Origin of the sequence: Oceanobacillus polygoni (assembly GCF_008304605.1) — a bacterium.
GTDB lineage: Bacteria > Bacillota > Bacilli > Bacillales > Amphibacillaceae > Oceanobacillus > Oceanobacillus polygoni.
This window is the reverse complement of the sequence record NZ_PIJY01000026.1, coordinates 288,358-346,028: the sequence shown is the minus strand read 5'-3', so window position 1 is coordinate 346,028 and position 57,671 is coordinate 288,358. Positions and strand designations below refer to the sequence as shown.

Here is a 57,671-nt window from a genome sequence, read left to right as displayed (position 1 = left end):
GCGAAAGAGCTCATTCCGAATGTAACAACAGTTGTAGTAAAGGAAACGATTTCAAGGTCAGCAGTTAAAAGCATGACTCCCAAAAAAGCAGAAGCGCTTTTGAAATTAAAGGCGAACGAAGCATTAGAGAATCGAAGTCAAGTAAAACCGCTAGTCCCTCCTGAAAAACCATTGCTACGAATTGAGTTTAATAATTATGGTCAAGCAGAATGGGCAAATTTAATGCCGAAAACCTGGATTGAACCTGGGACAACAATTGTTGGTTTTCAAGCGGATGACATTCTTGAAGCCTACCAAGCTATGCTAGTTATGATTGAGCTTGCTTTGCAGACAAAGTTTTCATAGTAATGTAAGCGCTGTATTTGGTGTGCTATATAATACGTAACTATTAAATGGACGTATGACACGAAATAATAGAGAAGGAATTTATTCCGGGGGTGGAAAGGTCATGCTGAAGTATATACTTAAACGGTTCTTAATTATGCTCGTAACATTGTGGGTTATTATTAGCCTTACATTCATTCTAATGGTCAGTATACCTGGCTCACCATTTAATAGTGATCAGTCATCAAATGAAACCATTCGTGCTAACTTAGAAGCGCATTATAATCTGGATCAACCCTATCATATTCAATACTTCCTTTATTTGAAATCTATCGCTACATTTGATTTCGGACCGTCGATTAAACAACCGAATCAATCGGTAAATGATTTATTGTCAAGAGGGTTTCCAATCTCGTTTGAACTAGGAATCTTAACTATTATCGTCGCCGTTATTTCTGGAATTATTTTAGGTATCCTTGCTGCTTTACGACATAATGGTGTGATTGATTATTTAGCGATGGGGATTGCTGTGCTAGGCATATCGATACCGAATTTTATTTTGGCGACGTTGCTCATTCAACAGGTGGCTGTGACATGGGGTTTACTACCTACTGCAACTTGGTCAAGCCCAGCACATATGATTCTCCCAATTGCTGCACTTGCGACTGGGCCGATGGCGATTATTGCAAGACTTACTCGTTCGACAATGCTTGAAGTATTGACACAGGATTACATAAAAATGGCGAAAGCAAAAGGGTTATCCCCATGGAAAATTGTATTTAAGCATGCACTTCGCAATGCATTAATGCCCGTTATTACGATTATGGGGACCTTACTCGCAGGTATTTTAACAGGAACATTTGTCATTGAACAGATCTTTGCGATTCCAGGAATGGGGAAATATTTTGTTGAAAGTATTAACCAACGGGATTATCCAGTTATCATGGGGACCACTGTATTTTATAGTGCATTTTTAATTATCATGCTGTTTCTTGTTGATATCGCCTATGGAATAATAGATCCACGCATTAAGTTTCATCGAAAGGGAGGGGAGTAATATGAAAGCGACGAAAGATGGCAAGGCTATGCACTCCCCTTCTCAAATCCCAGATGAATGGTTTAAGTGGAAAGAAAAAGACGAAGGAGCAGCTGAGATAGTTTCAAGACCGTCGTTATCTTATTGGAAGGATGCATGGAGGAGGCTGCTGAAGAATAAACTTGCAATGTTGGGATTAGTATTTTTAGTGATTCTAGCAATTATGGCTATATTTGGGCCAATTCTATCTCCGTATGAGGTTAACCAACAGGATTTGCCTAATCAATACCAACCTCCTTCGGAAGAGCACTGGTTTGGGACGGATAATGCAGGTAGAGATGTATTCACGAGAACATGGTATGGAGCAAGAATCTCGTTATTCGTTGGATTAATGGCTGCGCTTATTGATGTTACGATCGGTATTATCTGGGGCGGTATTTCTGGCTATAAAGGTGGCCGTACGGATAATGTAATGATGCGTATCATTGAAATTTTATATGGATTACCGTATTTATTAGTCGTCATTTTACTGCTTGTCGTACTTGGTCCGAGTCTATCAACAATCATTATTGCACTTACAGTAACCGGATGGGTTGGGATGGCCCGAATTGTGCGGGGGCAGGTTCTGCAAATCAAAAACTATGAATTTGTTCTCGCTTCGAAATCATTCGGTACTAGATCTTCAAGAATCATTCGAAAAAATTTATTACCAAATACGATGGGGCCAATTATCGTACAGATGACATTAACGGTTCCTTCAGCAATTTTTGCGGAAGCCTTTTTAAGCTTTATTGGATTAGGGATTCAGTCTCCATTTGCAAGCTGGGGTGTAATGGCTAATGACTCATTGGGAGCTATTCTTTCAGGAAATTGGTGGACATTGTTCTTCCCAGCATTCTTTATCTCCTTTACAATGTTTGCTTTTAATGTATTAGGAGATGGCTTGCAGGATGCACTTGATCCGAAATTGAGAAAGTAGGTGAGCGCATGGAAAAAATCTTAGAAGTTACGAATCTTCAAGTGACCTTTACGACCTATGGTGGAACCGTAAAAGCCGTCCGTGGAGTTGATTTTCATTTAAATAAGGGAGAAACACTAGCAATTGTAGGCGAATCAGGTTGTGGGAAAAGTGTTACATCCAACGCAATCATGCGCTTGATTCCGAACCCACCTGGGAAGATTACAGCTGGTTCAATTGTTTTTAAAGGGAAGGATCTTGCCAAATACTCAGAAAAACGGATGCGTTCGATTCGAGGTGTTGATATTTCTATGATATTTCAAGACCCTATGACAGCACTTAACCCAACCTTAACCATTGGCACACAACTAATGGAAGGGTTGATTTCGCATCATGGTGTATCAAGTAAGGAAGCGAAGAAAAAAGCAATTGAGATGATGGATCTAGTTGGAATTTCGAACCCGGAAGAACGTCTAAAGCAGTACCCACATCAGTTTAGTGGTGGGATGCGTCAACGAATTGTAATTGCAATCGCATTAATCTGTGAACCAGATCTTCTGATTGCTGATGAGCCAACAACTGCACTTGATGTAACGATCCAAGCGCAAATTCTCGAGCTTTTTGAAAAAATTCAAGCTGCAACAGGTGTATCGATTATTTTGATTACACATGATCTTGGAGTTGTCGCAAAGATTGCCGATCGAATCGCAGTGATGTATGCCGGTAAAATTATTGAAACCGGAACAAAGCGTGAAATTTTCTATAAGCCACAACACCCTTATACACAAGGTTTATTGAATTCTGTTCCTCGTCTCGACTTAAAAGGCGAAAAGTTGATTCCAATCGATGGAACACCACCGGATTTATTCTCACCTCCTGCAGGATGCCCATTCACTGCCAGGTGCCCATTTGCGATGGAGGTGTGTGATAAAGTTTATCCCGCGAGTAAGGAGCTTACAGAATCACATCAAGTGAACTGTTGGTTACAAGATGAACGGGCTAAACAGCTATTAACTGCAGTACCATTATCTAAATAAAAAAGGGGGAAACAGAATGAAGAAGTTACTTTTATTTTTACTGGCACTGACAACAGTTGTCGTCCTTGCAGCATGTACAGCCAATGAAGATGCAGGGCAAGATCCGGAGGAAAGTGACGAAGGAGAAACAGAAACGGACACAAATGATGCGGAAGCGGTAGAGGAGGATCCAGGTGAGAAAGTACTTCGTTTAAACAATGGCGTAGAGCCGACATCACTAGATCCATCCATTGGTTTTGACGCTGTTTCATGGGATCCATTAAATAACCTCATGGAAGGATTGACAAGATTGGATGAGGATTCCGTCGCAGCCGGTGGTGTCGCAGAATCATGGGATATTTCAGAGGATGGATTAACGTATACATTCTATCTAAGAGAGGATGCAAACTGGTCAAATGGTGATCCAGTAGTAGCAGAGGATTTTGTATATGCATGGAAATATATGCTTGATCCCAACACAGCTTCATCTGCAGCATTTCTTGGTTATTTTATTGAAGGTGGAGAAGCATTCAATAATGGGGAAGGTTCAGCAGATGATGTAGCTGTCACAGCTGTAGATGACAAAACGTTAGAAGTTGTACTTGCAGCACCAACTGGATTCTTCCTGGATCTGTTAACAAATCCAGCGTTTTTCCCGGTAAACCATCAGGTCGCAGCCGATAACCCAAGCTGGCATGCAGAAGCAGATTCATTTGTAGCAAATGGACCGTTCATGCTGGAGTCATGGACACATGATACAGAAATGGTATTCGCTAAAAACACAGAATACTGGGATGCGGATGCAGTTAAATTAGATAAGGTACATTTTGCAATGGTAAATGATACGAATACACAATACCAAATGTTTGAAACAGGTGATTTGGATACTGCAACCATTCCACCAGAGTTATCGGATCAGTTAATTGATGGGGATAACGTATATATTGGAAATTACGGTGGGTTGGAATTCTTCCGTTTTAATATTACAGAAGAACCATTCCAAAACAAGAAAATTAGACAGGCGTTTGCATATGCAATCAACAGACAGGATATTGCTGACTATGTGGTGAAAAATGGTGTCGAGCCTGCTTATGGATTTGTTTCACCTGGATTCACGACTCCTTCTGGAGGAGACTTCCGCGATGGAAATGGCGACCTTGTATCCTTTGATCCAGATTCGGCAACGCAGTTATTAGAGGAAGGAATGGCAGAGGAAGGCTATGACGAGCTCCCTCCAGTTGTATTATCGTACAACACAAGTGATTTGAATAAAGCAGTAGCAGAAACCGTTCAAGGCATGCTAACCGACAGTCTTGGTATTGATGTGACATTAGAAAACCAAGAGTGGAACGTATTTGCCGAGGCGCAGCAAAACCTAGAGCTGCAATTCTCGCGTAGCTCCTTTATCAATGACTATAGTGACCCGGTTAACTTTCTAGAAAGCTTTATTACCGATTCCTATATGAACCGCACAGGCTGGTCAAATGCGGAATATGATGAACTAATTGCCAACGGAAAATCAGAAACTGATGAAGAACAGCGCTATGAGTATCTGTATGAGGCAGAAAGACTGCTTGCAGAGGAAATGATTGCAGTTCCACTTCGTTATTACAATACAGTTGTATTGCAAGCGGATGGTGTCGAGGGGATCCTTCGTCATCCGGTAGGATATTTTGATTTGAAGTATGCGGATAAAAATTAAAGAATAAAAGCGGAGCGCCCAGTTAGCGAGGTACCGAGGTGAGGGAGTCTCGCTACGGCTTTGGTGCTGGGCGTGTCAGGAGGGTGGCTCACTTACATTGTATGTGAGTCTCTCCCATTTTCATAGAAGCATATAGTAGTTTCATTTTAATAGTACATATACATAAGGAAAGGTGGGATTCAATGATTCATCCGATGCGCCTTCAAAAGGGAGATACAATTGGTGTCACTGCACCTGCTGGACCACCAGATCAGGAGAAGCTACAACGAGCACTTGCTTTTTTTAACGAGCTGGGTCTTCGTGTGAAGCTAGGAAGAAATATCATGAAAAAACTAGGGTTTTTAGCTGGCACAGATGAGGAGCGACTTAGCGATTTGCATGAAATGATGGCAGATACGAAAGTAAAGGCAATTGTTTTTGCGCGCGGTGGATACGGAACAGGAAGGATAGCAGATCGTATTGATTATGAACTGATTCGACAAAACCCAAAAATTATTTGGGGATATAGTGATATTACGTACTTACATACAGCAATCCGGCAACAAACAGGACTCATCACTTTTCATGGGCCAATGCTTGCCTCTGATATAGGGAAAAATGACTTTGATCCATTTTCAGCACAGCTATTTAAGCAATTATTTATCCCAACACAATTGGATTATACAGAGGTTATCTCCCCGTTAAAGGTTTATGCCCCCGGAGAAGCGACTGGCCAGCTAATCGGCGGAAATCTTTCGTTGCTTGTGAGCACGCTTGGTACGCCGTATGAGTTAGAGACAGCAGGCAAGCTGCTACTATTAGAAGATATTGGGGAAGAGCCATATCGAATAGATGGGATGCTGAATCAATTAAGGCTGGCAGGAAAATTACGTGATGCTGCAGGCGTTATTCTAGCTGATTTTGCTGAAGCAGATCCAACTGTTAACCCTTCATTAACGCTTGAGGAAGTATTTATGGATTATTTTTCAGCGTTTCCAGGTCCTGTTATGAGTGGGTTTAAAATTGGCCACTGCTTTCCTCACTTTTCCGTACCACTAGGTGTAAATGCAAAACTTTCAACGGCAGAAAAACGCTTACTGATAGAACCGGGGGTGAGATAGGCGGTAAGTGAATAGGTTGTAGAAAGGAACTATTGGAGGTGAGCGCTTTGAGAATAAAATCAATCGAAACATACCGAGGAGCAATTCCATTACATACCCCTTTTAAAACAGCATTACGCACCGTAACAGTTGCCGAGACGATTATTGTCAAAGTAACTTGTGAAGGTGGGATAGTCGGCTGGGGAGAGGCACCACCAACACATGTAATCACTGGCGAAAGTCTAGCAAGTATTGATTACGCGATTCAATCTATCTTTAAATCCCTACTAATTGGAGAAACGCTTCAAATGCGAGAAATCCTTTTTCAAAAAATAGAAAACAGTATGGTACGTAATACGAGTGCAAAGGCAGCAGTGGATATGGCACTTTATGACTGTATCGCAAAGCAGGCAGATCTCCCACTCTATCAACTTATTGGTGGGGCACATGAAGCGATTGAAACAGATTATACCGTAAGTGTGAACACGCCAGATGAAATGGTTCAGGATGCCAAAAATTATATACAAAACGGCTTTTCCGTTTTAAAAATTAAAGTAGGTAAAGACCAGATTGCAACAGATATCAAGCGGATTGAAGCAATCCGAAATGAAATTGGACCCGACATCCAAATTCGTTTAGATGCAAATCAAGGCTGGCAGGCAAAAGAAGCCGTTCGCGCAATTCGACGTATGGAGGACCTTGGTTTAGAAATTGAGTTAATTGAACAGCCGGTTATCGCGTATGATTTAGACGGGTTAAAATATGTGACGGAAAATACAGACACGCCGATAATGGCGGATGAGAGTGTATTCTCCGTCTATGATGCAAAGCGTGTTCTCGAAATAGGGGCGGCAGATTTAATTAATATTAAATTGATGAAGTCCGGCGGAATCCATCAGGCGATAAAAATTGCGAAAGTTGCTGAAGCTTATGGCGTAGAATGTATGGTCGGAAGCATGATTGAAACAAAAATTGGTATTACAGCTGCAGCCCATTTCGCAGCAAGCCAGCCTAACGTAACGCGTTATGACCTAGATGCACCTTTAATGTTAACAGGGGACATTGCCAATGGGGGAATTAGCTATAAACGTAATCAAATCAAATTAGGGAATGCAGCAGGTCTCGGGATACAAACGATTGAGGAGAAATATATTGTAGAAAAATCGTAATCTCGGGTGCGAACGCGATTACCACACACTACTCTAGAGAAGAAAGGAGTTTTTCAAATGACTAATCAAACGTTTGAACAATTTTCTGATGAAATGTGGGTTACTGCTGTTCAAGTAGCTACAGTTTGGACAGAACCGCAATCTGCGAGAACTATCGACCAAGCAGGAACAGCGAATCCAACAGATATTGATAATTGGCTCAGCCGTTTAAGTTATGAAGAAAGCCTTGCTCTTTGTAATGAAAATCGTGTACAAACGCAGGCTTTATACGGAGAGCTTGTAGAAATTATAGATATTCATGCGGATTGGGCTCATGTTGTAATACCTTCACAGCCATCACATAAAGATGAACGTGGCTACCCTGGATGGGTTCCATTAAAACAATTGAAAAAAGTAAATCAAAAAGATTGGCTCACCAATCAAATGGCAGCCGTTATACAGGACAAAGTGTGGCTCGAATCAGAAGCAGGAGCAAAAGGAATGAAGCTTAGCTATATGACAATATTACCTGTCAAATCAATAGATGGAATACGAACAAAAGTGGTAACGCCACATGGCATACAGTTTTTACCAACAGAAGCACTACATATTTTTCCATCCGACAAAGGAATTACCAAAGGAAGTGGTGATGAAATTGTTAAAGCGGTCGAACCTTTCCAGACACTTGATTATTTCTGGGGAGGAATGAGCTCTTTCGGCTATGATTGCTCAGGATTAGCTTATGCTGCCCATAAAGCAAATGGCTATCTAATTGCACGTGATGCTGGTGATCAGGCAAATGCAGGCGAACCAGTCAATTTTAATCAACTGCAGCCGGGGGATTTACTGTTTTTCGCATATGAGGAAGGGAAAGGAAGACTGCATCATGTCGGAATCTATTATGGACATGGCAGGATGTTACATTCCCCGCAAACCGGCAAAGGAATTGAAATCATTACTCTAACAGGAACGAAATATGAAAAAGAATTGTGTGCGGCAAGACGCTACTGGCGCAATGAAGGGGAGTAATCAACATGAAAGAAAAAATACTAGAAGTCAAAAACCTCAAAAAGTATTTTGATATGGGGAAAGGTACCATGCTACAGGCTGTAAATGATGTGAGCTTTCATGTGAATAAAGGAGAAACCTTTGGCTTAGTTGGGGAATCTGGTTGCGGGAAATCGACAATTGGCCGTACGATCCTTGGTCTATATAATAAAACCGCTGGAGATGTTATTTTTGATAATGAGAATGTTCATGCATTATCTGAAAAAGAGCGATTTCAATTTTACCGGAGAATGCAGATGATTTTTCAGGATCCTTATGCATCCTTAAATCCAAGATCGACGGTAAGGGAAGTAATCTCAGAACCAATGGAGGTTCATGGGTTATACAAAAACAAGAAGGCTCAGCTGGAACGAGTGTATCAGCTTTTAGAAGAGGTTGGCTTGAACCGAGATCATGCTAATCGTTATCCGCATGAATTTAGTGGGGGACAGCGTCAACGAATTGGAATTGCACGTGCCCTTGCATTAGACCCAGACTTTATTATTGCAGATGAGCCAATTTCTGCATTAGATGTATCCGTGCAAGCGCAAGTAGTCAATCTGTTAAAAGAACTACAAATAGAAAAAGGGCTCACCTTTTTATTTATTGCGCATGACTTGTCGATGGTAAAGCAATTTTCAGATCGTATTGGAGTGATGTATTTAGGAAATATGGTAGAGCTAACAGAAAGCAATCAGCTCTATGAAAATCCGCTCCACCCATACACACAGGCATTGCTCTCTGCAATTCCAATTCCAGATCCGGATATTGAAGAGAAACGAGAACGAATCATTTTAGAAGGCGAGTTACCTAGTCCAACGAATCCACCGAGTGGGTGTGTCTTCAGAACGCGCTGTTCGATGGCAATGGAGGTATGTTCACAAGTGAAACCGGTCTGGCAGGAGGTAGAACAGGAACATTTCGTCGCCTGTCATTTATATGATGAAACAATTAATAATAAAAAATCAATCAAACGCAATTCAGAAACGTTAACTGTTCATTAATCTGATCATTGCTTTCTCGAGCATTATAAAAAATGAAGGTCTATTTTAGCTCTGTGCTGTATAGATTTATTAGTAGAGGATGTTCAAAAAAGAAGATTTACGTTTATCTGCTTTTTTGAACAAGCACTAGTAGAGCTGATAGAATAGAACTCTACTTTAATAATTGCAAAGGGGGAGAGCTGTGAACAAAAGAAAGCACACCTATTATTCCAATTCTGTTCCAAAATCCTGGAAAAAGAAGAAATCATCATTGAAGAAGCAACTCATGAAAAAACAGCAAAATAAATTGGAATATACGAAAACACAACCTGCACCACTCAAAAAAATCATTCCTTTAAAAAATCGAAAAACACGATATTTCGATAATCGGAACCAATCGACATGGAAGTTCCCAACTGCGCTTTTATTTTCTGGGCTGTTATTATTCATTCTCGTAATCCCCGCAGTTATCGTAGCGATGTTTGGTGATGGGAAGCAGGAGGATATTACGACACATGAGAAGGAAATGGAAGCTACGGTTGAGTTTGGTGGGTCGCCATTTTCTGTAGCAGTGATGCGACAAGCGAATGATACGGTTGAGGACATACCGTTGGAAGCTTATGTAGCTGGAGTCGTAGCTTCAGAGATGCCAGCGACATTTGAATTAGAAGCGTTAAAGGCACAGGCTCTCGCTGCTCGGACATTTACGGTTAATCACCTGCTACATGGTGATGCAGAAGAAAATTATGATCTAACCGATACGGTGAAGCATCAAGTTTATAAGAGTGAACAGGAACTGAAACAATTGTGGGGTAAAAAATTCACAGAGAATATGAATAAAATAAAAGAAGCAGTTCAGGCAACAGAAGGGCAGATTTTAACGTATGATGACGCACCAATAAATGCAGCCTTTTTTTCTACGAGTAATGGGTATACCGAAAACTCAGAGGAATATTGGGAAAATGAGGTCTCCTATTTAAGAAGCGTGGAAAGTCCATGGGATCTTGATTCCCCTGAATACCTTGGTCGAGAAACGTTTACAATTGCACAAGTACAAGAAGAGCTTGCAATCGATCTACCTGAGGGAGCTCCATTATATATCGAGATGGAACGGACGGAAAGTGGAAGAGTCAGTAACATAGCAATTGAAGGAAATAGCTTTACAGGCAGGGAAATTAGAGAAGGACTTGATTTGAAATCCAGTGACTTTACGGTTACACAAAACAACGGTCATCTTATTTTTACAACGGAAGGCTTTGGTCATGGTGTTGGAATGAGTCAATACGGTGCTGACGGAATGGCTAAAGAAGGCAAAACCTACGAAGAAATTGTCAAACATTATTATCAGGATGTTGATATTAGTACAATTACTGAAACAGCACCAACCCTCGTCTCGAAATAGACGGGGGTTTTTATTGCGGAAAAGATATAAACTAATATAAGAAGAATCGACCGAGATCGAGGGTAATCAGTTGGTAGCACTCCAACCATAATTCCTTACTTTCCTTCATTTGCAAGGTAAAACAATATAAACCTGTGAAACATTCAGCTAAGTTACTACTTACACTGAACGGGAATTTGTCCAGCAATCTCTTACCTTTCCCCATTTCTACAAAAAAATCCACAAAGCAAATAATTTTTTTTAGAAGCAATGTATATATTCTCACTTTTCTGCTCACAATGGTTGCTGAGGTGATAAATTATGAGTGAAGAATTTAAAGGCGGTCCAAAAAATAAATGGAGTCGCATTTATCGCAAGAAGTGGTTTTTCCCAGCTGTCTATTTGACGATTGCAGCAGTTTTATTGTCGGTGGTTGTGTGGTATCAAAATCTAGATAATCAAGTCACTGATACGACGGAAACCGAAAACTTGTCAGAGGAGTATAGCCCAATTCCAAATGAAGAGGGTGCAGAGCCGGTTATTGAGCAGCAGGAACTGATTCAAATGCCAGTAGAAGACTTGGATCAAGCAGAAATCGTAACTAAATTTTTTGATTACAACGCAGAACAAGAAGATCGAGAGAATGCTTTAGTGCTCTACAATAACAGGTTCTATCAAAGTACTGGAGTCGATATCGCGTCTGCTGATGCAGAAACATTTGATGTTTTAGCAGCTTTAACAGGTACTGTTGAAGAAGTGAAAGAAGATCCGCTTCTAGGCAATGTTGTTATTCTATTACATGGTGAGGATGTAAAGACGTATTATGCCAGTTTAGAAGAAGTTAGTGTATCGGCTGGAGCAGAAATAAAACAAGGTGAAAAACTTGGTACTGCTGGAAAAAACATTTTTGGTAAGGATAACGGAACGCACGTCCACTTTGAAATTAGAAAAGACGGAAAAGAAGTGAATCCGGAAAGTTATTTCAATCAGCCTGTTAGTAGCCTAGGAAGTATTTCAGAGGAAGCTGAAGAAGATTCTGCTGAGGAATCAGACCAAGTAACAGATATGGATGATGTTTTAGAAGAGAATCCTGGAGATGTTCCAGATAATGAAGAAGATGATTCTGAAGAAGAAACAGATGATCTATTAGAAGATGAAAATGAATAACACAAAATACTCCGGAAAATAATTTCTGGAGTATTTTTTCTTTTGAGGTGAAAACCGGTTATTGAAAAAGTAGGTATTGATGCGCAAATTGTCGAACGATATTATATTTTCAATACAATAAATTGTGATAAAATATTATTGTTTTTAGAAATAAATTTCTTTGGGCAAAAAACTAATAAACATTTTCCTATTATAGGAAAAGGAGGAGTAAGATTGGTTCTCGCGAAGTTTATGACACCGTATTCGGAGCTTACAATAACAGAAATGATGAATATATTAAACCTGGAACAAGGCCCAGCGTCAGCAAAGGAATCGATGAAAGATATTTGCTTGCATTCAAAATCACAAAATATCCAAAAAAAGGGTATGGAATATTTGTATATGTATGGGTTTATACGGGAGCTTGAATTGTTAATTCAAAAAAACCTGGAGTCGGACAACCCTTCCAATCGGCTATGGGGGGAGATTTACCGTATTATGTTGGAGCAACGTGTATTTAAAATTAGTCCAATGGAAACGTTAGATCAATTAGCTTTTTTCAGAAGTCGCTATTCAACCAACGAACCAGAATTATTATTTTTAATTGAATTGATACAGGAAAGAGCTTATCAGCACCTTAACCAATTTGATAAAATTGGAAATTTGATGGTTACCCATCAACAATATTTTTCAGAAATTGAGGAAAGGTTACTTGTAGTATATTTTAAAATTAGATTATACCAAATTAACGTTGTTTACCACATTATGCGAAACGAATTAATCATGGCAAGAAAGTACGCCTATCGTGCACTAAATATGCTTGATAGTCCACAACTACATGCACATGTCCATACGTATTTAGGGTTGTCCTATACGCATGATACGTATGAAAGCGGCATTTACCATTTGGATAAGGCACTTGAAATATCGAAAGAGCATCATTTGGACTACATGATTAATATACTCGAAAATCATAATATTCCATTTTTATCTGCGCACTTCAACATGGTTGAGGATGTTTGTACAGTTGATAAAGGAGAACAAGCCCATATCGAATTAGCGAAAGGAAATAATGAAAAGGCAATCGATATTTTGAGCAACATACCAAAAAAAGGCCCCTTTCAACTTTACTATTTAGGGAAAGCAAAGCAGGATCAGGGGTTATTAATGAAATCTTATAATCATTTTATCAGAAAACGGAGTGACTACTTTTTTAGTAAGTTACCGTTAGATGCGATGAAGGAGTTGTAATGATTACATAATAGACATGATACCTTGTTCGTTTGAGTGAGGTATCATTTTTATTTAATAACGCAAATATCAATCATGTAACACGGACGTCTAACAGAAGGTATTTAAAAAAATACATCTTGTCCCTTTCATTTATCCCATAAATTTAATCATAAAGCATCCATTCTGCTAATAAGATGTTACAAACCATGCAAACGAATTGTCTGAGGTGAGAGCTTGTGTCATTTAGAAATCTTCCTTTTACTACACACTCCTCATGGAATATATATCCGATAACGGTTGTTTATTATTCATAAAATTGGTGGTACATACTCCATATTCTACTTAATATAACCTTTTCATTGATATCGATATCTCGTTGTAACGCCATGTCTCGACCCACACCTCGGAAGTAATCAACTTAGGGAGGCGAACGGTGTGCATGATTACATCAAAGAGAGAACGATCAGGATAGGAAGACATGTCGTGGAGACAAGAAAGACCGTCCGAACGATAGCAAAGGAATTTGGTGTTTCCAAAAGCACAGTTCATAAAGATTTGACAGAACGATTGCCGGAGATAAACCCAGAGCTGGCAAATCAAGTAAAGGAAATTCTCGAATATCATAAAGCAATTCGTCATCTCCGTGGGGGAGAAGCGACAAGACAAAAATATAAAATTGATGGGAAAAAAGTGCCGGAGGAAAAACCAACTGGGTGAAGAACCAACTTTACTGCAATGTTAAGATACGCAGGAAATTAGAAGTGCTTTGTCCAAGCAACATCTAAAAATCGAATGAAATCGTTTTAACGATCACACGCCCGGATAATCCATCCGGGATCTTCTATTATTTGCTCTCTATTTACACCTCAATCCCTTCTCAAACAATTGATAAAATCAATCATGACATGCGCGTAGAGATTTTTCTACTTACTTCGACAAACTATCCTTATTTTATACACAAAAAAATTTCACAAAGAGCAGTTAATTGTTGAAATTTGTGGTAAAATATTATACTAGTAGCATTGTGTCAAATTGACCGTGCAAGATAGTAACGCTAGGAGGATCTAGTTTCATGTTTTCTAGAGATATTGGAATCGACCTTGGAACTGCCAATGTTTTGATTCATGTAAAAGGAAAAGGTATTGTATTAAATGAGCCATCTGTTGTAGCAATGGACCGAAATACTGGAAAAGTATTGGAAGTTGGGGAAGAAGCGCGACGTATGGTTGGACGTACACCAGGAAATATTGAAGCCACTCGTCCATTGAAAGATGGAGTTATTGCTGACTTTGATGTAACAGAAGCGATGTTAAGACATTTTATAAATAAAATTAATGTGAAAGGATTGCTTTCAAAGCCAAGAATGCTTATTTGTTGCCCGACGAACATTACAAAAGTGGAGCAAAAAGCGATTAAGGAAGCTGCTGAGAAGTCTGGCGGAAAGAAAGTCTATTTGGAAGAAGAGCCAAAAGTAGCAGCGATTGGCGCTGGAATGGAAATCTTCCAACCGAGCGGTAATATGGTTGTAGACATTGGTGGTGGAACGACTGATGTAGCGGTTCTTTCTATGGGAGGAATTGTAACATCGGAATCCATCAAAATGGCCGGCGATAAGTTTGATATTGATATTCTTCAGTACATTAAGAAGAAATATAAGCTTTTAATCGGTGAACGTACGGCAGAGGATATTAAAATTAATGTTGCTACCGTTTTTAAAGGGTCACGTGATGAAGAAATGGATATTCGAGGTCGTGACATGGTAACTGGCTTACCACGCACGATTACAGTAGGTTCAGTGGAAATCCAAGAATCATTAAGTGAGTCTGTATCCCTTATTGTCCAAGCAGCGAAAACGGTGCTTGAACGTACACCGCCAGAATTATCTGCAGATATTATTGATCGTGGAGTTATTTTAACCGGTGGTGGTGCATTATTACATGGTATCGATCAGCTTTTAGCTGAAGAATTGAAGGTTCCTGTATTTATTGCTGAAGACCCGATGGATTGTGTTGCCAAAGGAACAGGGATTATGCTTGAGAATATCGATAAAATCGAACGCAGCAAAATTGGTTAATATGACATAAACATGAGGGTTATCAACCTGAGTACATATCTTAAATGATTTACTCGAAAGGAAAAGCAATACCCTGTGGAGGAGGAATTGAACATGTTACGAGGCTTTTACACAGCAGCCAGTGGAATGATTTCACAGCAAAGGCAACAGGAAGCTTTGGCGAATAATATTGCAAATGCGAATACACCAGGTTATAAAGCAGATCAGACAAGCTTACGTGCATTTCCTGAGCTACTGCTTAAACAAATGGGATCGCAGGAAAGTCTGCCAACGACACAGGGAGGATTGCAATTTCCAATACAGAAAACGGTTGGTTCAATCAATACCGGTGTTTATGTACAAGAAGCCATTCCAAATTTTGCCCAAGGTGATATAAGGGAGACGGGAATAGCTACAGATATCGCGCTTGTAGGTGGCACCATGCCTGATGAGACAGGCTCCTTGTTTTTTACGGTACAAAATGAAGCTGGAGAAGTTCGCTATACGAGAAATGGTAATTTGACCGTTGATGGCCAGGGCTTTCTTGTCACAAATCAAGGTTATTATGTACTTAACGATGCAGGTGACCCAATTCAAACGAACGGAATGGAGTTTACAGTCTCATCAGAAGGTATTTTACAAACTCCTGAACAAGCTGTCCAGCTTGGGATTGCATATGCTGCAGATGGGAACGGTATGGTCAAGGAAGGGAATGATCTCTTCACCGGCGATGCAGTACAGGCCCCAGAAGGAGCTACCTTCTCGATTCATCAAGGTTTCCTGGAACAGTCAAATGTAGACACCATGCAAACAATGACAGATATGATGAACGCTTATCGGATGTTTGAAACGAATCAGCGTGTGTTAAGAGCCTATGATGAAAGCATGGGAAAAGCAGTCTCCGAAATCGGCAGAATTGGATAGGAGCTTAGGGAGGTACATATATGTCTCAAATGGTGATACAAGCAGCTGTAACGATGAATCAGCTGCAACAGAAACTCGATATTATCGGAAATAATATGGCAAATAGCCAAACAACTGGTTACAAGAGTCGCCAAGCCGAATTTTCTTCGTTGCTCTTCAGACAGTTGAATAATTTATCTGCCCCGGAAAATGCTGAAGGACGTCTCACTCCAGATGGTATACGAATTGGCTCTGGGGCTAAAATTGGTGCCGTGGGTAATGATCTGACACTTGGCTCCGTTGTAGAAACAGGAAGAGCTCTTGATGCGGCATTGACACGGGAGAACTACCTATTTCAAATTCAAGTGAATCAAAATGGTCAGGAAGAGACGTTTTATACACGAGACGGCTCGTTCTTTCTAAGTCCGGTGAACAACGATCAGGCGGTTATGTTAACGACTGCTGACGGACATCCCGTACTTGGACAAGATGGCCCAATTGTGCTTGCTGAAGGATTTGATTCGATTGCTATTCGTGAGAGCGGTCAAATTGTTGTTACACGAGGCGGGCAAAATGCAGTTGAAGCACAGTTGGCAGTTGTAGAGGCTGTTCGACCAAGAGTGCTTGAATCAGCGGGCGAGAACATGTTCCGTCTTCCTGACCTTGAAAATCTTGGTTTTGAGATGGGAGAAATAATCGAGGGAATAGGCTTAAATGAAGATATGATACAAAGCGGCGCCCTTGAGCAGTCGAATGTGGATTTATCAAAGCAGATTACCGATCTTATCATGACACAACGTTCTTATCAATTTAATGCTAGAACTATTTCAATGGGTGATCAAATGATGGGACTGGTTAATCAGTTAAGATCTTAAACAGATTATCCCTTTCGTTAGATGATCATAAAGGATTATGTTACACTTCAAATAAGAAAAAAGCGTTTTGATTTGCAGGGGAATAAGGAGCAACAAACTATGTCAACAAACCAATCTGAAAAAAATTCTAGAAGAGCTCTGAAAGAAGAAAAGCATGCAACGAAGAAAACCAAAACACCTAAAGAGTCTCCCAAAGGTAGTTCAGCTTCAGAGAAGCAGTCTAGAAAACAACAAAAGCTAAAACAAAAAGAAGAAAAACGGAAAAATAGAAGACCTCGCCGTCGCATTTTTCCAATTTGGCTACGGATTATCGTTGTTTTAATTCTTACTGCTGCTGCATTAGTTGCTGGATTGATGATTGGCTATGGAGTTATTGGTGACGGTGTTCCGACCGATGCACTGAAAAAAGAAACGTGGCAGCATATCATCGATATCGTTACCAAGGAAGAATAATCTTACCCATTTACTATTATAAAAGTAAGAACGAAGGCTATCGTCATAAATCATGGCGATAGCCTTCGCTTTTCTAAAAAATAATTATGTGATTTTCCTGCCTGTCACAAGTCTAAATATTAAAAGAACCAGCGCAATAACGAGCAGTATATGAACAAGTCCGCCTGCTATTTCAAACGAAAATCCAAGTATCCAAAAAATGATAAGCAAGCCAATAATAGTCCAAAGCATAGCTAATTCTCCTTTCTGAAAATGTTCGTTAAGAATTCTTATATATCTTAATTACCTTTTATCGCTTTGTTTCAAACATATCTACTGATATAATGTATTAATATAAAGCTGATTACGTTTAAAGGAGAAAGATAGCATGTTAGACATAGAACAAATTAAAGAAATTATCCCTCACCGATATCCATTTTTATTGGTTGATAAAGTAACGGAAATGGAAGAAGGAAAACGCGTCGTTGGACTTAAAAATGTGAGTATCAATGAACCATTTTTCCAAGGCCATTTCCCGGATTATCCTGTAATGCCAGGTGTTCTAATTGTTGAGGCACTAGCACAGGTTGGTGCGATTGCCGTGTTAAACATTGAAGGAAACAAAGGGAAGATTGGTTTCCTAGCAGGAGTCGATAAATGCCGATTTAAACGTCAAGTAAAACCAGGAGACCAATTAAAACTAGAAGTAGAAATACTCCGTATGAAAGGTCCAGTTGGTAAAGGAAAGGGCATTGCAACGGTAGATGGCGAGCTAGCTTGTGAAGCGGAAATTACGTTTGCAATTAAATAAGGATAGCAACTGTCCGTTTGAAAAGTAATTCAGAATAGTAGTACTAGAACTTGATTATGCGTAACATCATGGTATTGGAATTTTTTATCAACAAAATCATCATTAATTCGTATTACTTCTTTAAAAGTGGTTAAGCTAATGTCGATAGTGAACATCTAAAAGGAGGAATTAATGATGAAAAGCAAATTGCTTATTCGATTAGGTGCACCTGTTTTAGCATTATCCTTAATCGCAGCTTGTGGGACAGGTAATGATCGCGATCCTGTTGAAGATGATGCACCATTAGATCCAACGGAAGAAAACCAGGATATTCAAGATGACATGATGGAAGAAGATAATCCTGATGGGGCACCGAATGAAGAAATGCCGAATGATGACTTACGTGATGAGGAAAGATAAGTAAGGTAGGAATAAAAGAATTGACCTGGTGTAGAGCAAGGTCACGTTCAATCTACTCAAATATGAATGTTGAATAATTGACTAACTGCATTATTCATCACCATACGACTTCATTACTTAAGCGATTAAAAAGCAGAACGAACCTTTCAAAGTCGTTCTGCTTTTGTAGTTTATTGCAACGGGACTGACGCAATAAGCTGCTAATAAGCTGTTTTGATTTTTCTACGGATAACTTCTATCGATAGGATAGAAAAAGCTTACAATGAGCTTCATTCGTCCGCATTTAGAGTTTTACATCAATTTGGATTCCTAATGTTGGGTGCGGAGGAGTGGAATCCTGTAACATTTCCATAAGCTGTAAACCTTGCTGTTCAGCAACATTCATAATATTATCCATAATTGCTATACTTGCATCGGTACGAACTTGATGATTAGCCGTTACGACAGACATAGCGGCGATATCCATATAAATCCCTCGCTTTTATCTTGAGTATGATGAAATGAAGTGTTTACTACACCAAGTATACCATAAATGGATACAGTTATTCAGTGTGTATGTTATAGTGGTCAACCCTTTATTTATCTTTGTCATTTTCATTCCCTTGTGCTTCTTTCATTTCCTCTGATTGCAATTGTGAGCCTTTTTCTGTTTCGCGGTCATCAAGTTGTATTTTTTGATCCTTTTTGTTGTTAGTCATTCACTTTCCTCCTTCATTCGCTTTATAGTTAACTGTACCCTTTCATCTAAGATTGAAAACTAAATCCATTACACGACTACTGCAAATTAACTTAAATACGATGCTGCTCTATTATGGAATAGTCGGATTTATTGATAATATAGTGTGCTTTAAGTGAAAAATTTTGATTTTTCTAGTAAAATGGTCTTAATCCATAATGTTTAGTTATATAGTGGGTAAAATGTTAAAAATAGGCGGTGTCAAAATGGGAAAGCTTTATATTATTTCTCCTGAAACAAAAGCAATTATGAGGAATAGTGAATCTTCATACTACCGATCGAAAGTATTAGAGGGCAAAGATGAAAAGATTTCCATACATAGACCAGAGCAGATTATTGACAATAGTTGTCTTCTTTATGGTTCCGATTTAAAAGGGAGAAAAGAAGCGGTGCAGAAAATTCTATGTACCACCTCCAAGTTACCAGTCCCCATTTCTCCAACTCGAGGCGTATTTATGTTTCCAACATCATCGATTAAAAATAAAGATTGTGTATGGATAGCCTTCCATCATGTGAAATTCTATGAACAACGAGATGATAAGACGTACATTGGCTTTATTGATGAAACAGGAATTTATGTAAATGTATCAGAAAATACGATTGACACACAGTATAAACGAACCAGTCAAGTTATCGTACATTACAACAGGAGGGTTTTGTTTGGTTTTGGAAAAGATATGTGGTAACAAAGGAGCTAGATGCTTTCTTGCATTCGGAGTTAGGTTTAATGTTTGTGAATCACGGCATTATTTCAGTCCATAAGTTATTGTGGATTGTATAAAGTACGGGTATATACTATACGATTAAAGAAGCATTAATGCTGAAACTATCCTTTTGTTTGGAAGTAGAGCTAGAAGCTACTAAAAAAATGAAACGTTTTGAGATGTAAAACGTATATAAAGTGAAGTTAATTATGTTAGAAGTATGTTCGGCATGCATCATTTTATGATGGAGAATGTGATTTTTGGATTGAGAATTCGGTTTACCTACTATTTTTATTTAGGCTATTTTTTGTTCCTGTTGCTCATACATTATTTGGTGATTTAAGTGCAAAATGAATAAGTGTAATGTAGGAAGTTCTTGGTTGAGCATAACGTGTCTTTGCTTTAAAAAAGGGAAAAGAAGTAAGAGCTGTATTATTATAAATTGAATGGAAGGTTAGGAGGTGGTAATCCATATGTCGTTATCTCGAATTTTTAAATGGATTACTGGAATTTTTGAAGGACTTTTAGGTATCCCGTTTCTTGGGGGATTGTACATTATTTCAAATGCTTGGACGCCACTTTTTGTTATGCTGATTCTCCATATTATTACATGGATACTCACAAAAAGAGACAATGGGTCTGGGATCGGAAGTATTTTTGGCATTATTACATCAGTCATTGGATGGATTCCAATTGTAGGCATGATCATGCATATCATCACAGCTTTAATTCTCATTCTCTCAGCATCAAGACCAGAGGGCAGACAGTATGTTTAACGCTTGAAGGTTCATATTTCGAACAAAAAAACTGCTATTGCAAGCATTGCATTAGCAGTTTCTATTGTAGCTAAATAGACCACCAGTGGAAGCCATCTTTTGCAAGCAGCTCATCTGCTGCATCTGGTCCCATGGAACCTGAGCGGTAGTTGGGAAAATCAGCGGTATTGTTAGACCATTCGTTAATAATTGTATCAACGAACTTCCAAGATAGCGCAACCTCATCCCAATGCGTAAAGTTTGTCGCATCCCCAATCATGCAATCATAGAGCAACTTCTCATAAGCTTCTGGTGTATTAATTCCAGGAACCTCATTATGATTATAGGCAAGCTGGATGGGCTCGGCGAGTGAACCAGAACCTGATTTCTTAGCATTTAAACAAAGTGTAATACCTTCGTTTGGCTGAATGTTAATAATCAGAAGGTTTGGGTGTCTGTCTTTGTCTTTTTTATAATATAAATTCATTGGAATGTCTTTGAATTCAATCACTATTTTCGTTGATTTTTCCGCTAATCGTTTTCCGGTACGGATATAAAATGGCACCCCGGCCCAGCGGTAGTTATCAATTAATAGCTTGCCAGCTACAAATGTTTCTGTATTGGAGTTTTCTAGCTCATCATCTTCATCGAGATAGGCTGGAACTGTCTCTCCATCAATTTTTCCAACGCCGTATTGTCCACGAACAAAGAAATTGTCTATTTCTTTTGGATCAATTGGACGAAGTGCGCGTAAAACTTTAATTTTTTCAGAACGAATTTCATCCGTTGTTAGCTTAATTGGAGGCTCCATTGCTAATAAAGCAACCATTTGTAGCATATGATTTTGAACCATATCCCTTGTTGCCCCAGAAGTATCATAGTAGCGAGCTCTCTCTTCCACACCTAACGTTTCACTCGAAGTAACTTGCACATTCGAAATAAAGCGGTTGTTCCACAAATGCTCAAAAATTCCATTAGCAAAGCGGATAACTTCAATATTTTGAACCATTTCTTTTCCTAGATAGTGGTCAATCCGATAAATCTGTTCCTCATCAAAAGCGGCACGCAACTGCTTATTTAACTTCCTTGCAGATTTCAAATCTGTTCCAAACGGCTTCTCAATCACAAGTCGTGACCAGCCAGCAAAATCCTTTAACCCATATTCCTGTAGTTTATTTGCAATTGTACCAAAGAATTCTGGTGCCATTGCTAGATAAAATACACGATTTTCCTCCGTTTGATAAGCGCCCTCTAATTCATTTATTAATGCATGTAATCCACTGTAGGAAGAATCATCTGTCACATCGAAGGATTGATAATAAAAGTGAGATATAAACTCTTCTAAATCCTCATTCGGTGAAACTGCTTCTTTGATGGAATTTGCAACATTTTCGCGTAAAATTTCATCTGTCCAAGGGCGGCGGGCCAACCCGACAACAGCAAAGTTCTCACTAATTTTACCACTTTGATAAAGGCGATATATCGAAGGGAACAATTTTCGTTTAGCTAAATCTCCTGTTGCCCCAAATATTACAATAACCACTTTTGGCTGCAATTCATTACTCATCATTCGTTCCCTCGCTTTTCTGAAAATATATATCTATTTTATCGGAAATAAAATATTAATCAAATAATGGGGACTAAAAACTTAAACTTTTTTCCTATTTTACTCACTTTGACAAAAGTTCCCCAAGAGAAATGAATGACACGTACTCTATTTAGCTATTACTTGAATAGTATACGCGATTTATTAATTAACTGATTGATAACTCCAGAAAACATCAGGCCAATCGCAATTCCTCCTGAGAGGAGCATGACCTGGGCGGAAAGCTGAACACCTGTATAATAATCATTTTCAACAAAATTCCGCATCGCATTATAGGCGATACCACCAGGAACAAGCGGGATAATTCCAGATACATTAAAGATAATAATCGGTTTCTTGAAAAGTTTGGCACAGGTATGGCTTAAAACGGCAACAAGCATTGCGGCAAAAGTTGTAGCTGGTATGGCATCCATTCCTACCTCAACCAAAATATAATAGAGAATCCAGCCAAACATCCCGACAAACCCGCATTGGACGAGCGCATTCCGTGGAGCATTGAACAATATTCCGAATCCGGCAGAGGCAATAAAGCTTGTAATAAGCTGCTGCATAATAATCATCCTATTTCAACCTCCAAAGTGAATATTTTCGTTTTTAAGCAAAAGCAAAAATAAGTGCAACGCCTGCTCCGATAGCAAATGCTGTCAGTAACGCTTCTACCCCTTTAGAAAGACCAGAAACTAAATGACCAGCCATCAGATCACGGATTGCATTGGTTATGTGTAAGCCTGGCACAAGTGGCATAACAGCACCGATAATGATCATATCCAATGCATTTCCGAAACCGTTGTAAATAAATAATAGGGCAGATAAGCCAATTAAAAAGGCGCCGAAAAACTCAGCAAGAAAACGAATTTCTACTACTCGCTCAAACCCAAGCATGCTTGCAAAGCCAAGCGTTCCTGCTATACAGCTAGGAATAAAGTCATACCATGACCCGCCAAACATAATTGCAAAGCATCCGCTCACAAGGGCCGCTGCAAGGATTTGTGCCCATGCTGGAAATGTTAATTTGGCATGATCAATTTTTTCTAGCTGTTCATGAGCTTGCTGAATATCTAATTCTCCAGCCGTGATCTTTCGAGAAATATGATTTACTTCTGCAATCTTATGTAAATCGGTAGACCGATTTGTTACACGGAGGAAATTTGAAGTTCCCGCGATATCTAACGAAAAGCTTATACCAGTAGGTGTAGCATAGCTCTGTGGATTTTTAACACCGAAAGCAGTGGATATTCGATCCATCGTATCTTCAACGCGATACGTCTCGGCTCCGCTGACTAGCATAATTTTCCCAGCTAAGATACACACTTTTTCAATGGTAATTTGTTCTGACATAAAATCACCAGCTCTCTAAAGCAATCGATTCGTTTATATTATAAGATGTTGCTGGAGGGAATGAAAGAAATAAAGCTCCTAAAAGTAGGAGCTCAAACAATATTTATAAACATTAAGACTAAAGCAATGATTGGAATCGCATTGGCAAGTGCAATAGCAATTATAGAAAACTGATTCACTGCTTGTTTTCGATCTTCTTCAACATCTACCTTTCGCTGCAAGAAAATAAAGAACATCGCAAATGCCATTAGGATAATAATAATAAATGCTGGAATATAAATTTCTTCAATTGGTAATGGTACTGCATGAATCAATGCAAAAACAATCATAATAAGAGGAAGGATCTCGATAATGGCAACACCGATGAAGAAGTTTGATTGTGCCTTAGCTACTTGCTCGGGATCTTCTTTAATTTTATCCAGGTTGACTTTAAAGACAATTAAGATACCGATGACAGCGATAATCGCAGCAGCAGTAAACATATACGGACTCAAGTAAGAACACCACCTTTAATTATAATCCTTTAATCAGATTATTTCTAAATACTCAATTATCGTAGCATAGATTGATAATCATGTCATTGGAAAGTTTGTCGATTGTCGGAATAACGATAAACCTGCTGGTAGATATCAATATAATTTGCTAATTGCTACCAACTTTCGTTATAATTTAAAGCGATTAGGGGATGTTCAAAAAGGAATAAATTCACGTACTACATCAGGAACTGTCAACAAAGAACAAGTAGGAGAATTCTATGTTTAATTATATTGATTTATTAATTGCATTTCTTATTGCATTCACTGCGGCTTTATTACTTACTTACCCAGTAAAAAAGTTTGCAATTAAAGTTGGTGCAATGGATAAACCGAATAGCCGTAAAATACATATCAATGAAACGCCTAGGCTAGGAGGCTTGGCGATTTTTATTGGTGCTCTATTAGGGACGCTTTATTTACAGCCATATCACCAGCACTTGCCTGAAATTCTAATTGGATCCATTATTATTCTAATTACAGGTGCGCTCGATGATCGCTTCACGATTAAGCCCATTTTAAAATTGACAGGACAATTGGCTGCGGCGTTACTTTTGGTGTCTTCAGGGCTGATCATTGAACGAATTACAATTCCGATATTCGGAGTTGTTGAATTCGGGTTTTTAAGTGTGCTTATTACAATACTATGGGTTGTTGGTATTACAAATGCGATAAATCTGATTGATGGCTTGGACGGTTTAGCTACAGGTGTTACAACAATTGCGATGACAAGTATATTTGTAATGGCACTAATTGATACACAAATAATCGTTGCATTTTTAAGTATCGCATTGATAGGGGCCAACTTAGGATTTCTATATCATAATTTTTATCCAGCAAAGATTTATATGGGAGATACCGGATCGAATTTCCTTGGGTATATGATTGCGGTTCTCTCGATGCTTGGATTGTTTAAAAATGTTACTTTTTTCAGTTTTATCATTCCGGTTATCATATTGGCAGTGCCAATATTTGATACATTGGTAGCGATTGTTCGTCGAGCTTATAACAAGGAGAGTATTATGGCTGCGGATAACAAACACCTTCATTATCAGCTTATTCAAGCCGGATACAGTCATCGGAAGGCTGTCATCATTATTTATATTTTCAGTGCTCTATTTGGGGTAATGGGAATCCTGTTTTCCAATGCCAGTCCAACCTTATCGCTAATCATAACGCTCGTCGTTATCTTGTTGCTTTATATTTTTGCTGAGCTTGCAGGCATTGTTATGGGGGGGAAACGTCCAATCGTTAGCTTCTTACGGAAAATTTTACGGAAAATAGAACGAGAACGATCATAGTAAAGAGGCTTCCAGCACTAGGAAGCCTCTTTACGCTTACAATATTTTCTTGAAAATTAATACATCGATTTTCTTTTTCTTCGGTGCTGCATATAGATTGCTACTAAGCCAATGAGGACTAGTGCCGCTCCGATTGCAAGATAATTATAAGTTGTTGTAGCAGTACTTGGAAGTTTTTTACCATCACCTGAGTCGGCTTTTGCATAACCGATATTCTTATTCGTTCCACTGCCAGGTTTGTTTCCGGTATTTTTACCGACACCTGAATAATCGCCATCAATCGGGTCTTGATCTTTAGGATCTTTCTTATCACCATTTTTATCCACTGGATCTTGATCTACAGGATCTTTATCATCGTCCGTATCTTCAAAAACGGCAAATTGAGTAAAGTGATCTACTTTAACTGAAACTTTCCCATCCTGATATACAGCACCAGGAATTAATTCCCATTCCTCTGTTTCTTCATTCAAGTAATACATGTTTAAAGCATCTGCATTGTTCACTTTATTCACATCAATCGTGAATAGGAGGGTTATCGGATCTTTAAACGTGTTGATTTCATCTTCGTTTGCGTAGATGGTCAAATCATATACGCGACTAACTGCTTCTTCAATATCATCTTGTTTTTTAAGATTAATTGAAATGTCTTTTCCATCCGGTAAATTTGTTAATGGAATTTGCATTTCAATATGATGATTTTGAATAATGAGTGTAGCTCCTTTAGCTTTTAATGCAGCAAGCTGATTCTCTGTCAGTTTTATTTGTACAGATTCCACTTCGTCTAGTTTAATGATGAGTGTACCACCATCCGCTAATTTTTCGATAGCGTCATTAGAAATAGTAGCTATTCCATTCACGATTTGTGGAGTTGCGATAACGGTCTCTTCTTTGGGTGCTGGCTCTGTAATATTTTCCACATGGATGGTTTGAACAGCTTCTATATCATTACGGTTCTTCGCATAAACAGTGTATGTTCCATTTTCGTGAACATCAAAAGCCTTCGTATGAAGATCAATTGCATGACCGTTTTCGGAAAAATCCACAGCTGTTTTATCACCTTGTAGCCATTTCATTGCAACCAACTCTGCTTCGCTGTCTGTTCCAACTGAGATGATCACAGGACCTTCCGTTGGCTCTGTAGTAGAAGGGGAGAGGGTTATTGTAAACTCCTCTTCAACAGGTTCTGTAATATTTGTCACGGCAAGGCTTTGAACAGCTTCAGCTCCGTTGCTATTTTTCACATAAACGGTGTATGTCCCATTTTCGTGAACGTCAAAAGCTTTTGCATCTAAATCGATAGCATTTCCTGATTCGGCAAAATCTTCGACAGAACGTTCGCCCTCAAGCCATTGTAATACTGTTAAATCTGCTGCACTGTCTGTATCAATCGAAATCGTAACAGGACCTTCTGTTAATGCTGTTGTTGAAGGCGTTAACGAAATTGTAATGACCTCATCACCAGGCTCGATAATATTTTCGATGGCAATGGTTTGGATAGCTTCTAATTCGTCATGATTGTTCGCATATACCGTATAAGATCCATTCTCTGTAATATCGAAAGTCTTTGTTGCTAGGTCAATATCGTTACCAGCCTCGATAAAGTCTTCAGCAGTTCTTTCACCTGGAAGCCATTTTAATGCAGTAAGGTCTGTTTCGCTGTTTGTTATAACGGAAATGGACACTGGCCCTTCTGTTGGTTCAGTTGTAGAAGGGATTAACGTAATGCTAAGCTCACCAGGTACGATGATATTCCCGATCGCAATAGTTTGAACCGCTTCGACTCCGTTACTATTTTGCACATAAACGGTGTATATTCCATTTTCGTGAACATCAAAAGCCTTCGTATTTAAGTCGATAGTACTCCCAGCCTCTGCAAAATCATCAGCTGCTTTGTCACCTTGTAACCACTTCATTGCAACCAGCTCTGCTTCACTATCTGTTTCTACAGAAATGGAAATCGGCCCTTCTGTCGGATCTGTAGTAGAAGGGGAAAGGATAATCGAGATTTCCTCTTCAACTGGATCTGTAATATTTTCTATTGTAATCGTTTGAACAGCTTCTATATCCTCACTATTTTGCACGTAAACGGTATAGGTGCCGTTTTCGTGGACATCAAAAGCTTTCGAATCTAAATTGATAGGATCTCCAGCTTCTGCAAAATCTTCGACAGTTTTGTCACCTTGTAGCCACTTCATTGTAACAAGTTCTGCTTCACTATCTGTATTCACAGAAATCGTAATCGGCCCCTCCGTTGGTTCTAAAGTAGAAGGAGAGAGGGTAATCGTAATTTCCTCTTCAACCGGATCTGTAATATTTTCTACAGTAATCGTTTGAACAGCTTCTACATCCTCACCATTTTGCACATAAACGGTGTACGTGCCGTTTTCATGAATGTCAAAAGCCTTTGTCTCTAAGTCGATATTATTTCCAGCTTCTGCAAAATCATCAGCAGTTTTGTCACCTTGTAGCCACTTCATCGCAACCAGTTCTGCTTCACTATCAGTCTCTACAGAAATGGTCACAGGTCCTTCTGTAGGCTCCGTAGTAGAAGGTGTTAAGGAAATCGTAAACTCCTTCACTGCTTCTGTTACATTCAGTGTGATTTCTTGTCCGGCGCTATTTGCAACGATATCATCAACCATTAAAGCTAGTGTGTTTTCCCCGCTGGTTAGTTCAGTTAATGGGATTGCAAAGGTACCATCTTGTTCAAGTGTTACGGCATTGCTTTCCAAAACATGACCAGTATCATCTGTTAATTCATACGTGGCAGTTAATTTTTCGTTTACATCATAAGGGATTCCAAAAATTCTTTTTACAGTTGTTTTGAAATCAATAAATGTATCATCAATTGATCCTGTTACAATATATTCTGATCCATCGATTTCATCATCTACAGGATCAAATTCAATTTCAGGAGTAGATGATTTAACATAAAGTGGTCCATCGTCTGCAAGTAGTGTAATACTTTGGTTTGCAATATCCCATGAATTGAAATCAACGGTATAGACACCATCTGGGATTGCTGTTTCTTCTTCGGTTTCCCAATCGTAATATGTTTCACCTATTGGGAGCTGCCATCCGCCAGCTGGTAAGGCTTGTAATGCCAAATATCCTAAGTAACCATCATCATAATAGCCACCATTTGGATTCGCAGCATCCCATAGTTCAATAGACATGAGCTCCTCATCGGCTAGTAATCCAAATTCCAATGTGGTTTGATCATGCATGCCATCGCCATTTGGTGAAATTGCGTATTCGGATAGTTCGAAGTAAGCTAGTCCACTCGGAACTTCAGTCGAAAATTCAACAGCAAAAGGCAATCCTAAATCTGTTGTCCCGTTTGTAATATGAACATACCCAAGTAGCTCATTTCCTGGCGCTTCTTCACCTGCTGGGATAGATAAGGTAACATCAAGGGTTTCCGTACCTTTTAAAGTAAAGGATGATTTGCTTACAGTAACGCTAGCATCAGCTAATTCACCAGTAGCCGCTTTCGTTACTTCAACACTCACATCATAATCACTCGAATTTCCAATTACATCACGTATCTCAATTTGTTTTGTAACGGTTATTTCATTTTCAGGATCTGGCGCAACTCTGCCGAATGTAATCGTTCCTTTTTCATAATCAAGTGATTGGTCATCGAAGATAGTTGTGTCTATTGCGTATGCCAAAGCTTCAGCATTTGCAGCTGCTAATGGCTGTACACGACCAGGTCCTTGAGCGAAGACATCGTATAGTTCCGTGTCCAATTGTTTAGCTGTGTTCGACAACGCAACTTTAATATCATACGGTGTCCAATCCGGATTTTTGGATAAAAGTAATGCTGCTATACCTGCGACTTGAGGTGCAGCCATACTTGTCCCTGTTTTCCGATCGTATGCTTGAGCATAATCTGCATCCTCGTAATCCTTGCCGTAAGCAGGAACCGTTGCCATAATATTTGTTCCTGGTGCGGAAACATCTGGCTTGATATCAAATACTGGCGTGGACGGCCCGCGTGAACTAGAAGGATTTATATGATCACCATCGGTAGAGTCAACCTGATAATCACTAAACGTAACCTTACCAATTTTGTCCGCTGTCAACGCGATTGCATCTCTTAAAGCTTGGCCGTCTGAAGTTGAAATATCAAATGCTGGAATAAACTCGAATGAATTTCCCAGCAATACATTTGCAGGTCCTTCACCATCGATATTGTTATGAATCAAGATACCAACAGCTCCAAGTTCCTTCGCGATATCTATCTTATCTACAAATGGAATCTCTCCACGTGCAACTAACGCAATTTTTCCATCAACGTTAATTCCTTCATAGTCAGATGCTGCTCCAATCCCTGGGACCGGTACAACATCGTATGTACCTGATAATGTATCCGCTGGATCTTCAGCAAAATTCCATCCCATTAATGCTGCGTCATATTGCTGCTCGTACTCACCAGCATGGGTTACTAGGTTTGCCTGAATTGTTTCCTCTGGTAATGTGGAGTTTCCAACTGAAATTGCCAGTGCTGCAGATGCAGGGTTTCCAACGGTGCCACGTCCAGGCCCACTATTTCCTGTTGCGACAATTGCTGTAACTCCAGCTAATGTTGCATTATTAATAGCAATTGCATCTGGGGCAGTTTGACTATTACTACCACCGCCTAATGATAGATTGATAATATCCATATCTTCTTCAACGGATTTATCAATCGCAGCAATGATTCCAGAAGTGAATCCGCTGCCATATGCTCCTAGGACTCGATACGCATACAGGTCAATTTTTGGTGCTATTCCTTTAATGCCATATTCATTGTTGCCTGTTCCAGCAATAATCCCTGCAACATGTGTCCCGTGTGATGTATAAAAGGAGCTGCCATTTGCATTGAATTCTGGCATATGCTCTGGACGATCTTCCGGAGTAGTTTCATAGGGATCTTCATTTTCACGTGGACGAGCATAATCATCCGTGTGTTCTATGAAGTTATGGCCGCCTTTATAAATCTCTTGAAAATCAGGATGATTATAATCAATTCCCGTATCCAGGACGGCAACTTTTACGCCTTGCCCTTCATGACCTAGATCCCAAAGTTCGGGAACTTCGAGGTGGGGAACGGTATCAACCATCATGGGTCCTACTTTATTATCACTAGCAAGTTCAAGGGCATGAACTTCTTCGTCAGGATCTACACTGACAACGCCATCCATTGTTAATAATTTATCAATATCATTAGCGTTCAATTTCAGTGACATCCCATTAAAAGCTTGGGTATACGTAAATCCTTTCTCGTAGTCGATATTGTCTGCTTTTAATAGATTTTCAAATCTTGCTTGCTCATTTATAACTTTGTTTTTAACTGTTGTTGCTTGTGTCCCGCTAAGCGTTTTTCCTTCTACTGTTTTCTTTCCTTGTTCTAGTGCTACAGGAGATTCGGATAATTGAACAATAACAGCTACTTCTTTATTACTAGATAAATTTTGTAAAGAGGAGTGTAAAATAGGCTCCTGATTTAATATTGCTTGTTGCTTTGAAACAACTTCTTTTAGCTGCGACATTCTTTCATCAACATTTAGTTGTTTCGTCGCTTTGCTATCTGTTTCGGCTGATATAAATAATGGATTAAATAATGAAAGAATAAGTGTAAAGATTAATAAACTAGTAAATAATTTCTTGAAATTCCTCCGCTTCAATCAAACTTCCTCCCATTCCTGTTTTAATCATTTTTTCTAGACAAACCGACTAATTTCTCATATAACCAATCCTTTCTATAAAATATTTAATTTTTTGACAATAATACAATTTTATAGTAGCACAGCTCTATTACAATAGAAATGAAATTTTGTAATATAATAGCAATATAAATAATAATTAGTTAATTTTAACTATCATTCGACATTATTTGATAATTGTTAATTGGGTCTTTTTATCTATAGTATGTAATAGTGAAGTGAGTTTTTAATTAAATAGTTCTAATTACACCTGGAATAAATAGGGGATCAAAACATATGGGGAATTGTTGGAGGTGCTTGTACAATGCTTTTAAGATTAGACAAAAAATGTTCTTTTGTTTTACAACGAAATAAGCGTGATATCTCCATCAGTTTTGATGGTAGATACCACGCTTAATTACTACATTTTTAGTTTAGTCTTCTTGAATAGGAAATAATATATTTTGTAAAAAAGTAGTGGTAAAATAAAACCTATGATTAAAATCCAAATTGTAAATTAAGGAGAAAAAGTATGAATGAGAGAACCACATTAGAGAAATCATTAAAACCACATTGGGTATGGGCAATTGCTTTAGGTTCAGCAATTGGCTGGGGAGCATTCGTTCAACCTGCCACGTGGATGTCTACAGCTGGTCCACTCGGAGTAATCATTGGTTTCGGTATTGGTGGTTTATTAATGATGCTGATAGCTGTCAGTTACGGTTTCCTAATCAAAAGCTTTCCTGTTTCAGGAGGAGCGTTTGCTTATACATATGTGAGTCTGGGACGTACACATGCATTTATATGTGGCTGGTTTTTAACGTTTGGGTATATTTGTATTGTGGCACTCAATGCATCAGCATTTGCATTAATGATTAAGTTTACGTTGCCGAAGCTTATTGAAAACATTTACCTTTACGAGGTTGCTGGTTGGAGTGTGTATGGAACAGAAATTATAATTGCAACGATTGCGCTTATCGTATTTGGTTATTTCAATATAAAAGGAACAGGGATGTCTGGTAGAATCCAGTTTATCTTTTGCTGCGTTATGGTTATTAGTATTGTTGTTTTAACACTATTAGTTGGGATACAGCCAGGTACTGGAATATCGAACATGCAACCATTTTTCCCAGTAGAAACAACTGCATTTGCAGCCATTATTTCAATTGTAGCAATTGCGCCTTGGGCTTATGTTGGATTTGATACAGTCCCACAGACAGCAGAAGAATTTAATTTTTCCTCTAAAAAAGCATTTAGTTTAATTATTTATGCGATATTCTTTGCGTTCTTATTATATAGCCTGATGATAATTGCAACGTCTATGGCTGAACCTTGGCAAGGTTTAGTTGCTGGCAATTATATTTGGGGAACGGGGACAGCGATTCAACGTTTATTAGGAATAGGTGGTTTGGCTATTTTAGTAGTGGCATTAACGATGGGAATATTCACTGGGTTAATTGGGTTTATTCTTTCTTCGAGTCGCTTATTATTTGCTATGTCGAGAGCAAAGATATTACCGGAAGTTTTTTCAAACTTACATCCCAAGTATAAAACGCCGTATATTGGTATTATATTTGTTGTAATTCTGTCGATGTTTGCCCCATGGTTCGGTAGGGAGGCATTGCTATGGGTGGTCGATATGTCATCTGTAGGAGTGACAATAGCTTATTTTTACACCTGCTTCACTGCTTTTAAGTTATTTAAGTGGAAAAAGGATGCTAATTTCAACGGAAAATTAAACACAGTTTCACCATCTAAAAAAGTTGTTTCCTTTATTGGATTGCTTACGAGCCTTGTGTTTCTAGGACTTTTGCTAGTCCCGGGTTCACCTGCTTATTTAGGTGTTGAATCAAGAATCGCATTAGTAGCATGGGTTGTTCTCGGTGTTATCTTCTATCTGATGAAACGAAAGCAATTTAATAAAGTACCTGAAAAAGAATTGAATTACTTGATTTTAGGTGAGGAAGACGTACACTTGAAAAAATAGGTTATAGTACAGTGAGTAACAAATAAAACGGGAACCATCTTCGGTTCCCGTTTTATTTGTTTACTATCAAATTACAAACTCCAATAATGATATCCTTTTGCTTGGGATTCTTTTCTGTCAAAGATACTTTTTATATCAATTAATACTTTTGTATCCGTTTTGTAAAGTTGATCGAGTGTATCTAGGCTGTAAGATTCCTTAAACTCTTTATGAGGCACAGCGAATACAATACAATCCAGTTCCGTTAATTCATCCTGATCAACTAAACGAATATTAAATTCATTATAAACTTCCTCATTCTCTGCAACAGGGTCATAAACAATTGTTTCTACACCATACTCTTCTAATTCACTAATGATATCAATAATTTTTGTGTTTCGGACATCTGGTACATTTTCTTTAAAGGTAAGTCCGAAAATAGCTACTCGTGCACCATCGATTTCTTGCTTTGCTTTAATCATTTTTTTAATGATATTGCTTGCAATATATTTTCCCATATCATCATTAATTTTTCTTCCAGAGAGAATAATTTGAGAATGGTATCCTAGTTGTTCTGCTTTATACGTGAAATAATATGGATCCACACCAATACAATGTCCGCCAACTAATCCAGGTGTGAAATTAAGGAAATTCCACTTCGTCCCTGCAGCTTCCAAGACAGCTTTTGTGTTAATATCCATTTTATTAAACACCATTGAAAGCTCATTCATAAATGCAATATTTATATCTCGTTGTGAATTCTCAATTACCTTAGCTGCTTCAGCAACTTTAATGGATTCAGCTTCAAATACTCCAGCTTCAATAATAGCACCATAGAGGTTAGCTATTTCACGAAGTGCAGGTTCATCCGAGCCAGAAACAATTTTCGTGATTTTCGTTAATGTATTTACTCTATCACCAGGATTAATTCGCTCTGGTGAATAACCGACTTTAAAGTCATTTCCAAATTCCAAACCTGAAACTTCTTCAAGGATTGGAATACAAATTTCTTCTGTCGTTCCTGGGTAAACCGTTGACTCATAAACGACGATGGAACCTTTGGTTAAATTCCTTCCAACGGTTTCACTTGCACCAATCACCGGATTTAAATTAGGTGTCTTATCGGTATTAATGGGAGTCGGAACAGCAACAATATGAAATTTGCAAGATTGCAAATCTTCCTCTTCACTCGTAAATTTTAGGCTTGTTTTTTTGAGCGCTTCGTCGCCAACTTCGTCTGTTACATCAATCCCGCTTAAATATTTATCCAATTTAGCTTTATTTACATCAAAGCCAACAACATCAAATTTCTTGGCTAATTCTATTGCTAGTGGCAGACCAACGTATCCTAGACCGATAACCGCGATTTTCTCTTCTTTTGCTTGTAATTTCTGAAACAATTCCATGGTATCGTTGCCTTCCTTTATCTGTTTAATTTAATTCAAATGTAGCTCTACTATATCAAAATAATGCTTATCAAAAATACTATACATCTATATAATGATCTTGTATAGCAATTACTATTATACAGATTTTGACTATTTATTGCATTATTTGTTCGAAAATTGGATAGTAACTGGTGATATGATAAACTAACATTAATACATGGTGAATTGAAAATGAACCTTAATATACGGCTATTTAATCTAATAGAAGGAGAGCATAAAATGAAAGTAACGAAGGCTATTATTCCAGCTGCAGGACTAGGGACACGTTTCCTTCCAGCAACAAAAGCGCAGCCAAAGGAAATGCTTCCAATTGTGGATAAACCGACGATTCAATATATTGTAGAAGAAGCAGTGGCTTCCGGGATAGAAGATATCATTATTATTTCTGGAAGAGGAAAACGTGCAATAGAAGATCATTTTGATAAGTCTTATGAGCTTGAAGAAACGTTGGCACATAAAGGAGACTTCCATATGCTAGAAGTGGTCAAGTCTATTTCGAATTTAGCCAATATCCATTATATCCGACAAAAAGAACCAAAAGGCTTAGGGCATGCAATTGGATGTGCACACAGCTTTGTAGGGAATGAACCATTTGCTGTTTTGCTTGGAGATGATATTGTGGAATCAGAAGTTCCATGTTTGAAGCAGCTTATCGATGTGTATGATAAACATCAATCCTCGGTAATTGGTGTACACGATGTACCAAGAGAGGATGTATCAAAATATGGTATCGTTAATCCGTTAACAATAGAAGATAACGGTTCTTTTGTTCGAGCGATTGAATCATTAATTGAAAAGCCAAGCCAAGATGAAGCTCCATCCAATTTAGCGATTATGGGAAGGTATATACTTTCACCGGAAATTTTTGATATTCTTGCAAAACAAGAACCAGGGAAAAATAACGAAATTCAGTTAACTGACGCATTAAATAAGTTAAACGAAAAGGAACAAGTACTTGCATATAACTTTACTGGTGAACGTTATGATATTGGTGGGAAATTAGGATTCGTGCAGGCGACTATTGATTTTGCCTTAAACCGACCAGACTTACATAACGAAATTAAGGCATATATGGAACAGAAGTTGAAAAGTTTAGATCGTTAATAGACCAACAGCCATTAAAGGATCTGCGTTTATCAAACCAGATCCTTTTTGTAATAGACTTTAAAACGTCAATTTCCATTATATTAAAATACCTTTACAATGAAAGGGAAAATGTAACATGAAATCGTACATAAGATACCTTAATTGTAATGATTTCGACAATTTATTTATTGTTGCCGCTATGGTATAATTCGTTCAGTGTATTTTCGGTCTATTCATGAAGTGAGTTGGATGTAACAGTCCGGTAAAAGATATACGTACAGCCAAATTTTATACTTTCTTTACTTTAAAAAGGATGACGATTTCGTGGAGAAGAAACGTGTTTTATTTTTTATTTACCAAATGGGTGGCGGTGGAGCTGCTCGAACATTATTGAACATATTAAATAATATCGATAGATCGAAATTCATGCCGTTACTCGTTACGTTAGATTACGATGGAAGCTATGAAAAATATTTAGATCAAGATGTGAAATTTATTAAATTAAAAACGAAACGATTAAGGTCAGCGATTTTCCCATTAGCAAAAGTAATTCGGGAAGAAAAAGCGGATATTGTATTTAGTACGATACCGAATTATAATACAATCGCTATTCTAGGAAATCTTCTTTCTTTTACTGGAGCGAAAAACATCGTGCGAGAAGCAGCTTTCTTGGGAGGCAGTCCTGCTGCTGATTTTAAATTAAGATTATACGGGCTTTTATACAAATTTTCCAGTCGTGTAATAGCACTTTCCAATGGTGTGAAAGAAAATATTGTGAAACGTTATAAGGTAAAACGAGAAAAAGTTAATGTTATTTACAACCCGGTTGATATCGAACGCATTCGAACCAATGTGGAAGAGGGAATACTTCCACAGGAACATAAAACCATTTTTGCTGGAAGTGAAAAAGTAATCATCACAGCAGGCAGGCTGGTTCAAGATAAGGATCAACAGACACTGATTAAAGCGTTTGCCGATGTAAGTCATCGCTTGGATGTGAGGCTTGTTATCCTTGGTGAAGGTGAACTGGAGGATGAATTAAAGCATCTAGCTGAAAGGATGAATGTAGCTGATAAAGTGTTCTTCCTTGGATTTCAGCAGAATCCATATGTTTATTTCGCACATGCTGATGTTTTCGTACTGGCTTCCAAGCGAGAAGGGTTTGGTCATGTCCTTTCAGAGGCTCTGGCAACAGAGATACCTGTCGTTTCAACGAAGGCATATCCTGGAGCTGGAGAAGTATTAAATGACGGTGAATACGGGCTAATGTGTGAGGTTGGAAATGCAGAACAATTGGCAGAAAAAATTTATGAAACATTAACCTGGACAGAGGACAGGCGTGAGCAGGTCATCCAAAAAGGGCTGGAGCGTGTGAATACATTCCATGCACAGACGATTGTTAAACAATATGAAGACGTATTTATGAAAACACTAAATAAAACGTATTAAAAGTTGAACAGGAGTTGAAGGAGTATGCATACTCCAAAACGTGTTGTTCAGTTAACAACTGTACATCACCCATACGATCCAAGAATCTATCATAAAGAATGTAAGTCATTGCAAAAAGCAGGTTTTGATGTGACGCTAATCGCTCAGTCAGGCGATCAGGATTCAAATACAGATAAACCGATCAAACATATACCATTAAAAAAATATAAAAGCAGATTAAAAAGAATGACAGTTGGGGCATTCGCAGCGTATAAGGAAGCAAAAAAATTAAACGCAGATGTCTATCATTTTCATGATCCAGAGCTTTTACCAATAGCGTGGCTATTAAAGAATAAAAGCAATGTCGTAATTTATGATATTCACGAAGATTATATTACAAGTATTCTGCAAAAAGATTATATATCGATGCCAATAAGAAAATTGTTTGCGGCAACGTATAGATTAATGGAACGTTTTTTTGCTCGTAACTTTGAATTATGTCTTGCGGAAAAATATTATCAGGATATTTACCCAACGGGGACGTGTATTTTAAATTACCCGACAGTTAATGAAAAGTTCTTGAACAGCAAACGTGAATCCCCCGCAGAGAATAAAGTCTTGTATACTGGAAATGTGTCCGTTGTACGAGGTGCAATGTTTCACGCTCGTATACCGGTAATTGATGAGCAGATCGAGATGCATTTTGTAGGTAAATGCCCGAGTGACTTGGCAGAAAAAATGTACGAAGCAGCTGGAGATAAGAAAGCAAACTTAAAAATAGAAGGAATCGATCAGTTTATTGAAAAAGAAGTAATCGAGGATCGCTACCTTCAAACAAATTGGTTAGCAGGAGTAGCTCTTTTTCCGCCAACGGAGCATTATATGAAAAAAGAGCTGACTAAGTTTTTTGAGTATATGAATGCAGGACTGCCGATAATTTGCTCAAACTTTCCTGTATGGGAAAAATTTATGGAAACCTATCAGTGTGGAATAGCTGTTGACCCATATGATGATGTGGCAATACAAAAGGCAATTTCTTATCTGAAAAATAACCCAGAAGAAGCAAAGCGTATGGGTGAGAATGGAAAAAAAGCTGTTGTGGAGGAACTAAACTGGTATACGGAAGAGAAAAAATTAATCTCCTGGTACCATGAATTGCTTCAAGTAGAAAATAAAAGTATGCGGGAAGAAGGAATCGGTGATTAAATGAAACAAAATCCACTTATATCGGTAATTACCCCTGCGTATAATGCGGAGCGGTTTATTGGAGATACGATTGATTCCGTTTTGGATCAAACGTACGCTAATTGGGAAATGGTGATTGTGGATGATCGTTCCACTGATAATACAACGTCGATTGTGGAAGAATATAGAAAGCGTGATAATCGCATCAAGCTAATTGTGCTTGAGGAGAATAGCGGTTCAGCTGTAGCACGCAATACAGCAATGGAGAATGCTAAAGGACGCTATATCGCATTTTTAGACAGTGATGATCGTTGGCTGCCAGAAAAATTGGACAAACAATTACGATTTATGCAAGAGAAGGACATCGCTTTTTCCTTCACAACGTATGTTCGAATCCTGGAGGATGGGACGAAAACGAATGCTATAAGTACCACCCCGGAATCCGTGAATTACGATGATTTAATGAAACGATGTGTGATTGGCTGTTTAACCGTTATGCTTGATCGAGATAAAGTTGGTCATTTGAAAATGGTCAATATTAGAACAAGGCAGGATTATGTTTATTGGTTAACGATTACGAAAAAGGGCTTCCTTGCTTACGGACTTCCCGAAATATTGGCCGAATATCGCCTTGTTGGCAATTCGATCTCAAGTAACAAGTGGAAAGCTGCAAAACGAAACTGGTATGTTTTCAGGAAAATTGAAAAGCAAAGCTTGCCGAAAAGTATTTGGTACTTTGCGCATTATGTAGTGAGGTCTATTATGGATCTTATCAGATGGAGAACGAAGCGATGACCTTTCATTCCGTTCGCTTCACGTTTAAATATTAGGCGGTGTCATAAATAATGAAAAATTATATGCAAGAAATGCTGAAAAGAAAAGATTTATTATTTTACTTAGTCAAGTCGGGGTTAAAAGCAGAGCATCGGAATAGTTACTTAGGGTATTTTTGGTGGCTGCTGGATCCATTACTGAATGTATTGGTGTACTACTTCTTGGTAGTAGTCGTACTAAATCGAAGCCATGATGATTTTTCTTATCCACTATTCTTAGTTATCGGATTAGTCGCTTGGCGTTGGATTAGTACAAGCATCAATTCATCATCAAAGTCCATCTTAAGATACAGCTCGATTATTAATCAAGTGTCCTTGCCAAAAGCGCTATTTCCATTATCGTTTACATTAACCCAATTATTTAACTTTGCATTTGGCTTAATTATAATAGCGTTATTCCTAGCAATTTATGGTGTTGTACCGACATGGCATGTGGCTTACCTGCCATTGCTTATTTTTATCCAATTAACGGTACATATGGCGTTGGGACTAGTTCTCGGGTTTATTACGATTTTTGTTCGAGATATTGAAAATCTAATGACATATATTACACGTGTTTTCTTCTATGCTTCCCCGATTATCTGGGAAGGTGGACGTTTAATACGAAGTGGCAAAATACCTGACTGGCTCGTACCATTGATTGAATACAATCCTGTAGCAATTATTGTTACAGCCTACCGAGATATTTTGATGTTCCACGAAACACCCAACTTGATTGGACTCGGTATTCTATTCTTGATCGCAATTATGATAGGAACGTTCATGCTCTATTATTACAGTAAAAACGAACATAAAATTATTAAGGCATTATAATACTGCCATATTTATAATAAATGAGGGGTAAACATGCAGGATCAAATGAAACATAATACGCACGAATCACAAGAAAATGTTATCGTTGCTAAAGATATAGGTGTTTCCTTTAATGACCGTGGCTATCAGGATGATATAAAATCACGTGTTTTTGGCATGTTCGCTAAAAAAGAGAAAAAGAAGAAAGAAAAAGTTTGGCCATTGAAGGATATTGATTTTACAGGTCACCAAGGGGAAATCCTTGGCATCATCGGTTCCAATGGAGCTGGTAAGACGACGTTAAGTAAAATCATTGCAGGAATTTTGCAACAAGATAAAGGGACAATGCAAGTTGACGGTAAGGTGACTGCATTGTTCTCATTTGGAATGGGCTTCAATAAAGAACTGACTGGAAGAGAGAATGTTTATTTAAATGGCATGATGCTCGGAGTTAGTAAATCATTGATTAATTATTATATTGATGATATCCATGAATTCTCAGATATCGGAGATTTTATTGACCAGCCAATGAAATATTATTCCAGTGGGATGAAAGCAAGATTAGGGTTCAGTGTTGCTGCTCATTTGGAGCCAGAGGTGCTTATCCTTGACGAAGCGTTGAATACAGGGGATGCACGCTTTAGTAAAAAAGCAGCTCTAAAAATGAAAGAGCTTGTTAAACAAGCGAAGATGGTAATTATTGTTACCCATAGTCTCAGATACGCGCAGCGAAATTGTGATCGATTAATGTGGATCAATCAAGGCGTGGTAAAGGAAATTGGTGATCCGAAAGAGATTATTGCTCATTATAAAGCAACGGTCCCTATGCCCCCAAAGCGTAAGCGAAGCCTGGAGTTAAACAAAACGCAAAGCTCGATTAAAGATAAAGCAATTGTTCGAGCAACGAATGTAGGGGTTTCCTATGAACTGAATACAGGTACATTCTGGGCGTTAAAGGATGTTAGTTTTGAAATTAAAGAAGGCGAAGTAGTAGGGATTATCGGGCATAATGGTGCTGGAAAAAGTACACTTTGTAAAGTGTTAACGAATATCCTGAAGCCAGACCAAGGTGATATTCAGCTGGAAGGAGAAACGTCCTCTCTTTTAGGATATGGTACAGGATTTAATGCGCAATTATCTGGAAGAGATAATATCTTCCTGAATGCGATGCTTCTCGGGATACCCAAAAAAAGAGTTCAAGCGAAATACGATGAGATTGTAGAATTTTCAGGCCTGAAAAAATCCATTGATAAACCAGTGAAACAATATTCATCTGGTATGAAATCAAGGCTTGGCTTTAGCATTGCCGCTATATTGAAGCCTGATATATTTATTATTGATGAAGCACTCTCAACTGGTGACATGGCATTTCAGCAAAAAGCGAGTGAACGAATCCAAGACATGATGTCTCATGCAAAAGCAGTTATTATCGTTTCGCACAGTATGAACTTTGTGGAAAAAGTATGCACAAGAGGTATTTGGATGGAGCGTGGACAGGTTCGCTTTGATGGAACGGCGGAAGAGGCCGTTGCTGCATATCGAGAATCACTTGGAATAAGTAAATCTGGAAATGCGAATAAAAAAGTTGTAAAACAAATAAGAAAACCAGTAAATAAACAGGAATCTCCAAAGAAACCTGTAGAAAATAAAGAATAATGGTACCGTTTGGTGGTGACATGAAGTGATTCGTGTAATGAAAAAGGTAGTCTTAGCTCCTGTTGACTGGGTTGTATATACCGTTTTAAATGAAAGGCAGAGAAAGGCTCTGACTGACATTTTTACAGAAGAACAGAAGCAGCAAATAAAACGAATACTGTCTGGGAGAAAACAGGCCCAGAGACAAAAGCTTAAACAAATTAAATATCATCTGTACAATCTAGGATTTACAGAAAAGGCGCTTGAAGCATTAGAAGATTATTATACCAACATGAAAGATCCACAGCTAAAACGCCTGGCTGCTTGGGAGCTAACGTTGTGGCACGCCAATCAATATACAAAAGAAGGTGCTGGAAAAGCTCTAGAATATATTGAAGCAGTAAAAAATGGCGAGAAGGATGCGGACCAATTACGGCGAATTGCTATTGTTCAAGCTGAATGCTATGAAACGTGTCATGAAGTAGAAAAAGGCAAAGAAGTTATTCATGGCATGCTTCCCACTCAGAAGCATGCCGACCTTTATCTTGCAGCAGCTAATTTAGAAGGCGCTCTTGATAAACGGATGGAATGGGTAAACAAGGTGATGGAGTTATATGGCTTACAACCGATCGGATTTACACAAACGGTTCGCTCTCCAGTATACGATGACTTGCAAACCATAGCTATGGACCGGAAAATAGAGGATGGACCAAAAGTATCTGTCATTCTTCCTGCATTTAAGGCGGAGGAAGGAATAAGGGTTGCCATTGAATCGATTCTTTCACAAACATGGCAAAATATTGAGCTTCTCGCAGTTGATGACTGCAGTCCGGATAATACAGCAAAAGTTATCGCTGAATATGCAGAAAAGGATTCGCGCGTTAAAGCTCTTTCAACCCCAGTAAACAGTGGACCATATGTTGCTCGAAATATTGCGTTAGAGCATGCAACTGGAGATTTTGTCACTATTAATGATGCGGATGATTGGTCACATGCTGAAAAAATAGAAATACAGGTTAAACATTTGATTGAGCATGAGCATATTATTGCAAATACATCCGAGCATTCAAGGTTAACGGAAGAAGAGCTGAAGCTATATCGTCGGGGTACGCCAGGAAAATATATCTTCCCAAATATGTCCTCTATTATGTTTAGACGCAAGCCAGTTCTTGAAAAGGTTGGCTACTGGGATAGTGTACGATTTGCTGCAGATGGTGAATTTAAGAGAAGACTGATTAAAGTATTCGGAAAAAATAGCTATGTTGATTTGAAAACAGGTCCCCTATCATTACCAAGACAGTCCGTTACATCGCTTACTGGAAGCTCTGCATTTGGTTATAATGGCTTTTTCATGGGCGTAAGAAAAGAATACGTAGAAGCTTTAGAGTATCATCATAACACAGCAGAGACACTACGTTATCCTTTCCCAATGACAACTAGAGTTTTTCAAGTTCCGGAGCCAATGTGGCCGAAACGAGAGGAAAAAGCAGAAGGCAAACGTTTCTTCGATGTGGTAATCGCGACTGATTTTCGAACAATTGATGAGGAACAAATCAGCTATATTAAGGAATTTTATGCGAGAAAAGATGGACGAATTGGTCTCGTGCAAATCAATCAATACAATGCAGGTTCATCTAAAACAATAAAAGAATCTATTCGCAATATGCTCGATGGTGATAGATTGCAAATGCTCGTATATGGTGAACAGATCCAAACAGATCAGCTGATTGTTTGGAATCCGGTTGTTTTAGAAGCGTATCAACGATACATACCTGCTGTTCTTGCAAAGTCAGTAACTGTTATTGTGAACGAATTACCAAGCGATGAAGGGTATCCTATTACTCATTGTTTAAAACACTTACAGGAATACTTTGACCATTCAGGAACGTGGTATCCCGCAACACTTGAAATTAAGAATGCCTTGATGGAACATCATACAGAAGCGTTGCATGAAGTCAACTTCAGTGAACGTGTATGGGAGAAGAGCTGGGTATATGATGAAAAAACAAACTGAAATGAATAAGCCTGAAGAAGAAAATACTGCATTAACTGATCAATTGGCTGAATTAGAAGCAGAGCTGGAAAAGAAATCAGCCGAGAAGAAGGCGAACCAGCAACGTTTGATGGAATATAAGCACGAATTTATGCAGGCACAGCACTTGATAAAGAATCTGGCGAAGTATAAGCGCGAAGGGAAATCCATTATAAGATCGATACCAGCTTATGTATTAGGCAGAAGGAATATCAAGCAAGTCTATAGCAAAGCCTATAAAAGAAAACATGCTGAAAATCAGCTTAAAAAATACAAAAAATATTTATATGATCTAGGGTTTATTGAAAAAGCATTATCCGATTTACAGCAGTTGTTCGTAACTACGAGTGATTATTATTTAAGAAAGGCAATCGCTTGGGAGCTAGCTTTATGGTACGCGAATAAACTTACGGAAGATAGTGCAGACATGGTTCTTAAATATATGGCTATTTCAATGGATAAAGAGAAAAACCAAGAAACACTCAGAAAAGCGGCGATACTAAAGGCTGAGAGCTACGAACTTCTAGGTGAACAAGAAAAGGGAATGCGATTCATTACAAATCTGCTCGTTTCAGATAAACATGCAGATTTGTATGTAGCTGCAGCGAATTTAGAAAGAACGATTGAAGGTAGAGTGGATTGGATTAATAAGTGCTTGCGTCTTTACCAATTACAGGAGATTACATTGTCACCTGACGATACCATGGATGCTTATTATAGATTAAGAACCAACCCGATTCAAAAGAAGCATGCAACGGGTGATGGACCGAAAGTGTCGATCATCATTCCTGCGTATAATTCTGAATCGGGAATTCGTGTAGCGATTGAATCCATGTTAGCTCAGACGTGGGACAACCTTGAAATATTGGTTGTAGATGATTGCAGTACAGATGATACAGCAAATGTGATTGCTGAATATGCCGAAATGGACGCAAGAGTAAAACAGCTCACTACACCAAAGAACAGCGGGCCATATATTGCTCGTAACATAGCTTTACAGCAGGCAACAGGCGAATTTGTCACTATTAATGATGCAGATGATTGGTCACATCCAGAGAAGATTGAAAGACAAGTAAACCACTTAATGGAGCAGAAAGATATAATTGCAAACACCTCTGAGCATGCTCGACTGACAGAAGAACTTAAGCCATATCGAAGAGGTATGCCAGGAAGATATATTTTCTCAAACATGTCATCGATTATGTTTAGGAGAAAGCCCGTGCTTGAAAAGGTTGGTTATTGGGATAGAGTTCGATTTGCAGCAGACAGTGAATTTAAAAATCGTTTAATTGCTGTCTTCGGTAAAGAATCAGTAGTAGATTTAAAAACCGGACCATTATCCTTTCCAATGCAATCATCTGGTTCACTCACTGCAAGCTCTGCTTTTGGATACAATGGATTTTTAATGGGAACCCGCAAGGAATATGCAGAGGCATATCGGTTGTACCATAAACAAACAGACACTTTTTATATGCCATTCGAACCTGAATCAAGGCTGTATCCCGTACCGGAGCCGATGTGGCCAGAGAGGGAGGAAAAACAACTCGGAAAGCGACATTTCGATATCGTCTTCATCTCGGACTTCCGGTCAAATCCAGATCAATATATCGTTCTACAAGTAAAGGCGTTACAAGAAATGGGAATGCGAACCGGACTTATTCAAATGGGCCAATATGATTTGAAAATGGCAAAGGCAATTGAGCCATCCATAAGAAAGCTGATCGATGGTAATCAGGTGCAGATGCTTGTCTATGGTGAATCAATTTCTTGTGATGTATTAATTGTAAACAACCCTGCTATATTTGAGGAAAAGCAAGTGTATGTACCGAAAATTCATCCAAAAGTTGTTCGAGTTATTGTTAACCAACCACCGTTAGGGAGTACAAGGACTAAAAATTACGATCTTCGTAAGTGTTCGAGACATATCGCTGAATATGTTCACACTAAATCGAAATGGTATCCAATTAACGAGAAAGTTCGCGATAACTTGTTGGAAAATCATCGTAAAGAATTAAAATCAATTCCATTATCCACTGAAAACTGGATGAGTGAAAAAACATGGAATCAAGTGTCATTTGCATCCTTTATAGAAAATTGGTTGGTGGATGAGAATCCATTTAAACTGGAATAAGGCAAAGGTGATGATTGGATGAACGAAGAAAATGATAATCAAATCGATGTGCAAAAAAGCCTAGCTTCAATCGAACGTGAACGTGACAATGAGGAATTAATCAAACGATTGATTAAAACAGAAGCGGCGATTAAAAAGGCAGAAGCTGATATTAAAAATAGCGAAAAACAGATACAGCATATAGAGAAAAGCAAGACATGGAAGCAAACTGCTTCCATTCGCAAAGTATTGCATACAAATCAAGAACCGCAAATAGCAAATCTGGAAAAAGAGATTGCATCTATTCACCATGAGTTATCCGGCGCTAAGGAAATGATCAATTCGCTTAAAATAGCAACTGCGAAACTGGATTATAATCATTTATGGAGAATGGCAAAGGAAAAGAAGGACGAAGGAACTTTAATTGAGTTAATGGAAGATGTCATTGAGCAAAAGCAAACGTATGATGAAAATTACAATCATCTATTAAAAGCAGCTGCTCGTTTATTTATGAATGAGAAGAAGGCATACAAGCAGCTCGTTTATCCTAAACTCCTATCCGGGCTAAAAGTAGAAGATATTCCAGAGTTCATGATCAGGTCGGGTCTTTCAGAGGAAGAGATCTCATTAAAACCTGCTTCCTCTTACCGTGCAAGCCTAAATATGCGCATGCGGGAGCATCAGCTAATCGGAACTTTACCAGAAATGCTGCTAGATGATAAAAAGCTTGCATACCGTTTTATGAATCGATTAAACATAAGAACACCAGAAGTTTCTGATAGATCGTATACCTTAGAAGAAATCCCAGAAAAGAATGGGATAGCAATCAAACCCATTGATGGAGCAGGCGCTCGTGGTGTATATCTCGTTTATACGAATAATGATATAATAGATATAAAACAATCCAAGACCATTGCTAATTGGCAAGTATTAAGGAAGAATATGGAGAGAGATATAGAATCCGGCCGAGTTAGTCGTAATGAATGGTTCACCGAAGAATTAATATTGGAAGACAGAGATAATAAAGTACCTGCGCGTGATATTAAGTTTTATTGTTTTTACGGAAAAGTAGCACTTATTTTAGAAATTGTTCGCTACCCGGAAATAAAGTATTGCTGGTGGACAGCATCAGGTGAACGGATTGGAACTGGAAAATATGATGAAAGCTTATTCAAAGGTAAAGGTGTAACAAATGCTGAGGTTGAGATTGCTAAAGCGATTAGTGCTGAAATACCCTCTCCTTTTATAAGAATCGATTTTCTAAGGTCTGATGAAGGCTTGGTGTTTGGAGAGTTCACACCAAAACCGGGTAACTATGATGAGTTTGATAATCCGACAGATAAATGGCTAGGAGATTACTTTATTGAAGCACAAGGTCGATTAACAAATGATTTGATAAATGGCAAGGAATTTATTCATTATACGAATTTAGAAGCTGATGTTCATACAAGGGATTGAAATGGTGAATTGTAGGAGGAAATCAAATGGAAGAGAATCGTGCAGAATGGTTATCACACCTTTCCAATGAAGTTGTTTCAGATGCACATGGAAACTTATTAGATGCTTATGTTGTTGCGCTTGAAGGATGGAGAAGAGGTCTAACACTTAGATGGCATGTAAAAGACTCCGAAAAATTTAATGAGATGAGAACATGGTTTGTGGATAAACCAGGGCAATTATTTTCCTTAAGTTCAAAGGATAGAACACATTATTTCTTTAGAACCCGAGGTGATAAAGTAACTAATGAAGCTGTCGATATTGGACGGGACAAGGAAAAGACAAAACAAGCATTACTCAAAAATGGGGTAACTGTGCCTGAAGGAAAGCAGTTTACAGAAGAATCTTCAAATGAGGAAATAGTTGATTACACATCTCATTTAGGTTTTCCAGTTGTATTAAAACCAACTGATGGCAGCTTCGGCAGAGGGGTTATCTCTAATATCACGAGCAGTGGTGAATTTGAACATTCATTGGAATATGTACGTAGTAATCTTGGTTACCAGGACGTAATTGTGGAACAATACATACCGGGTAAGGAGTACCGCATGTATGTTGTTGGTGATGAAGTGGTTGGAGCGATGAACCGGATTCCACCGAATGTCACAGGCGATGGGGTAAATTCTATCGGAGCATTAATTGAGATCAAAAATGAGGAAAGAAGTCTAAATCCTCGATTAGTAAGTTGTCCAATCCTTGTGAATGAAGAAGTGGAAGATTATATTGGCCGGAAAGGATATTCACTCGACACGATTCCGGAAAAGGATTTAAATATTGCACTTAGTGATAAAACGAATATTTCGTTAGGTGGCGATCCGATTGATGCATTGGATGAGTTACCTGAATATGTGAAAGAAGCAGCAGTTAAGGCATTGCATGCTGTGTCGGGTCTTGAACACGGTGCGGTTGATCTGATTTTACATCAGGACAATGCAAATGTCTATATTATTGAACTTAACCCAACTGCACAGCTTGGCGGCTTGCTCTATCCAATCCAAGGTAAATCAAGAGATATTCCAAAAGCAATTATTGATTATTATTTTCCAGAAACAAAAGATAACGATACAGGTGAAGTAAATACATTCTTTGATTTTCATGATGTCCTTGATCCATTGCAATCAAGGGATGCATTTGTCACCACAGTAACGCCGTGCCCACAAGAAAAGCTATTTGCAAAAAAATATATAGTTAGTGGAGATGTGCTCGATATAGGGTACCATCGAGGACTGCGTAAACAAGCCTTTGAACGTTATCTTCACGGTTATATCATGACGCTTGAAGAGGGCGATATTGAAATTGTTGTAGGTGGCACAGATCCTGAGATGGTAGATGATTTTAAAAACGCATTTTGGGAAGATGAAGAACGCGGACAAGTCTTTGAAATACAGGTAGAAGACTACGAAGAACCAATTAAAGTAGGCTTTGAAATAAAAACAGATTTAAAAACCCAAATTGAAGACTTGAAGATGTATAAGCAAGAGCTTGAAATTACTGAACGTGAACTTAAAAAAGCAGAATTGAAACGAAGAAAGTACTATAGTAGTTTGTCCTGGAAAGCAACGATGCCAATTCGATTAGTAGGATCAATCACAAAAAAATTAAAAAACTAACAGGATGCTACATAGGAGGAAATGGAAATGAAAGAGAAGCAGCTGGGAATTAGTTTGCCACAGCTTACAAATGATATTGTGAGAAATGCTCGAAAAACACGATTAGATGCTTTTGCAGTTGCACTGGAGGGCTGGCGAAGAGGATTGAAGCTTAAATGGTATACAAAGGACTCGGATCATTTCAAAGACATGATTATTTTTGGCGTAAACCCTCCAGGACGTTTGTTTTCATTAAGCTCAGAAACAAAAACACATTACTTTTTTAGAACACGTGGAGACCTCGTTACTAATGAAGCAGTTGAAATAGGTTCGGAAAAAGATGATACAAAGATTTACCTTGAAAAAGCTGGTGTGCCTGTTCCAAAAGGGAAGGGATTTGCTCCAGATGCAACGAATGAAGAAATCATTGCGTATAGTAAGGACTTAGGCTACCCACTTGTATTAAAACCAACGAATGCAAGTTTAGGTAATGGTGTGGTAACAAATATTCGAAATGAAGAGCAGTTAATAAAAGCAATTCATTATGTCCGTCACGAATTAGATTATGATGAAGTAATTGTTGAACAGTATGTGATAGGTAAAGAGTATCGTGTTTATGTTGTGGAAGATAAGGTAATAGCAGCATATAACCGAGTTCCTGCAAATATTACTGGTGATGGAGAGCACACCATTGAAGAGTTAATTGATCTGAAAAATAAGGTGAGAAAACAGAATGCGCGACTAAATAGTTGCTTAATTCATATCGATAATGAGATTTTAGACTTTATTATGGATGCTGGCTATACACTGGAAAGTATTCCGGAAAAAGGAAAATTAATCTATTTGAGGGAAAAAACAAATGTATCATCTGGTGGAGATCCGGTTGATGTAACCGATACATTGGCAGAAGAGTATAAACAGATCGCAATTGATGCGTTAAAAGCTATTCCTGATTTTCCACATGCTGGTGTTGATATTATTGTTAACGAAGGTGACGATATTACTGCATCCGCAGTTGTGATTGAATTGAACCCGACTGCACAAATCGGCGGTGCGCTGTTCCCAATTGAAGGCAAATCAAGAGATATTCCAGGAGCTATTATCGATTACTATTTTCCAGAAACTAGAGGAACAAATACAGAGAAATCAAGAATTTATTTTGATTTAATAACTATTTTGGAGCCTCTCGAAAATAGAGCGGCACTTGAAGTAGAGGTAGCCCCTGCACCGATAGGTAGGCTTTATTCTAGAAAATATACGGTTTATGGGGATGTACAACGTTATAATTTCCATAGATGGTTAAAAAAACAAGCACTTGACCATAGTTTACATGGCTATGTAAAGAGTAAAGTATTTGATGAAATCGAGATTGTTGTTGCTGGAACAGATAGAGAAACAGTTAGTGGCTTTAAGAAAATAATTGAACAGTATCCTCAAGGTTCTAACGTATTAAAAATTAATGAAGAGAGCTATGAGGAGCCAGTAACGGTTGGTTTTGAAATATCAGAGCAATATAATACGTCAAATATCAAATCTGTCCAATATGCTTTAAGGAAGATGGATAAGGATTTGCAGAGATTGAAGAAACAAAGGGATAGAATTGAGAAGGATAATAAACATATTTTGAGTAGTACGTCCTGGAAGTATACAGAACCAATTAGGAAAATTAAAGAAGCCATTAAGCAAAAATAACTTCTTTATTTCTAAAGTATCTGAATGACTTGCAAGCAAGATTTTGCCTGCCTAAAATAGTATAACTAAAGCTAATTGTTAAATATATTTTAGTGAATAGCTTTGGAATAAATGAAATAGAAAGGCATCAAAGGGGATGTAATTATGGATAATAATACAAGAAAAGTTACAATTGGAGCAACTGGTGATATTTTACTCCATGATCGGGTATATAATAAAGCGAAATTGGAAGATGGTAGTTATGATTTTACAGAAATGCTTGCAGCAGCAAAACCACTATTTAGAAAAGATCATTTAATTATAGCGAATCAAGAGTCAATTATTGGTGGAGCAGAACTAGGAATTTCCAGTTTTCCACATTTTAATAGCCCTATTGAAATAGGTTATGCATTAAAAGATCTTAATGTTGATATTGCAAATATGGCTAATAATCACGTTATGGATAAAGGGGAAGAAGGTATTCTGAAAGCTATTGAAAATTGGGAAAAAATTGACATGCCATATGTGGGTGCTTATAAATCCAATGATGATAGAAATACACTTCGAATTTTCCACAGAAATGGCTTGAAAATATGTTTCCTGGCATATACAAAATCAATGGGAACTGTAAAGAGACCTAAAGATAAGGAATACCTAGCCGGAAGTTTTGCTGATTATGGAGTTAAGTGGATTCGAAGAATCATAAATAAAATAAAAGGTCAAGGTCTTGCTGATATTGTTGTACTATCAATGCATTTTGGTAAAGAATATGCAATGCTCCCAACATCTTTTCAAGTAGAGACTTCAAGTAGTTTATCTGATACAGGTGCTGATATAATTATAGGTCACCATCCACATGTACTACAACCTCCTGCTAATATTGTAAACTCTAAGGGTGAAGAGACCTTTGTTGCGTATTCTTTAGGTAACTTCTTCTCCGGTCAAAAAGGAATTTACAGGCAGATTGGAGCGTATATGACAGTTGATGTAGAGAAACCAGAGAATAGTAAAATGACTAAAATCAGCAACCCTAAATATACTCTAACTTATGTAGATAGTGGAGATAAAAAGGACTATAAGCTTCATTTATTAAAAGACGTTGTTGATAGACAAAAAACAATTAAAACCGATGTTGGTGAGTTTGACTCACAACAAGTCTATGATCGGATGAGAAATCATATGCGACATTATATTCCTGATTTGGACATCTCTTAATTTACAAGATAAGTGGTAGATAAATTATGTAATTAGATAAATTCTCAAAGAAGGAAGGGTTTTTAATTCGATGAAAATAAAGAATTGGTTATCACATTTAGAAACCTCTATTCCTGAAGAAGCAAAGGGCTATACAGTTAGTATGTATAGTATTGCGTTAGAAGGATGGAGAAGAGGACTTACTCTTAAGTTTATCAATGAAAACAGAAGAAAATCTGAACTTCGTTATTCATTAGCATCTCAAGAGCGGGAACATCGTTTTGTAGTATCACGTGGTGATTTCACTTCGTTGTCAACATTGAAGATTTGTCGGGATAAGCATACGACTAAAGAGTATTTGTTAAAGGCAGGAGTTCCCACACCTGAAGGCCGAGTTTTCAAAAAAGAAGTACCTGATGAAGAAATATTATCTTATGCTAGATCACTTGACTTTCCGCTTGTTATAAAACCAAGCGATGGTACAGGTGGAGCAGGAGTTATCGCAAATATTAAGAATGAAACTGAATTCAAAAATGCATTATCTTATGTTAAATATGACTTAGGCTTTTCTGAAGTAATTGTTGAGAAATTTTTTAAAGGAATAGATCATCGAGTATATGTTGTTGGTGATAAGGTAATGGGCGCAATTATAAGGATTCCGGCTAATGTTGTAGGTGACGGAAAAAGCACAATACAGCAACTGATTAAAATAAACAATTCTGAAAGAGATAAAAACCCTGCGCTCTTCCGTAGATTAATTAAAATAGATAAAGAATTACTCGATATGTTGGCAGAAAAAGACTATAAGTTAGATAGTATTCCGAAAGAAGGAGAAAGGGTCTTTCTTAAGTCTAAAGCAAACATTTCTTCTGGCGGTGATTCGGTAGATGTTACAGATGAACTTACAGATGAAATCAAGAATATTACAATTCAAGCAGTAGCTGCAATACCAGGATTAAAGCATAGTGGTGTAGATATTATTGTAGATAAAGAAAATAATACAGCAACAATAATTGAAATAAATACACAAGCTAGTATCAATAGTCATTTATTCCCTATGGAAGGTGTATCAAGGGACATTCCAAAAGAAATCATCGACCTTTACTTCCCTGAAACAAAAGCAAACTATAATAAAGATGGTCAACTATATTATTTTGATTTTCAACATATGTTTGAAGCATTTCAAAATGGATATGCAGAAGAATATACAATACCCCCAATGCCTACTGGTAATATTACTACGACTAGATTTATTGTTGAAGGAAAAATACAGAATGTAGCATATGAGGTTTGGGTTCGAAATCAAGCTAAAAAGTTAAAATTACACGGCTATGTTAAAAACTTATTAAATGGAACAACATCAATTGTGGTCTCAGGGAACACTGAAAATATAGATGAATTTAGAAAAAAAATTAATAGTGCTGCGTCTAAAAGAGCTGTAGTATCTAATGTTAAAGAGCTTTCAAGAACGTCACCTGTTAAAATAGGTTTTGAAATATTAGCTCAAGGTACTAAAAACAATGAAAAAAGTTCAAAAACATCGCTACAAACAGGACAAACTTTACAAGAAGGCTATTTTCCTGTGAAAATTGATGACGTTCGAATTAGAAGAAAAAGAGTATCGAAATAATTAAGATAATATAAAGTATCTAAGTAATAAAATTAAAGGAAGACCTTTTTCCAAAAAAAGTAATATCATTGCTTGAAAGGAAAAGCGGTCTTCCTTATGGATTATTCAATGATATATATTTGGTATAACTAAACTTTGATATATTAAAGGAGAAAGTTATGAAAAAAAGCGAAGTACAACTATTTCCACATCTAAATCATGAAGTTGTAAAAGACATTTCAGGTTTTAAGTTATGTTCATACCTAGTTGCATTAGAAGGATGGAGAAGAGGGCTAGAGCTTAAGTGGTATAAAGACGAAACTGAATTATGTAAAATGGATAGACTAAATAGCAGTACGCAGGGAAAATTTTTTTCACTAAGTTCAAATGAAAAAAAACATTATTTTTTCAGATCTAGAGGGGACATCGTTTCTAATAAAACAGTAAGAATATGCCAAAATAAAGAGACTACTAAAGATTTCTTAAATGAAGCTGGAGTACCGATACCTCTAGGCACTGTATTAAGTAATGATAAAGAAATCATTGAATATGCAGAACAAGTTGGTTTTCCTGTGGTAGTAAAACCACTTAAAGGAAGTATGGGGAAAGGTGTCTATACAAACATTAATAATACGCAGGAATTAAATGATGTACTTGCAGAATTACGTTCAACTTTAAAAGATACAGAATTGATGATTGAGAAGTATTATCCAGGAAAAGAGTATCGAATTTATGTAGTTGGTGACAAAGTAATAGGAGCAACAAATCGTGTTCCAGCTAATATTGATGGGGATGGGATTCATTCAGTAGAAGATTTAATAAAAATAAAAAATAATGAAAGAAAAAGCAATCCTTATTTAGCTCCAAAACCAATAAAGGTCGATTTTGAAGTACGTAATTTATTGAAAAGTGTTGGTTATGATTTAAAAAGCATACCTAGAAAAGATGAAAAAGTATTTTTAAGAGATAAGAGTAATCTTTCTTCTGGTGGAGACCCTATAGAAGCTACTGACGAATTATCAGGTGAAGTTAAACAAATAGCTGTCGATACCTTAAAAGCCTTGCCTTCTATTCCACATGCTGGTGTAGATATTATTGTTGATCCACAAGATGATAGAAAAGGTGTAGTACTTGAAGTAAATGCAACGGCTGAAATTGGTTTTCATTTGTATCCTTTAGAGGGTAAAGCAAGAGACGTCCCTTCGGCAATTATCGATTACTACTTCCCAGAGACTAAAAATATGAATCGGTCTTCTTTCTATTTTGATTATCTCAGTGTTATAGAACCATTAAAACAATGGGCAGCTGAGGAAGTCAAAATTGCGGCAGCACCAGAAAGAAGCAAGTCCATAAAATATATTACAGTTACTGGGAAATTGAAAAAAGTAGGCTATATGAGCTATATTAAAAGACAAGCAATGCGAAGAGGTTTGCATGGATATATACAGCAAATTGATGACAACTCAATTGAAATAAAGTTATTGAATGGTAATGAACAAAACTTGAATGGATTTATTGAAGTATGTAAAAAAGGCTCAAAAAAATCGAAAGTACAAAACGTTTTAGAAAATGACTTACAAGAAAATGTGGAAATACCTCAGAAAATGGGTTTTCAAATTATTTCTATAAACTAAACGCAAATAGATCAACAGATCAATTATAATTTTATGCATCTAATTGAAAAGGGAGAAATAGTATGAGAGTTGGCTTCATGACAAATTTTAACACACCAACAAAATTAGCCAAAATCACATCGCTTATAAGTAAAGCATATGACATTGAAATGGTTTATTTGCGACCAAAAGATATAATGATGGAAGAGAACAAAGTAAAAGGGCAAGTATATATCAATAATAGTTGGGAAGAGAAAATACTAGATATTCCTCCTTTCATTGATGTAGTTCCTTATTGTTTTAAAAAAGAAAACCGGGAAATAATGAATTATCTAAAGGATAAAACATTCTTATCAGATGACCGTTCAAATGTCCTAAGCAAGATTCAATTACAAGACATTTTGAAAAATGATCAAAAATTTTCACAGCTAATAATTCCTACTCACAATGTGACAAAATCCGACGATCTCATTCATTACTTAAATGCATATTCTTCTATTGTTCTTAAGCCATTAAATGGAATTCGTGGAAGAGGAGTATATATCTTAAACAAAAATAACGATCATTATACTGTTGGTTTTAAAACAATTGAACGACAAATGGATGAGAATCAGATTGCTACTTTTTTTGAGGATGAGATAAAGGGAAAAAGTTATATCCTTCAAAAGTATATTCAATCTAGAACAGTATATGGAGATCCATTCGATTGTAGGGTTCATGTCGAAAAAGGTGAAGATGGTAAATGGCATAGTGCGAAAAATTATATTAGAATTGGAATAGGGCAAAAAGTAATATCAAATGTTAACCAAGGCGGAGGAGTAAGCGACCCAAAGCCATTTCTGAAAGCAAATTTCGGAGAAAAGTGGACTGAGATTAATAAAAATCTAAAAAAAATTGCATTAACATTACCATATAAGATTGAAGAACTAAGAGGTACACATATTATGTCCCTAGGTATGGATATTGGTATTGATAAAGATGGACAACTTTATTTATTTGAAGTAAATGATGGACCAGCCACTGCGGCTTTAATTTCAGAGGTTGCATACCTAAGAAGTAATTATTATAGCTATATTTTGAAGGGATTGCAGAGAACTTCAACTAAAAAAGAGTTGTATGAAAAATAATATGAAAGAAAGATGAATTAATAGTTCGTAGTACCGCAGGGAAGGTTACAATGTCTGTCCGACTAAAAAGACTTTTAATAACATTGGAATCCCAGCTGTCTCTATTAGTTTTTAAGTAAGCATGAAATTGTCTGCATCCAAATTGTGTGGACGACTACATGCTTACTTATTTTTTTGAACTAAGTGTAGCTATTTGCTATCGCATTAATGGATTACATTATTTTAGGGTAAAGTATAAAACTGTTAATCAAAAGCTATTGAAAAAAGGTCATATATTGTCGATACTAGAAAAGTAATCTAAATTAAAAGGAGGTGAAACTAAAGTGAAAATAAATAAGGTTATGATTCTAGGATTCTTACTATTTGCCTTTTTCTACTTTAGTCCACATACTGCAGAAGCAACAACAGATATAGATAACGAACAGTTAAATAAAGCTACAATTTCAGAAGATGAAAAAAATGAAAAAAAAGTTGTTTCACCGAATGAAATTGAAGATGAGCCTGTGTCTGAAATAGAAGACCCATTGGATAATGAAGAAGAGGAAAATGGCTTAGAGAAAGATATCCTAGAAGGTAAGAGCTCCGAAGAAGATAGTCCTAACGCTTCTACCGCAGAAGTAGAAATAACAGCAGAAGAAACTTTAAATGAGGAAGAGGAACTGCCTGAACACGAAGCTGAGGTAGAGGAGCCAACAAAAGAAGCAAATGAAAGCATAGAAGAAGATTTAGTAGATGCTGACCTAGTAGATGAAAATGAAGAAGATCAACTAGAAACTTTTTCAGTTCAAGTTGCAGAGGCTCCATTCCAGTTTGGCGATCGCCATAATGATATTGTAGATATCAAAAAGAAGTTGAATAAAGTGGGCTTCGGTGGCATTACAGAAACAACACTTTTCGGAAGTTGGATGGAGACGCGTGTTAAACAATTTCAATCTTATTATGGCCTATCTATAACAGGGGAGGCTGATGACGCAACACTAAAAAAGTTAGACGAAGTGTACAATAGTCCGTTCCAAGAAGGTAAGCGTCATAATGATACCGCGACTTTAAAAGAGAAGTTGAATCGTGTAGGATATGGCTATATTACGGTCACAACACTTTATGGTTCCTTTATGGATAAACAAGTAAGGAAGTTTCAAAAGGATTATGGACTACGTGTCAATGGAATAATGGATGAAGTTACGCTTAATAAACTGAATGCAGAAGTAGCTAATGCTCCATTCCAAAAGGGCGATCACCATAATGACATTGTAGAAATTAAAAAGAAGTTAAACCGAATTGGCTTTGATGGCATTTCGGAAACTGCTCTTTATGGAAGCTGGATGGAAACGCGTGTTAAACAGTTTCAATCCTATTACGGACTATCTGCGACAGGAAAAGCAGATGCAGCAACGACAAAAAAATTAGATGAAGTGTATAATAGTCCGTTCCAAGAAGGTAAGCGCCATAATGATATAACAACCTTAAAAGAGAAATTAAATCGTGTGGGGTATGGCTATATTACGATTACAACGCTTTATGGTTCCTTTATGGACAAACAAGTAAGGAAGTTTCAAAAGGATCATGGATTACGTGTCAATGGAATAATGGATGAAGTTACTTTAAAAAAACTGAATGCAGAAATAAGCAAGACACCATTCCAAAAAGGTGACCGTCATAATGATATC

General features: G+C 37.7%; 48 protein-coding genes (2 of these 48 only partly in view). 39 read left to right on the top strand and 9 right to left on the bottom strand.

Annotation, left to right across the window (positions count from 1 at the left end; genetic code table 11):
• The 17 genes from F1560_RS13415 to F1560_RS13335 all read left to right on the top strand — a co-directional run.
• Nucleotides 1–345: the 3' end of a M55 family metallopeptidase gene (locus F1560_RS13415; RefSeq protein ID WP_149475136.1), read on the top strand. The gene continues 480 nt to the left of window position 1, outside the view; 345 of the gene's 825 nt are visible here — the last part of the coding sequence; its start codon lies off the left edge, out of view; it ends in the stop codon at nucleotides 343–345.
• A gap of 103 nt (nucleotides 346–448) precedes the next feature.
• Nucleotides 449–1,381, top strand: a complete 933-nt coding sequence (locus F1560_RS13410) for an ABC transporter permease (RefSeq protein ID WP_149475135.1) — start codon at nucleotides 449–451, stop codon at nucleotides 1,379–1,381.
• A 1-nt stretch (nucleotide 1,382) separates the two neighbouring features.
• Nucleotides 1,383–2,339, top strand: a complete 957-nt coding sequence (locus F1560_RS13405) for an ABC transporter permease (RefSeq protein WP_149475134.1) — start codon at nucleotides 1,383–1,385, stop codon at nucleotides 2,337–2,339.
• Nucleotides 2,340–2,347: 8 nt separating this feature from the next.
• Entirely contained in the window at nucleotides 2,348–3,355 is a 1,008-nt protein-coding gene (locus tag F1560_RS13400; protein WP_149475133.1) for an ABC transporter ATP-binding protein, read from the top strand.
• A gap of 16 nt (nucleotides 3,356–3,371) precedes the next feature.
• Nucleotides 3,372–5,036, top strand: coding sequence for a peptide ABC transporter substrate-binding protein (locus F1560_RS13395; RefSeq protein WP_149475132.1), 1,665 nt, complete (start codon nucleotides 3,372–3,374; stop codon nucleotides 5,034–5,036).
• Between the two features lie 182 nt (nucleotides 5,037–5,218).
• Nucleotides 5,219–6,136: a S66 peptidase family protein gene (locus tag F1560_RS13390; RefSeq protein ID WP_149475131.1), complete on the top strand. Its 918-nt coding sequence runs from the start codon at nucleotides 5,219–5,221 to the stop codon at nucleotides 6,134–6,136.
• Nucleotides 6,137–6,183: 47 nt separating this feature from the next.
• On the top strand, nucleotides 6,184–7,284 hold the full coding sequence (locus F1560_RS13385; RefSeq protein ID WP_149475130.1) for a dipeptide epimerase: 1,101 nt from the start codon (nucleotides 6,184–6,186) through the stop codon (nucleotides 7,282–7,284).
• 57 nt (nucleotides 7,285–7,341) lie between these two features.
• Nucleotides 7,342–8,292: a C40 family peptidase gene (locus F1560_RS13380; RefSeq protein ID WP_149475129.1), complete on the top strand. Its 951-nt coding sequence runs from the start codon at nucleotides 7,342–7,344 to the stop codon at nucleotides 8,290–8,292.
• Between the two features lie 5 nt (nucleotides 8,293–8,297).
• Nucleotides 8,298–9,314: an ABC transporter ATP-binding protein gene (locus F1560_RS13375; RefSeq protein ID WP_149475128.1), complete on the top strand. Its 1,017-nt coding sequence runs from the start codon at nucleotides 8,298–8,300 to the stop codon at nucleotides 9,312–9,314.
• A 181-nt stretch (nucleotides 9,315–9,495) separates the two neighbouring features.
• Nucleotides 9,496–10,695 (top strand): stage II sporulation protein D, encoded by a 1,200-nt coding sequence (spoIID, locus tag F1560_RS13370; RefSeq protein WP_246811939.1) that lies wholly within the window; start codon nucleotides 9,496–9,498, stop codon nucleotides 10,693–10,695.
• Between the two features lie 300 nt (nucleotides 10,696–10,995).
• Nucleotides 10,996–11,841: a stage II sporulation protein SpoIIQ gene (gene spoIIQ, locus F1560_RS13365; protein ID WP_149475127.1), complete on the top strand. Its 846-nt coding sequence runs from the start codon at nucleotides 10,996–10,998 to the stop codon at nucleotides 11,839–11,841.
• A gap of 213 nt (nucleotides 11,842–12,054) precedes the next feature.
• On the top strand, nucleotides 12,055–13,071 hold the full coding sequence (locus tag F1560_RS13360; RefSeq protein WP_149475126.1) for an AimR family lysis-lysogeny pheromone receptor: 1,017 nt from the start codon (nucleotides 12,055–12,057) through the stop codon (nucleotides 13,069–13,071).
• A gap of 417 nt (nucleotides 13,072–13,488) precedes the next feature.
• Nucleotides 13,489–13,770 (top strand): sporulation transcriptional regulator SpoIIID, encoded by a 282-nt coding sequence (gene spoIIID, locus F1560_RS13355; protein WP_149475125.1) that lies wholly within the window; start codon nucleotides 13,489–13,491, stop codon nucleotides 13,768–13,770.
• A 355-nt stretch (nucleotides 13,771–14,125) separates the two neighbouring features.
• On the top strand, nucleotides 14,126–15,127 hold the full coding sequence (gene mreB / locus F1560_RS13350; protein WP_149475124.1) for a rod shape-determining protein: 1,002 nt from the start codon (nucleotides 14,126–14,128) through the stop codon (nucleotides 15,125–15,127).
• Nucleotides 15,128–15,220: 93 nt separating this feature from the next.
• On the top strand, nucleotides 15,221–16,030 hold the full coding sequence (locus F1560_RS13345; RefSeq protein WP_149475123.1) for a flagellar hook-basal body protein: 810 nt from the start codon (nucleotides 15,221–15,223) through the stop codon (nucleotides 16,028–16,030).
• Nucleotides 16,031–16,050: 20 nt separating this feature from the next.
• Nucleotides 16,051–16,884 (top strand): flagellar hook-basal body protein, encoded by an 834-nt coding sequence (locus tag F1560_RS13340; protein WP_149475122.1) that lies wholly within the window; start codon nucleotides 16,051–16,053, stop codon nucleotides 16,882–16,884.
• Nucleotides 16,885–16,983: 99 nt separating this feature from the next.
• Nucleotides 16,984–17,337: a DNA-directed RNA polymerase subunit beta gene (locus tag F1560_RS13335; protein WP_149475121.1), complete on the top strand. Its 354-nt coding sequence runs from the start codon at nucleotides 16,984–16,986 to the stop codon at nucleotides 17,335–17,337.
• Nucleotides 17,338–17,421: 84 nt separating this feature from the next.
• Here F1560_RS13335 and F1560_RS13330 read toward each other — a convergent pair whose 3' ends face one another.
• Nucleotides 17,422–17,568: a lmo0937 family membrane protein gene (locus tag F1560_RS13330; RefSeq protein WP_149475120.1), complete on the bottom strand. Its 147-nt coding sequence runs from the start codon at nucleotides 17,566–17,568 to the stop codon at nucleotides 17,422–17,424.
• Nucleotides 17,569–17,704: 136 nt separating this feature from the next.
• On the opposite strand from F1560_RS13330, the gene fabZ reads away from it, so the two are divergent.
• Together fabZ and F1560_RS13320 are read left to right on the top strand one after the other, a co-directional pair.
• Nucleotides 17,705–18,127, top strand: a complete 423-nt coding sequence (gene fabZ, locus F1560_RS13325; protein WP_149475119.1) for a 3-hydroxyacyl-ACP dehydratase FabZ — start codon at nucleotides 17,705–17,707, stop codon at nucleotides 18,125–18,127.
• A 174-nt stretch (nucleotides 18,128–18,301) separates the two neighbouring features.
• The gene (locus tag F1560_RS13320; RefSeq protein ID WP_149475118.1) at nucleotides 18,302–18,526 is read left to right on the top strand and encodes a hypothetical protein; all 225 of its coding nucleotides are present in this window, start codon (nucleotides 18,302–18,304) and stop codon (nucleotides 18,524–18,526) included.
• 283 nt (nucleotides 18,527–18,809) lie between these two features.
• Here the strand turns inward: F1560_RS13320 and F1560_RS13315 are convergent, their stop codons facing one another.
• Complete coding sequence (locus tag F1560_RS13315) at nucleotides 18,810–18,992, bottom strand: putative motility protein (protein WP_149475117.1); 183 nt, start codon at nucleotides 18,990–18,992, stop codon at nucleotides 18,810–18,812.
• Between the two features lie 109 nt (nucleotides 18,993–19,101).
• Entirely contained in the window at nucleotides 19,102–19,224 is a 123-nt protein-coding gene (locus tag F1560_RS22590) for a hypothetical protein (protein ID WP_275955843.1), read from the bottom strand.
• 244 nt (nucleotides 19,225–19,468) lie between these two features.
• Between F1560_RS22590 and F1560_RS13310 the strand changes: the two genes are divergently transcribed.
• Both F1560_RS13310 and F1560_RS13305 read left to right on the top strand, forming a co-directional pair.
• Nucleotides 19,469–19,948 (top strand): competence protein ComK, encoded by a 480-nt coding sequence (locus F1560_RS13310; RefSeq protein ID WP_245347574.1) that lies wholly within the window; start codon nucleotides 19,469–19,471, stop codon nucleotides 19,946–19,948.
• A 491-nt stretch (nucleotides 19,949–20,439) separates the two neighbouring features.
• Nucleotides 20,440–20,742: a hypothetical protein gene (locus F1560_RS13305; RefSeq protein ID WP_149475115.1), complete on the top strand. Its 303-nt coding sequence runs from the start codon at nucleotides 20,440–20,442 to the stop codon at nucleotides 20,740–20,742.
• A gap of 70 nt (nucleotides 20,743–20,812) precedes the next feature.
• On the opposite strand, the gene zwf is transcribed toward F1560_RS13305, so the two are convergent.
• The 4 genes from zwf to F1560_RS13285 form a co-directional block, all read right to left on the bottom strand.
• Entirely contained in the window at nucleotides 20,813–22,288 is a 1,476-nt protein-coding gene (gene zwf / locus F1560_RS13300; RefSeq protein WP_149475114.1) for a glucose-6-phosphate dehydrogenase, read from the bottom strand.
• 158 nt (nucleotides 22,289–22,446) lie between these two features.
• Nucleotides 22,447–22,887 (bottom strand): threonine/serine exporter family protein, encoded by a 441-nt coding sequence (locus tag F1560_RS13295; RefSeq protein ID WP_149475113.1) that lies wholly within the window; start codon nucleotides 22,885–22,887, stop codon nucleotides 22,447–22,449.
• 34 nt (nucleotides 22,888–22,921) lie between these two features.
• Nucleotides 22,922–23,665 carry a threonine/serine exporter family protein gene (locus F1560_RS13290; RefSeq protein WP_149475112.1) on the bottom strand — a complete coding sequence of 248 codons (744 nt, stop codon included), beginning with the start codon at nucleotides 23,663–23,665 and terminating at the stop codon, nucleotides 22,922–22,924.
• 92 nt (nucleotides 23,666–23,757) lie between these two features.
• Nucleotides 23,758–24,159 carry a hypothetical protein gene (locus F1560_RS13285; RefSeq protein WP_149475111.1) on the bottom strand — a complete coding sequence of 134 codons (402 nt, stop codon included), beginning with the start codon at nucleotides 24,157–24,159 and terminating at the stop codon, nucleotides 23,758–23,760.
• A gap of 260 nt (nucleotides 24,160–24,419) precedes the next feature.
• Here F1560_RS13285 and F1560_RS13280 point away from each other — a divergent pair, with 260 nt between their 5' ends.
• Complete coding sequence (locus F1560_RS13280) at nucleotides 24,420–25,499, top strand: glycosyltransferase family 4 protein (RefSeq protein WP_149475110.1); 1,080 nt, start codon at nucleotides 24,420–24,422, stop codon at nucleotides 25,497–25,499.
• A 56-nt stretch (nucleotides 25,500–25,555) separates the two neighbouring features.
• On the opposite strand, the gene F1560_RS13275 is transcribed toward F1560_RS13280, so the two are convergent.
• Nucleotides 25,556–31,171, bottom strand: coding sequence for a S8 family serine peptidase (locus F1560_RS13275; RefSeq protein WP_149475109.1), 5,616 nt, complete (start codon nucleotides 31,169–31,171; stop codon nucleotides 25,556–25,558).
• Nucleotides 31,172–31,721: 550 nt separating this feature from the next.
• Between F1560_RS13275 and F1560_RS13270 the strand changes: the two genes are divergently transcribed.
• Nucleotides 31,722–33,176: an APC family permease gene (locus F1560_RS13270; protein ID WP_149475108.1), complete on the top strand. Its 1,455-nt coding sequence runs from the start codon at nucleotides 31,722–31,724 to the stop codon at nucleotides 33,174–33,176.
• Between the two features lie 71 nt (nucleotides 33,177–33,247).
• On the opposite strand, the gene F1560_RS13265 is transcribed toward F1560_RS13270, so the two are convergent.
• The gene (locus tag F1560_RS13265; RefSeq protein ID WP_149475107.1) at nucleotides 33,248–34,561 is read right to left on the bottom strand and encodes a nucleotide sugar dehydrogenase; all 1,314 of its coding nucleotides are present in this window, start codon (nucleotides 34,559–34,561) and stop codon (nucleotides 33,248–33,250) included.
• Between the two features lie 261 nt (nucleotides 34,562–34,822).
• Here F1560_RS13265 and galU point away from each other — a divergent pair, with 261 nt between their 5' ends.
• The 16 genes from galU to F1560_RS13185 form a co-directional block, all read left to right on the top strand.
• Complete coding sequence (galU, locus tag F1560_RS13260; protein ID WP_149475106.1) at nucleotides 34,823–35,707, top strand: UTP--glucose-1-phosphate uridylyltransferase GalU; 885 nt, start codon at nucleotides 34,823–34,825, stop codon at nucleotides 35,705–35,707.
• A 306-nt stretch (nucleotides 35,708–36,013) separates the two neighbouring features.
• The gene (locus F1560_RS13255; RefSeq protein WP_149475105.1) at nucleotides 36,014–37,138 is read left to right on the top strand and encodes a glycosyltransferase; all 1,125 of its coding nucleotides are present in this window, start codon (nucleotides 36,014–36,016) and stop codon (nucleotides 37,136–37,138) included.
• A gap of 24 nt (nucleotides 37,139–37,162) precedes the next feature.
• Nucleotides 37,163–38,323: a glycosyltransferase gene (locus tag F1560_RS13250; protein WP_149475104.1), complete on the top strand. Its 1,161-nt coding sequence runs from the start codon at nucleotides 37,163–37,165 to the stop codon at nucleotides 38,321–38,323.
• Nucleotides 38,324–39,097, top strand: a complete 774-nt coding sequence (locus tag F1560_RS13245; protein ID WP_149475103.1) for a glycosyltransferase family 2 protein — start codon at nucleotides 38,324–38,326, stop codon at nucleotides 39,095–39,097.
• 50 nt (nucleotides 39,098–39,147) lie between these two features.
• Nucleotides 39,148–39,948, top strand: coding sequence for an ABC transporter permease (locus F1560_RS13240; protein WP_149475102.1), 801 nt, complete (start codon nucleotides 39,148–39,150; stop codon nucleotides 39,946–39,948).
• Between the two features lie 33 nt (nucleotides 39,949–39,981).
• Nucleotides 39,982–41,583 carry an ABC transporter ATP-binding protein gene (locus tag F1560_RS13235; RefSeq protein ID WP_149475101.1) on the top strand — a complete coding sequence of 534 codons (1,602 nt, stop codon included), beginning with the start codon at nucleotides 39,982–39,984 and terminating at the stop codon, nucleotides 41,581–41,583.
• 37 nt (nucleotides 41,584–41,620) lie between these two features.
• Nucleotides 41,621–43,576 (top strand): glycosyltransferase family 2 protein, encoded by a 1,956-nt coding sequence (locus tag F1560_RS13230; RefSeq protein WP_245347573.1) that lies wholly within the window; start codon nucleotides 41,621–41,623, stop codon nucleotides 43,574–43,576.
• Nucleotides 43,560–45,725: a glycosyltransferase family 2 protein gene (locus F1560_RS13225; RefSeq protein ID WP_246811938.1), complete on the top strand. Its 2,166-nt coding sequence runs from the start codon at nucleotides 43,560–43,562 to the stop codon at nucleotides 45,723–45,725. The genes F1560_RS13230 and F1560_RS13225 overlap by 17 nt, the downstream gene beginning before the upstream one ends.
• Before the next feature lie 18 nt (nucleotides 45,726–45,743).
• Nucleotides 45,744–47,162: an ATP-grasp fold amidoligase family protein gene (locus tag F1560_RS13220; protein ID WP_149475099.1), complete on the top strand. Its 1,419-nt coding sequence runs from the start codon at nucleotides 45,744–45,746 to the stop codon at nucleotides 47,160–47,162.
• 26 nt (nucleotides 47,163–47,188) lie between these two features.
• Nucleotides 47,189–48,811, top strand: coding sequence for an acylphosphatase (locus tag F1560_RS13215; RefSeq protein WP_149475098.1), 1,623 nt, complete (start codon nucleotides 47,189–47,191; stop codon nucleotides 48,809–48,811).
• Between the two features lie 27 nt (nucleotides 48,812–48,838).
• Nucleotides 48,839–50,482 carry an acylphosphatase gene (locus F1560_RS13210; protein ID WP_149475097.1) on the top strand — a complete coding sequence of 548 codons (1,644 nt, stop codon included), beginning with the start codon at nucleotides 48,839–48,841 and terminating at the stop codon, nucleotides 50,480–50,482.
• A 144-nt stretch (nucleotides 50,483–50,626) separates the two neighbouring features.
• Nucleotides 50,627–51,676 (top strand): CapA family protein, encoded by a 1,050-nt coding sequence (locus F1560_RS13205; RefSeq protein ID WP_149475096.1) that lies wholly within the window; start codon nucleotides 50,627–50,629, stop codon nucleotides 51,674–51,676.
• A 70-nt stretch (nucleotides 51,677–51,746) separates the two neighbouring features.
• Nucleotides 51,747–53,285 (top strand): acylphosphatase, encoded by a 1,539-nt coding sequence (locus F1560_RS13200; RefSeq protein ID WP_149475095.1) that lies wholly within the window; start codon nucleotides 51,747–51,749, stop codon nucleotides 53,283–53,285.
• Between the two features lie 158 nt (nucleotides 53,286–53,443).
• Nucleotides 53,444–54,898 carry an acylphosphatase gene (locus tag F1560_RS13195; protein ID WP_149475094.1) on the top strand — a complete coding sequence of 485 codons (1,455 nt, stop codon included), beginning with the start codon at nucleotides 53,444–53,446 and terminating at the stop codon, nucleotides 54,896–54,898.
• 77 nt (nucleotides 54,899–54,975) lie between these two features.
• Entirely contained in the window at nucleotides 54,976–56,004 is a 1,029-nt protein-coding gene (locus F1560_RS13190) for a YheC/YheD family protein (protein ID WP_245347571.1), read from the top strand.
• A 323-nt stretch (nucleotides 56,005–56,327) separates the two neighbouring features.
• Nucleotides 56,328–57,671, top strand: partial view of a peptidoglycan-binding protein gene (locus F1560_RS13185; RefSeq protein WP_149475092.1) — the 5' portion only. It continues 936 nt past the right edge of the window; the window shows 1,344 of its 2,280 coding nt (coding positions 1–1,344); it begins with the start codon at nucleotides 56,328–56,330; its stop codon lies off the right edge, out of view.

Coding starts and splice junctions, on each gene's coding strand:
- F1560_RS13410 (WP_149475135.1), top strand. CDS start 449: ATGCTGAAGTATATACTTAAACGGTTCTTAATTATGCTCGTAACATTG.
- F1560_RS13405 (WP_149475134.1), top strand. CDS start 1,383: ATGAAAGCGACGAAAGATGGCAAGGCTATGCACTCCCCTTCTCAAATC.
- F1560_RS13400 (WP_149475133.1), top strand. CDS start 2,348: ATGGAAAAAATCTTAGAAGTTACGAATCTTCAAGTGACCTTTACGACC.
- F1560_RS13395 (WP_149475132.1), top strand. CDS start 3,372: ATGAAGAAGTTACTTTTATTTTTACTGGCACTGACAACAGTTGTCGTC.
- F1560_RS13390 (WP_149475131.1), top strand. CDS start 5,219: ATGATTCATCCGATGCGCCTTCAAAAGGGAGATACAATTGGTGTCACT.
- F1560_RS13380 (WP_149475129.1), top strand. CDS start 7,342: ATGACTAATCAAACGTTTGAACAATTTTCTGATGAAATGTGGGTTACT.
- F1560_RS13375 (WP_149475128.1), top strand. CDS start 8,298: ATGAAAGAAAAAATACTAGAAGTCAAAAACCTCAAAAAGTATTTTGAT.
- spoIIQ (WP_149475127.1), top strand. CDS start 10,996: ATGAGTGAAGAATTTAAAGGCGGTCCAAAAAATAAATGGAGTCGCATT.
- mreB (WP_149475124.1), top strand. CDS start 14,126: ATGTTTTCTAGAGATATTGGAATCGACCTTGGAACTGCCAATGTTTTG.
- F1560_RS13345 (WP_149475123.1), top strand. CDS start 15,221: ATGTTACGAGGCTTTTACACAGCAGCCAGTGGAATGATTTCACAGCAA.
- F1560_RS13340 (WP_149475122.1), top strand. CDS start 16,051: ATGTCTCAAATGGTGATACAAGCAGCTGTAACGATGAATCAGCTGCAA.
- F1560_RS13335 (WP_149475121.1), top strand. CDS start 16,984: ATGTCAACAAACCAATCTGAAAAAAATTCTAGAAGAGCTCTGAAAGAA.
- F1560_RS13330 (WP_149475120.1), bottom strand. CDS start 17,568: ATGCTTTGGACTATTATTGGCTTGCTTATCATTTTTTGGATACTTGGA.
- fabZ (WP_149475119.1), top strand. CDS start 17,705: ATGTTAGACATAGAACAAATTAAAGAAATTATCCCTCACCGATATCCA.
- F1560_RS13320 (WP_149475118.1), top strand. CDS start 18,302: ATGAAAAGCAAATTGCTTATTCGATTAGGTGCACCTGTTTTAGCATTA.
- F1560_RS13315 (WP_149475117.1), bottom strand. CDS start 18,992: ATGGATATCGCCGCTATGTCTGTCGTAACGGCTAATCATCAAGTTCGT.
- F1560_RS22590 (WP_275955843.1), bottom strand. CDS start 19,224: ATGACTAACAACAAAAAGGATCAAAAAATACAACTTGATGACCGCGAA.
- F1560_RS13310 (WP_245347574.1), top strand. CDS start 19,469: ATGGGAAAGCTTTATATTATTTCTCCTGAAACAAAAGCAATTATGAGG.
- F1560_RS13305 (WP_149475115.1), top strand. CDS start 20,440: ATGTCGTTATCTCGAATTTTTAAATGGATTACTGGAATTTTTGAAGGA.
- zwf (WP_149475114.1), bottom strand. CDS start 22,288: ATGAGTAATGAATTGCAGCCAAAAGTGGTTATTGTAATATTTGGGGCA.
- F1560_RS13295 (WP_149475113.1), bottom strand. CDS start 22,887: ATGATTATTATGCAGCAGCTTATTACAAGCTTTATTGCCTCTGCCGGA.
- F1560_RS13290 (WP_149475112.1), bottom strand. CDS start 23,665: ATGTCAGAACAAATTACCATTGAAAAAGTGTGTATCTTAGCTGGGAAA.
- F1560_RS13280 (WP_149475110.1), top strand. CDS start 24,420: ATGTTTAATTATATTGATTTATTAATTGCATTTCTTATTGCATTCACT.
- F1560_RS13270 (WP_149475108.1), top strand. CDS start 31,722: ATGAATGAGAGAACCACATTAGAGAAATCATTAAAACCACATTGGGTA.
- F1560_RS13265 (WP_149475107.1), bottom strand. CDS start 34,561: ATGGAATTGTTTCAGAAATTACAAGCAAAAGAAGAGAAAATCGCGGTT.
- galU (WP_149475106.1), top strand. CDS start 34,823: ATGAAAGTAACGAAGGCTATTATTCCAGCTGCAGGACTAGGGACACGT.
- F1560_RS13250 (WP_149475104.1), top strand. CDS start 37,163: ATGCATACTCCAAAACGTGTTGTTCAGTTAACAACTGTACATCACCCA.
- F1560_RS13245 (WP_149475103.1), top strand. CDS start 38,324: ATGAAACAAAATCCACTTATATCGGTAATTACCCCTGCGTATAATGCG.
- F1560_RS13240 (WP_149475102.1), top strand. CDS start 39,148: ATGAAAAATTATATGCAAGAAATGCTGAAAAGAAAAGATTTATTATTT.
- F1560_RS13235 (WP_149475101.1), top strand. CDS start 39,982: ATGCAGGATCAAATGAAACATAATACGCACGAATCACAAGAAAATGTT.
- F1560_RS13230 (WP_245347573.1), top strand. CDS start 41,621: ATGAAAAAGGTAGTCTTAGCTCCTGTTGACTGGGTTGTATATACCGTT.
- F1560_RS13225 (WP_246811938.1), top strand. CDS start 43,560: ATGAAAAAACAAACTGAAATGAATAAGCCTGAAGAAGAAAATACTGCA.
- F1560_RS13220 (WP_149475099.1), top strand. CDS start 45,744: ATGAACGAAGAAAATGATAATCAAATCGATGTGCAAAAAAGCCTAGCT.
- F1560_RS13215 (WP_149475098.1), top strand. CDS start 47,189: ATGGAAGAGAATCGTGCAGAATGGTTATCACACCTTTCCAATGAAGTT.
- F1560_RS13210 (WP_149475097.1), top strand. CDS start 48,839: ATGAAAGAGAAGCAGCTGGGAATTAGTTTGCCACAGCTTACAAATGAT.
- F1560_RS13205 (WP_149475096.1), top strand. CDS start 50,627: ATGGATAATAATACAAGAAAAGTTACAATTGGAGCAACTGGTGATATT.
- F1560_RS13200 (WP_149475095.1), top strand. CDS start 51,747: ATGAAAATAAAGAATTGGTTATCACATTTAGAAACCTCTATTCCTGAA.
- F1560_RS13195 (WP_149475094.1), top strand. CDS start 53,444: ATGAAAAAAAGCGAAGTACAACTATTTCCACATCTAAATCATGAAGTT.
- F1560_RS13190 (WP_245347571.1), top strand. CDS start 54,976: ATGACAAATTTTAACACACCAACAAAATTAGCCAAAATCACATCGCTT.